Genomic DNA, 45,314 nt, shown 5'->3' on the forward strand with positions numbered 1-45,314 from the left:
CCGCGCCACCGTCGAAGCCGTCATACGACGGGGCCTGCAGAAACAGCGTTTTCATGCGATGAGTGCTCCGGGTACCCGTACTGTGCCGGGTGATGATTGAGGTGACAATTCGGTAAAAAAGCGCGCTACCACAGCGCGGTATCAAAGCGACGCCTCAGCGAGCGTCCGATCCTTCGACGGCAGGCCGCCGCGTGCTCGCGGGCCTGGCCATGGCGGAAGGCGCTGCGGCCTCGGGATTGGCGACGCTCACGCGCACGCCGCGCCAGATCACATGCGAGCCGAACGCGGCGGAAAGCCACTGCAGCGCCAGCAGCACGTCGCGCAGCGGCACGAGCGGCAAATCGCGCCAGAACCCTCGCCAGCTTCCGCTCGCTCGCGCGTGCAGTATCAAACGCGCAATGATACCCGCCATCGTGGCCGTGGCGAGTCCGGCCAGCGCCGCGCGCGTCGTCGCGCACGCGCCGATGCCCGCGCCGGCCGCGAGCAGGCCGTAGAACAGCGCGCCCAGCACGAGCCACGGCGTGGGAAACGTGATGAACAGCGAAGCGAAGCCCGCCGGATTCACCGAGCGGATGGTGCGCAGCCAGCGCGTCTCGCGCAGCCAGAGCGAGCCGAAGGTCGGCTCGATCACGTCGGTGGCGACCACCACTGGCGCCAGCACCGTGGCGAGGCCGTGATCGCGCGCATAGCGGGCGAGCAGGTAGTCGTCGGCGAGGCAGTCCTTGAGCGCAGCGAAACCGCCGATGCGCTCGAGCGTCGTACGGGAAAGCGCGAGCGTCGCGCCAAAACCGAACGCGCGCGAGCCCGTGGAATGCGCCACGCGCACCGAAGGCGCGAACCACTCGTTGATGAAGAGCGCACCCACGCGGGGCCAGAAACCGCCGATGCTGCGGGCGCTGTAGAGACAGGTCACGACGCCCACGTCCGGGTCGGCGAGCGGCGCGGTGACGATCTCCAGATAGTCGGGCTCGACGGCGATATCGCTGTCGGCCACGACGATCGCGTCGTAGCGCGCGCGCGCCGCCAGATTGATGAGGTTGCTCACCTTGAGATTACTGCCGTGCACACGCGGGTCGATCACGAGTTCGATGTCGTGGCCGGGATACGCCGCCTGCAACCGGCGCACCACGGCAATGGCCGGGTCCGCCGGCGACGACACGCCGAACAGCAACTGAAAACGCGGATGCCGCTGCTCGCAGAAGGTCGCGAGATTCTCGTAGAGGCGTGGCTCGGCGCCGCACAAGGGCTTGAGCACGCTCACAGGCTGCGGTTGCGCCCGGCGCGCACGACGCGCGGCTTCGCGCACGAGCGCGGCCGAACCGAGGCGCGGCATCGTCAGCGCGGCAACGAGGCCGTAGAAAGCGGCCACGCCGCACAGCACGACCACGACCCAGACGAGCACGGGCCAGGCCGCCGGGATGGCGAAAACCTGCGCCACCGTCATGACGCGCCGCCTTGCCGGGTCACGTGGGCCAAGCCGCGCTCGCCGCGGGCTGCGCGCAAGGGGAGAAGCTCCTGCGGTGCCCCGACCGGAATTCGCGTTTCACCACGTACCATTTCCCTGCCCTGAAAATCCAGAAATAAGCCGCGCATCTTAGCCGCATTACGTATTTGAAGCGGGAAACCAGACAATGGATGCCGGTTTGCAGGATGCGAGGCAATTGAACAAACAACGAAGGGAGATAAACCATCGTATGAAACATTGGACATGGTCGATCCCCGATTCGACGCCGAAAATTGTATCAGCAAGCTCCGTCAGTTGCTTCCGACGGACGCGGGAAAATGCGTTGCCAAAGTTGTAAAAGCGTAACTATTTCAGCGATTAAACGGCTGCCTTCCAGCGCTTTTCCGACCCGAAAAAATTCGGTAAGCATCTAGAAATGGTTCTTTAATAATTCTGAATTGAAAGCGCGGCTTTTGCATTGAAACAGGAGTAGTTCTCGTTAATATTCAAATTGACTGGGCGTAAAGGCAATCAGCCATTTCTGAACCCACGCCGCCTGCATGGGTTCCCGAAGGCCGCCAGCACGAACGAAAGTGGTTTGGCACAATGGCCGCACCTTGCGACTGCCTTGCGGCCTCGCGTCGGGCACCCGGCGCACAGCACGCGCGTCGCGCCCCTCATACAGGCCCCACGCTAGCCCATGACCCTCTTCTCCGTACTCGACCTCTCGCCCATCCCGGCAGGCTCCCATGCCGGCGCCGCGCTGCACAACACCCTCGATCTCGCCCGGCACGCCGAGCGCCTCGGCTACCACCGCTTCTGGCTGGCCGAACATCACAACATGACGGGTATCGCCAGCGCGGCGACTTCAGTGGTGATCGGCTACGTGGCGGGCGGCACGCAGACCATCCGCGTGGGCTCGGGCGGGATCATGCTGCCAAACCACGCGCCGCTCGTGATTGCCGAGCAGTTCGGCACGCTCGAAGCGCTCTACCCCGGCCGCATCGACCTCGGCCTCGGGCGCGCGCCCGGCACCGACCAGACCACGGCGCGCGCGTTGCGCCGCGACCTGCAGGGCAGCGCCGACAGCTTCCCCGACGACGTGGCCGAACTGCAGCGCTATTTCGCGGCGCCCGTCGAAGGCCAGCGCGTGCGCGCCGTGCCCGGCGCTGGGTTGAACGTGCCGCTCTATATCCTCGGCTCGAGCCTCTATGGCGCCCAGCTCGCGGCGGCCATGGGTCTGCCGTTCGCGTTCGCCTCGCACTTCGCGCCCGACCATCTGCTCACGGCACTGCGTCTGTACCGCTCGCAGTTCCGTCCGTCGGCGGTGCTCGCCAAACCCCATGCGATGGTCGGCGTGAACGTGTTCGGCGCGCCCACCAACGAAGAAGCGCGCTTTCTCTTCACCTCGCTGCAACAGCAGTTCGTGAATCTGCGGCGCGGTACGCCGGGGCAGTTGCCGCCGCCGGTCGAGCAGATCGCGGCAAACGAGTTCGAACTCGCCGGCGTGTCGCACTCGCTCGCCTGCTCCGTGGTGGGCGACCAGGAAACCGTGCGCGCGGGCCTCGCCTCGGTGATCGGGCAGACCGGCGCGGACGAGCTCATCGTCACCGCGCAGATCTACGACCACGCGGCGCGTCTGCGTTCGTTCGAGATGGCGGCGCAGGCGCGCGATGAATTGAAGGAAGCCGCCGCGGGACGGTAACCGCGCCCGCGTGCGAACGCCCCCTTAGTGCGAGGCGTTCAACGCGTCGAGGCCTTTGAGCAGCGCGGCATGAAACGCCCGCGGATCCTGCATCTGCGGCGCGTGCCCGAGATCGGCGAACTCCACCAGCGTCGCGTGGGGAATGGCGCGCTGCGCGGCTTTGGCCAGCACCGGATAGTGCCCGAGCTGCGCACGCACCTCGGGCGGCGCGAGATCCTTGCCGATGGCGGTCGTGTCCTTGTCGCCGATGAGCAGGAGCGTCGGCATCTGCAACTGCCCGAACTCAGAGATCACCGGCTGCGTGTAGATCATGTCGTAAAGCAGCGCGGAGTCCCACGCCACTTGCGTCTTGCCCGGCCCGCGATACATGCCCGCCAGCATCTGCACCCACGGCTCGTAGGCCGGCCGCCACTGGCCCGCGTAATAGGTGGCCTGCTCGTAGCGGCGAATACCGTCAGCGCTCGTCTTGAGCTCGCGCGCGTACCAGTCGTCGACCGAAATCGACGGCACGCCCTTGGCCTTCCAGTCTTCCAGCCCGATCGGGTTCACGAGCACGAGCTGCTCCGTTTCGCCCGGATACATGAGCGCGTAGCGCACCGCCAGCATGCCGCCCGTCGAATGGCCGACGATCGTCGCATCGTGCACGCCGAGCGCCGCGAGCAGCGCATGCGTGTTGCGCGCGAGCTGCTGAAAGCTGAACTGATACGAGGCGGGCTTGCTCGATTTGCAAAAGCCGATCTGGTCCGGCGCGATCACGCGGTAGCCCGTGGCGTGCAACTCGCGGATGGTGGCGTCCCACGTCGCCGAGCAAAAGTTCTTGCCGTGCAGCAGGACCACGGTGCGTCCGTTCGGTTTCGCGGGCTGCACGTCCATGTACGCCATGTGCAGCGTCTGCCCCTGCGAAACGAACGCAAAGTCATGCACGGGATGCGGATACTCGAAGCCCTGCAGCTCGGCACCATACGCGGGGCCGTCGGGCGTCTCGATCGCGGCTTGCGGTGACGACGCCGACGACGGCGCGGCATCGCTCGCCCCAGGGTCGGCAGCGAGGGCGACGTGACAGAGCGCGGCCGCACTCAGCGCGGCAACGAAGGGAGCGAAGGCAGCAAAGCGGGCAAGCGTGTGGTTCAGGATGGCTCTCATCGACGGGAGATCGGGCGAAAGGTCGGACAGAAGAACAGGACGGCGAGATGGCGCCGGTACAGCCAGCGATTCTAGCGGCCCCGCCCCGCTCATGCCGGCTTTCTCGTCCAGCGCGTCTGTAGGGCATGCGGTTTGCTGCTCATCAGCGCCTCGCACGACTGCGGCGCGCATCTCCGGCACCGGGCACCGGCAATTCGCGCTACGCTGCATTCAGTGCTAGAACAGTCAATACAGGACGCACGAGACGTCCGCGACGCGAGAGACGCACGCGTGTTGCACCGCGAGACGCGCCGCATCAGGGACGCGACAAGCACGCGAAAGAAGGACCGCACCGGCCCGGGCACGACGAGGCGGGCCGCGGCGGCCGTACCGGGGGGCACAACAAGGAGACGACCATGGAAACCCCGGCAAGCCTCAACGATCTGCAACGCACCACCCTCGCCATCGTGCTCGCTGGCGGCCGCGGCACGCGCCTGGGGCCGCTCACCAACAAGCGCGTGAAGCCGGCCGTGTACTTCGGCGGCAAGTACCGCATCATCGATTTCGCCCTCTCGAACTGCCTGAATTCGGGCATCCGCCGCATTGCGGTCGTCACGCAGTACAAGGCGCACTCGCTCCTGCGCCATCTGCAACGCGGGTGGGGCTTCCTGCGCGGCGAATTCAACGAGTTCCTCGACCTGTGGCCCGCGCAGCAGCGCGTAGAAGGCGCGCACTGGTATCGGGGCACCGCCGACGCCGTCTACCAGAACATCGACATCATCCGCTCGATCAGACCGAAATACGTGGTGGTGCTGGCCGGCGACCACATCTACAAGATGGACTACACGCGCATGATCGCCGACCATGCCGCAAGCGGCGCCGACTGCACGGTGGGCTGCATCGAAGTGCCGCGCATGGAAGCGCGCGCGTTCGGCGTGATGGCCGTGGATGAGTCGCGCCGCGTGACCGGCTTCGTCGAAAAGCCCGAGGATCCGCCCGCCATGCCAGGCCGCCCCGACATCGCGCTCGCGAGCATGGGTATCTATGTGTTCGACACGAACTATCTCGTCAAACTGCTCGAAGAGAACATCGCGCGCTCGGCCACCGACCACGACTTCGGCAAGGACATCATTCCGCGCGTGGTGAGCGACGGCCATGCGATCGCACATCCGTTCAGCATGTCCTGCGTGTCGTCGGACCCGGCCGCCGAACCCTACTGGCGCGACGTGGGCACGGTCGACGCCTACTGGTCCGCCAACCTCGACCTCGCCTCGACCATCCCCGCGCTCGATCTCTACGACCGCAACTGGCCGATCTGGACCTACCAGGAACAGTTGCCGCCCGCCAAGTTCGTGCGCGACCTCAACGGCCTGCAGGGCTCGGGCACCAACCTGATCGTGTGTGGCGGCAGTGTGATCTCGGGTTCGCAGATCTCGCGCTCGGTGCTCTCGTCGAATGTCGTCGTGCAGTCGTTCTGCAACATTGCCGAGGCAGTCTTGTTGCCACAGGTGACGGTGGGCACGAGTTGCCGGCTGCGCAAGGTCGTCGTGGACCGCGGCTGCACGGTTCCCAACGGCACCGTGATCGGCGAAGACGCTGCGAGCGACGCCGAGCGGTTTTATCGCACCGAGAGCGGCGTCGTGCTGGTCACGAGCGAGGCGCTGGCGAAACTGCCTGGCTAGTCCATGCGCCCCGCGAAGCCGATCCGCGAGACCGGCTTCGCTCACGGGCGCGCCAATCCGCAAACAACCCGCAAGCAACCCGAGCACCGAGAGGACTGACTCCCGATGACCATTCGCGTCCTGCACGTAGCCAGCGAGCTGTATCCGCTCCTGAAGACCGGCGGCCTCGCCGACGTTACCGCCGCCCTGCCCGCCGCGCTGATCGAACAAGGCGCCGACGCCCGCCTGCTTCTGCCGGGCTTCGCGCCCGTGGCGGCGGGCCTCGAGGACCTGCGCCCCGTCGCGCGCCTTACGCGCACGTTCGGCGCGCCCGAGGCGACGCTCGAACTCGGGCGTCTGCCCGGCAGCGAGCTGGCCGTCTACATGATCCGCGCCGATGCGTTCTACGCGCGCCCCGGCAACCCCTACCTCGACGCCGAGCACGTGCCCTACGGCGACAACGCGCAACGTTTCGCGCTGCTCGGCTGGACCGCCGCGCAACTCGCGCTGCACCTCGATGCCGACTGGGCGCCCGCGATCGTGCAGGCGCACGACTGGCATGCGGGACTCGCGCCGGCCTACCTGCGCGCGGCGGCGCGCGAGCGCGGCGCGAGCTTGGCGCCCGGCGGCGCGCGCTCGATCTTCACGATCCACAATCTCGCGTATCAGGGCATCTTCCCCGCCCAGCAGTTCGACACGCTCGGCCTGCCGCGCGACTTCTTCGACATGCATGGCGTGGAGTTCTACGGCCAGCTTTCGTTTCTGAAAGCCGGCCTCTATTTCGCCGACAAGATCACGACCGTGAGCCCGACCTACGCACGCGAGATTCAGACGGTCGCCCAGGGCGGCGGCCTCGAGGCGCTGCTGCGCGGCCGCACGCACGACCTCGTCGGCATTCTCAATGGCGTGGACTACGCCGTCTGGAATCCGTCGAGCGACGCGGCCATCGCCACGCGCTATTCGGCCACACGCCAGAGCGGCAAGATGCGCTGCAAGGCGGCGCTGCAGACGCGCATGAAGCTCGCGCAGAAGCACGACGCCCCGGTGTTCGGCGTGGTGAGCCGGCTCACCGAGCAAAAGGGCCTCGACCTGCTGCTCGCGGCGCTGCCCGAGATCGTCGCCCGCGGCGGGCAGCTCGTCGTGCTCGGCACCGGCGACCCTAGCCTCGAACAGGGCTATACGCGCGCCGCGCACCAGCATCCCGAATCGGTGGCCGTGGAGCTGGGCTTCGACGAGACGCTCGCGCACGAGATCGTCGCGGGCGCCGACGTGATGATGGTCCCCTCGCGCTTCGAGCCGTGCGGGCTCACGCAGCTCTATGCGCTCGCTTATGGCGCGCTGCCGCTCGTGCACCGTGTGGGCGGACTCGCCGATACGGTGGTCGATGCCTCGCTGGAGAATCTCGCCGATGGTCTCGCCACCGGCTTCGTGTTCGAGCGCTTCGAGCCCGACGCGCTCACGGCCGCGATCCGCCGCGCCTTCGCGCTCTATGGGCGCAGCCGCGACTGGCGCGAGACGCGCTCGCGTGCAATGCAGCAGGACTTCGGCTGGGCCGCGTCGGCGCAACGCTACATGGCGCTCTATCGCGAGCTGGCCGGTCAACACGTCGTGGCCTAGCGCCCGCCCGGACGCATTGCAGCCGCTGGCAGCGGGCGCGCGCGCAAAACCGCGCCCACGCATCCATCGACTGGGCGCAGCGAATTCGGTTATCGTTGCTGCACCTGCGCAAAGGCGCGCTGCTCGAAGCGCCGCAAGCGATAACGAAATCTGGACCGGCCATGAAAAACGTTTTGAGCATCCAGTCGCACGTCGTGTTCGGTCACGCGGGCAACAGCGCCGCGGTGTTTCCCATGCGCCGCCTGGGCGTCAATGTCTGGCCGCTCAACACGGTGCAGTTCTCGAATCACACGCAATACGGCCACTGGACCGGCGCCGCCATCGGCTCGGACGATGTCGTGGATCTCGTCGAAGGCATCGGCGCGATCGGCGTGCTGCCGCGCTGCGATGCGGTGCTCTCTGGCTACCTCGGCGCCCCCGAGCAGGCCCAGGCCGTGATCGACGTGGTGCGCGCCGTCAAGGCCGCCAACCCGCAGGCGCGCTACTTTTGCGACCCGGTGATGGGCACGCTCAACGCCGAGAACGGCTGCCGCGTCGAGCCCGGCATTCAGGAGTTCCTCGTGCGCAACATGCCCGAGGTCGCCGACGCGATGATCCCCAATCACATCGAGCTGCAACGACTCGTGGGCCGCGAGATCGAGACCGCGGAAGAAGGTGTGCTCGCGTGCCGCAAACTGCTGCGCCGCGGCCCGAAGCTGGTCCTCGTGAAGCATCTGCTCGACCGCAACAGCCCTGCCGACCGCTTCAACATGCTCGTCGTGACCGAGCATGAAGCATGGCTCGGCCAGCGCCCGCTCTACCCGTTCGCGCGCCAGCCGGTGGGCGTGGGCGACGTGACGAGCGCGGTGTTCGTCGCGCGCCTGATGCTCGGCGACTCGCTGCGCCGCGCGTTCGAACACACGCTCGCGGCCGTGAACGCCGTAGTGAAGGCGACTTACGACGCAGGCCGTTACGAGCTGGAGATCGTCGCGGCGCAAGACCAGATCGCACGCCCGCGCGAATGGTTCGACGCCTGGGCGGTGGAAGCCGCCTAAACTGAAGCGGTGCGCGCGCGGCCTATAATGCCGTCCGCATGACTCGCGGCGGCCAGACACAGTGCACGGCCGCGGCGCCCACCGTCTTTAGAGAATGACCGATGTCCGATTCAATCCGTAGCGAGCAGGAAGAGTATTTCGAGCAGCTTTGCCTTGCCGTCGACGCCGGCGAGACCCACGAGCAGGAAGCCATCGAATACTTCGAGGAACACAGCCACGAAAGCGGTTTCGACGCCGCCGTGTGGCTCGACATCGCGCTTTACCATGCACCCGACGTCGCGCGCGGCATCATCGACTTCGTCGACGAGAGCGAGCGCGAACGCAGCGACATCGCCCAGACCGTTGCCGACACGCTCGACATCTCGTACGGCGACGACGAATGCGCACGCTTCGAAGCGACGATTCGCTTCGCGCTCGCCAATGGCATTCCCGTCGATCTCGACGTGGTGCTCGACGGCTGCAACCGCGCGCTCGACGACCTCGAAGCATGGGCGAGCGCCGACACCATGGCGCCGCTCGTGCGCCTGCGCGACGCGCTCTTCGAACTGCAAAGGGGCGAGTAGCCCGAGCGCGCGGCACGGCGTGAGCGGCTGACCTGGCGGCCTGATATATTTCTCGCCATCCGCCGCCTCGCGAAGGCGCGCGCCCAGCCGGCGCACATGGGGAGCTGGCTGAGACCCCCACGAGACACCCCACCCACGCGCGCAGCCGTCGCACAGCCCGTTCCGGCAAGCCGCAGTCGCAATCAGCAAGACGCAAGACCCGAAGACGAGACGCCCCGTCTACGCGCCACGCCGGCGCGCGGCGCGGCGTACCCGGACAAAACGCACACAAGAACACCGCGCCGCTGTCGCGCAAGGAGTCACCATGAGTCCCGCTGCCGCGCCTGCAACCGCTGGCGCCTGCGCATTCGCCACGCCGTACCGGGCGTGCCGCAGGCTTGCGGCTGGGCTCCTGATCGGCGCGCTGGCCACCGTCGGCACGCTCGGCGCGAGCCGCAGCGCTCTGGCCGCCGGCCCGCTCGACGTGCGCATCGGCTTCGTCTCGCCGCTCTCGGGCGACTCCGCCGACTACGGCCGCGATCTGCAAAACGGCGTGCAGCTCGCCCTCGACGAGGCGAACGCGCAAAACCTCAAGATCGGCGAGCAGGCGGCGCACTTCGAACTCGTGCCCATCGACGATCGCAGCGACCCACGCCTCGGCGTGCAGGCCGCCGCGACGCTGGCGAATCAGGGAGTGAACGCCGTGGTCGGCCACTTCAACTCGGGCTCGGCCATTCCGGCCTCGCGCATCTACGAGAGCGCGGGCATCCCGATGATCAGCCCCGCGGCCACCAATCCCGTCATCACGTCGCAAGGCTTCGCGAACACCTTCATGGTGATTGCAAACGACGCGCAGAACGCCGGCATCGCAGGCGCCTGGGCCGTGGACGTGATGAAGGCCAAACGCGTGGCCATCATCGACGATCGCACCGCCTTCGGTCAGGGCGAAGCCGACATGTTCGAGCGCGCGGTGCGCGAGCATGGCGGCAACGTGGTCGCGCGCGAGTTCGCGCAAAGCATCGCGAGCGACTTCGGCCCGCAGCTCGCGAAAATCAAGGCCGCCGATGCCGATCTGCTCTACTTCGGCGGCCTCGCGCACCAGGGCGCGGCGCTCGCGAAGCAGATGAAGGCGCGCAGCATGAACGCGCAGTTCGTGGGCGGCGGCGGCGTGGCGAACGCCGACTTCACCCAGGCCGCGGGCGCAGCAGCCGAAGGCGCGATGGCCTGGGAGTACGGCCGCCCGCTCGCGCAACTGCCGGAGGGCCCGCGTTTCGAGCAGGCTTTCAAAGCCCGCTTCGGCGCCAACGTGCTCGCCTACGCGCCGTTCGGCTACGACGCGGCGTGGGCCGCGATCCACGCGATGGTCAACGCGAAATCGGCGCAACCCGAGGTCTACCGCAGCGCGCTCAAGACGCTCGCCTTCGACGGCGTGACGGGCCGCATTGCCTTCGAGCCGGACGGCTCGCTCAAGAACGGCGCCTCCACGCTCTGGCAGGTGAAGAAAGGCGTGTGGGTGCCCGTGACGACGCGCGGCGGCTGAGCGCCGCTCACGGTTGCTGCGGCGCGCTCGCCGCCCGCACGACGATCTGCGCGTGCGTGTCGCGCTCGATGCGCAAGAGCGCGTCGCGCATCTGCGCGAATTCGTCGGCCGTGCACATCTGGTGACCAAAACGCGCCGCTAGCCGCCGCTCGATCTGCAGCGTGCGCGAGCGCGCGTCGAACACGTAATGCGACGTGTAGTCGAGAAACGCGTCGCTCGCTTGCGTGTCTTGCGGCACGTCGGTCACGCTCGCGAACGCGGGCAGCACGATCTGCGCGCTCTCCGAAAATTCACCGCCGATGCACGCCCAGGGCTGCGTGCGGCGCGGCTGCGCGAGCCAGCTGTCGATCTGCGTGGCAATGCCACCCGTGAAGCTGCTCGTGGCGGGGATTGCCGTCGTGCCGTCGCGCCAGACCACATGATCGAGTGTGCCTTCCATCGTCACCGAAAACGGTCCGTCGGTTGCCTCGGTCGGGGCCGTGCTGACGTGCGCGGTGCCGGCGAGTCCGGTGAGCCGCAGGCGCTGTGCCGCGAGTTGCTGCGCCTGCGCGTGCGTGGCGCGGCGAAACGAGTTGCGCTCGGGCTCCGCGCCCGCGCCTTCGTCTTCCACGTAGTAGCTGTAGGCGGCGTCGCCGGTCGCCCCCACCTCGAGCGACAGGCGCGCCGTGCGCTCGCGCCGCCCGGTCGCGGGCGTACGCGAAAGCACGCCGTCGTCGACGAGCAGCACGGGCCGGTCCATCGCGCCCGGCGGCAGGTAGCCGAACGCATAGCCGCCCGAAGAGGTGTCCGCATACACGCCGAGGTCGGGCAGCCACGCAATCGCATGGTTGATCGCGTGCGCGCCATAGCCCGGCACGTCGGGCAGCGTATAGACGGGGCCGAGATCGAGCAGCACGGGCTCGGCGCGTATGCCCACCGCCGCGAGCAACGCGCTGAAGAGTGCGACGTGGTCCTTGCAGTCGCCGTAGCGGTTGTGCAGGATGTCGGTCGCGCGATGCGGCACGGCCGCGGTCTCGCCAAGAAAGAGCGCGACATAGCGGATATTGAAGCGCATCCAGTCGTAAATGCGGCGCGCCTTCTCGCGCGGGTCGCTCACGCCCGCCGTGAGCGCCTGCGCAAGCGACGCGATGGCCGGATCGGTCCCGGTGGGATCGGCGGCGGCTTCGCGATAGCGCGCGGCGAACGCGGCGAAGTCGGGCATTGTCGAGACCATCAGCCGGTCGCCCCAGTTCACGTAGGCGACCGCCCCAGCTTCGAGCGGCGGATAGGGGCCGTGCCGGTAGTCGAACGCGTAGCGGGTGCGGCCGTTCGCCGTCTCGGGGGCGAGCGCCGCGTAGCCACGCGCGTCGGCGTGGAGCGGCACGCTGGCGGGCAAATCGAAGATGAGGCGCTGAAACTCGACCGGTTCGCCCGTCGGCTCGACGAAGTACGAGAACGAGCCCGCGTCGAGCGCCTTCGCGCGGCGCTTGGCGAAATGCAGATGCACGCGCGACCCGACCTGGACGCCCGGAAAGATCACCGTGCGCAGCACGCCGTCCTCGAACGTGGGCGCGCCCGCCGAGCGCGGCTCCTGCACGTCGCGAATGCCGCTTGCGCCGACCGCGTGCGCGGTGCCGTCCGGATCGATGGTTTCGGCCGACAGCTGGGTAATCGTTTCGATATCCTTATTGAACCAGACGTAGCGCTGGGCGATCTCGTCCACGCCGGCGGTGGTGTTGGCGCGCAGCACGGTTTCGTCGTCCTCGACGACCGAGCCGTCCTGCTGCACGACGAACAGATGCACGTCGCGCTCGAGCGTGTATGGCGGCACGTCGGTTTGCGCAGCGCGATCGGCGGTCTCGACGCGTGCCGTGCTGTCGGGGCTGCGGTCGCTCGCCTGGGCGCGGGCATGGCCGCTCACAACTGCCAACGTCAACGCTAGGCACGACGCAACGCACCGGGCGGCGCGCCTGAGCCCCTCGCCTCGCGTCATGGGCGTCTCAGGCGCGCGCCGCGTCTTGCGCGGCGTTCGGCCATGAGGTCTGCGTGAGAGTGCGCTCGCGCTGCGCGACACGCCATGCTCGGGGACTCGCGCCGAACTCCGCGCGAAACGCCGCGTTGAAGTTCGACAGATCGTTGAAGCCGCTCGCGAGCGCAACGTCGACGATCTTCGCTTCGTCGTCGGCGGCAAGACGCAGGGCGGCGGCGCGCAATCGCGCGCGCAGCAGGTATTGATGCGGCGTCACGCCGGCCACCGCCGAGAAGGTGCGCAGAAAATAGAACTCGCTCACGCCCGCCGCGCTCGCGAGGCTGGCGAGCGTATGCGCATCGTCGGGCGTTTCGTCGATCAGCCGCAGCGTCGCAACCACACGTGCCGCCGCCGCAGCGCCCGGCGTGGCAGGCGTCGCCGCGTCCTTGCCGCTCGCGACCACGCGCAAGGTCGCGAGCGCGAGTTCCAGTGCAATTTCACTCCAGGCGACCACCCCGGTCGCATGGTCCCGCTCTTGCGCGAGCGCGTCGGCGCAAGCGTGCGCCACGAGCGGCGCGAGCGCGCGCACCGGCGGCACCCGCGCGGCCCGCCAGCGGCGCGCGCCGGGCGCGAGGCCCGCGGCTGCGGCCTGCTCGTCGAGCCAGCCAGGGTCGTAGTGGAACGAGAGGCAGCGGTCGCCCGCCGCATGACGGTGGCCGCATTCGAAGCAGGCGCCGGTTTCCCCGAGCATGAGCGCGCCGGGTGTCATCAGCGCGCGCGCGTTGCCGCTGCGGTAGCCGAATACGCCCGCCGCCACGACGGCGAGGCACGCGCTCGTGTGGCGCTCCTCGTAAGGCCGGTCGCCGGGACCGAGCGTGCAGACGACGTCGTCGACCGACCAGCCGGCGCCCGCCCCGAGCGGGCGCGCCGTGGGCGCACGGCCGCTATCGGCGCGGCCCTCGCGCTCGCGTTGGGCGAGCGCGCGTTGCAATGAAACGGCGAGACCTTGCACGGCAACCTCGCGTGAAGTTGGCACGTTCGTTGACTACGTTCGTAGGCTACGTCTGCCGTTGTAACACATCGCCGCGAGCGTCGCCGGAGCGGCCCCGGCCGCTATCGCCGCCGTTCCTCGATGGCGCGCAGAAGCGACAGCGCGATGCCCTCGGCGGCAAGGCGCACCTCGTCGAGCGCCGGAAACGACGGCGCAATCCGCAGATGACTGTCGTGCGGATCGACGCCATACGGAAACGCCGCGCCCGCGGGCGTGAGGACGAGTCCCGCCGCCGCCGCGAGTTCGACCGTGCGGCGCGCGCAACCCTCGGGCGCATAAAGGCTGATGAAATAGCCGCCGCGCGGCACGTTCCAGCTCACGCCGGGTACGCCGGCAAGGCGCGCGCGGAACACCGCGTCGACCGCATCGAACTTCGGATTGAGCAGTGCCCGATGGCGCGCCATCAACCCGGTGAGCGTCGCGCGGTCGCGCAGGAAGCGCACGTGGCGCAGCTGGTTGAGCTTGTCCGGCCCGATCGTGCGCACGGCTGAGTGCTTCTGCCACCAGGCCACGTTACGCGGCGCAGCGGCGAGCCACGCGAACGCCCCGCCGCCGAAGGTCACCTTCGAGAGCGACGCGAACATCAGCGCGCGGTCTGCGTGGCCCGCCGCCGCGCAGGCTTCGAATACGTCGAGCGTCGCGTGCGCTTCGTCGCTCAGGTGGTGAAAGCGGTAGGCGTCGTCCCAGAAGAGCCGGAAATCGGGCGCGGCGGGCATGGCGGCCAGGCGCCGGATCACCTCGTCGGACCAGATCGCGCCCGTCGGGTTGCTGTAGAGCGGCACGCACCACATGCCCTTGATCGACGCATCGTCGCGCACGAGCGCTTCCACGCGGTCCATGTCGGGGCCGTCCTCGTGCATCGGCACGGCGATCATGCGCACGCCCAGCGCCTCGCAGATCGCGAAGTGGCGGTCGTAGCCCGGCACCGGGCACAGGAATGCGATCTCGCCCTGCGCTCGCCATGGCGCGCCCACCTCTGCGCCCTCGCCCGCCGGCACGCCGTGCAGCAGCGCGAAAGTCAGCGCGTCGTGCATCAGTTCGAGGCTCGAATTACCCGCCGCGATCACCTGGGCGGCCGGCACGCCGAGCAGCCCGGCGCCCAGTTCGCGCGCCTCGGGCAAGCCGCTCGCCAGGCCGTAGTTGCGACAATCGAAGCCATCGCGCGCGAGATAGCCCGCCTGTGCGGCTTCGTCGATGAGCGCCTGCGAGAGGTCGAGCTGTTCGGGCGAAGGCTTGCCGCGCGACATGTCGAGCCGCATCTGCAGTTGCTGGAATCGTTCGTAGGTCAAATCGACGGGCGGCGACATCAACATGGGCTTCTCCGGAAAGCGAGGGACGATGCGAAGAACAACGCGAAGGGTCGGTACGGCCCCAGTATCGGCGCGTCCCCGCGTTCAGACAAACGCGTTATATTGAAGCCTTCGATCAATTTTTCTTATACCAATGAAGACCCTCGACCTCGACGTGCTGGCCATGGTGGTGGCCGTCGCCGATGCCGGCAGCTTCGTGCGCGGCGCCGCGCTCGTGCACCGCTCGCAGGCGGCGCTCAGCATGCAGATCCGCGCGCTCGAGGAATCCATCGGCAAGCCGCTCTTTATCCGTGCACCGCGCAGCGTCACGCCCACGCCCGACGGCCAGACGCTCATCGCCTACGCGCGGCGCATGCTCGCGTTGCGCGACGAAGCGTGGGCCTCGCTCGCGCGCCCGGAGGTGACGGGGCGCGTGTCGATCGGCGTGCCCGACGACTACGCGTCCTCGCTCATGCCGCCGGTCCTGCGCAAGTTCTCGGCGAACTGGCCGAAGGTGGAGATCCAGGTAATCGGGCTGCCGAGCAGCGCGCTCCTGCCGCTCCTGAAGGACAACAAGATCGACCTGGCCTGCATCACGCGTACGCGCGGCCTCGCGGGCGAGTTCATCCGCTTCGAGCCGATGGTATGGGCCGCGCCCCCCGCGGCGGTGAGCGCGGCGAGCGGACGCGAGATCTGGCGCGAGCGGCCGCTGCCGGTCGCCCTCTTCGGCGGCGGCAGCGTCGCGCACACGAACGCGATCCAGGCGCTGGAGCGCGCGAAGATCGCCTATCGCACATCGTATGAAAGCCCGAGCCTGATGGGCCTGTGCAGCATGGTGGCGGCGGGTCTCGCCATCGCGCCGCTCGCGCGCTGCGCGGTGCCCGAGACGTTCGTCACGCTCGGCCGCCAGCATGGCTTGCCGGCACTGCCCGAACTGGAAGTGGTGCTCGCGCGCAGCGCACGCTCGAACCGTCCGCCGTGCGACTTTCTCGCCGACCAGATCCTCGCGGAACTGCGCGTTCAGGAGCGGTGATCTTCCGACCATGCTTCGGGCAACGAATCAGTCGATCAATCGTCGCCCAGCCGCGAAAGCAACGCGTAGAGGCGCGAGACATGCCGCAATAGCATTTCGCGATGCTTCTCGATCTGCTCGAGGCGGCCTTCGAGGTCGGCACGCACGCGCTCGTCGGGGTCGGCGTAGTTGATCACGTCTTCGATACGCGAGCGCAGCACCGCCGGCTCGACCGGCGGCACGCTCAGGTAGCGCTCGAGCTTGCGCACGTCCTGCGCGGCGAGATCGCGGATCTTGCGCGTGCCCGCGAGACGCCGGTGCGCCTCGGGCGTCGCCGTCGCTTCCTCGCGCTTCGCGCCCTGGCCGAAGATCGGCTCCACGCGCAACACGGGCGCCTTGCGCACCGGATGCGCGGTGCCGCGAAAGCGCGCGCGTGGCGTCTCGCTCGCGATCGCTTCGCGCGTCTCGTCGGGCACCTCGGCGCTGTCGTGCTTCACGTCCATCCAGCCTTCTGGCAGACCCGTGACGGCTTCCACCCCGCGCACGAACTCCGCGCTGAAGTCGCGCTGGCCCGACACGATCAGCTTCATGTAGCTCGCGGAAAACGTCATCATGCGCGCGAGCCGGGTGGCCGACCCGACCTCGCGCGTGAGCAGCGCCAGATTGGCACGCCACATCGGCATGAGCGTGGCGTTGGCATCGTCCATTGCGGAGCTCCTCCTTCGTTCGCGTCATCTGCCAATGATAAAGGCTGCGGCGCACCACGCGCGCTTTCGCGGGCCGTCTGCCCCGTACGCGCGCTGTCGTTAGCAATAGGGTCAGCTAACGGTAAAGGGAGCAAGGCACATGCCGACGACTGTCGGCCGTGCACGGGGAAATGACTGAGGAAATGACGGCGAGCGGCGCGGCCGGACCTTGGCAGGGCTTAGAAATGGCCCGTGAAGCGGTAACGGCTGCCCGGATGCCAGAGATTGGCGACCGAGGCGACGAGCCCACGCGAGCGGGTGCGCCGGTGCAATACGAGGCACGGCTCGGCCTCCCCCATGGCGAGGTGCGCGCGCGTCTGCGCCTCGGGGGCGAGCGCCTCGATGCGATACTCCACGCCCTGCAGCGGCGCGACATGCACGAGGTACTGGTTCGGCGTAATGTGCGTGAAGTCCTGCGCCGCGTAATCGGGCGCGACGGCGGGATTGACCCAGCGCTCTTCTAGCTGCACGGGCTCGTCGTTTTCGAAGTGAAGCACCCGCGAGTTGAACACCTGATCGTTCGCGGCGAGCCCCATTTCGACGGCGAGCGCCTCGTCGGCGCGATGCACGCCGATCTCGAGCACCTCGGCGCGGTAGCGGTGCCCGCGCGCGAGGATTTCGTCGGAGATGCTGCGAATGGCGACGAGCGTCGATTCGTACTTCGGCCGCGCGACGAAGGTGCCCGCGCCCTGCACGCGCGTGAGCACCTGTTCCGCGGTGAGTTCGCGCAACGCCCGGTTCACGGTCATGCGCGCGACCTTGAACTCGCGCGCCAGTTCGTTCTCCGAAGGCACCTGGTCGCCCTCGCTCCACTCACCGGCGTGAATGCGCGCGAGGACGAAGTCCTTGATGCCCTGGTATGCGGGAGCGTTCATCGCGTTGGCCCGTGCTTTGGCTTGGCGTCTGCTTGTGCGTGATCGCGCGTGCTTGCGCTTTACTGCGCCTCGGATTCGAATGCCAACGGGCTGTGCGAAGCGATGGCACCGTTCTGCACGAGACGCGCAATCGCTTCGATATCCGGCGCGAAATAGCGGTCGAGGTCGTAATGCGGCACCTCGGCGCGCACCGACTGCATCACGTGCGCGAGCGCCGGGCTCGTGTGGTGCGGCGCGCGCAGGTCCACGCCCTGGGCCGCGGCGAGCAGTTCGATCGCGAGGATGTTGGCCGTGTTGTCGGCGATGTCGGCGAGCTTGCGCGCGGCGAACGTCGCCATCGACACGTGGTCTTCCTGGTTTGCCGAGGTCGGCAGCGAATCGACCGAAGCCGGATGCGCGAGCGTCTTGTTTTCCGACGCCAGTGCGGCCGCCGTGACGTGCGCGATCATGAAGCCCGAGTTCACCCCGCCGTCCTTCACGAGGAAAGGCGGCAGGCCCGAAAGCGTGGCGTCGATGAGCAGCGCGATGCGGCGCTCGGCCAGCGCGCCGATTTCGGCCGCGGCCAGCGCGAGATTGTCGGCGGCGAAGGCCACCGGCTCCGCGTGGAAGTTGCCGCCCGAAAGCACTTCGTTCGTTTCCGGGAAGATCAGCGGATTGTCCGACACCGCGTTCGCTTCGATGAGCAGCACCTGCGCTGCGTGACGCATCTGGTCGAGACACGCGCCCATCACCTGCGGCTGGCAGCGCAGCGAGTACGGGTCCTGGACCTTGCCGCAGTCGCGGTGCGAGAGGTTGATCGCCGAGCCTTCGAGCAGCGTGCGATAGGCCGCGGCCGCCTCGATCTGGCCGCGATGGCCGCGCAGTTCGTGAATGCGCGCGTCGAACGGCTTCACCGAACCTGCCGCCGCGTCCACGCAGAGCGCGCCCGAGACGAGCGCCGTGCGGTACAGGTCCTCGATCGCGAACATGTTGTAGATCGCGAGCGCGGCCGAAGCCTGCGTGCCGTTGAGCAGCGCGAGACCTTCCTTGGCCTGCAGCGCGAGCGGCTTGAGGCCCGCAGCCGCGAGACCGGCTTCGGCGCTGGCGCGCTCGCCGCGGATGAACACTTCGCCGATGCCGAGCAGCACCGCCGACATATGCGCGAGCGGCGCGAGGTCGCCCGAGGCGCCCACCGAGCCCTTCACGGGAATGAGCGGCAGCACGTCGGCGTTGAACAGCGTGATGAGCGCGTCCATCACTTCGCGGCGGATGCCCGAATAGCCCCGGCCCAGGCTCGACAGCTTCAGCGCCATGAGCAGACGCACGACCGGGCGCGACATCGGCTCGCCCACGCCCACGGCGTGCGAGAGCACCAGATTGCGTTGCAGCAGTTCGAGCTGGTCGCTCGGGATATGCGTGCTCGCCAGACGCCCGAAGCCCGTATTGATGCCATAGGCGGGCTCGCCCTTCGCCGTGATCTCGGCAACGGCGCGTGCGCCTGCGTCGATGGCCGCGAAGCTGGCCGGATCGAGCTCGAGCCGCACGGCCTCGCGCGCGATCTGGCGCAGTTGAGGCAGGGTCAGATGTCCGGGCGTGAGGCGAAGGGTCGGAAGCATGGTCGAATCCTGTCTATACAAGTCGCAAAAGTGGCCGAAGTCTAGCCTGGCGCGCCTGTCTATACAACTCCCCTTTGCGGCCCGTGTAGCCTGGGACTATCCATGAGAGCGCCGCCGGCGCGCGTCACGCGTCGAGTTGCAGCCTGCCCCCGATAAACGCGAGAAAGCATTGCACGCGTGCGGCGAGCGCCGCGCTGCGGTAGTAGACCGCGTGGATCGGCTGGCGCGATTCGACCAGCGCGTCGTCGAGCACGGTGACGAGGCGGCCCGCCTCGCGGTCGGCCGTCGTGAGGAAGTCGGAGAGGCACGCAATGCCGCTGCCGGCGAGCGCGAGCTGGCGGATCGTCTCGCCGCTCGAGGCCAAAAGCGCGGGCGCGATCGTGTAGCCGGGCTCGGTCGCCTGGGTCTTTGCGGCCGTGTGCGTTTCGTCGCCGGCCGCCAGCCGCAGCGGCCAGCCGTTCAGATGCGCGGGCGCCGTAAAGCCGATCAGCCGATGCTCGCGCAACGCGGCCACGCTGCCCGGCGTGCCGTGTGCCGCGAGATAGCCGGGACTCGCGACAATGCGCAAACGGCTCGTGCCGAGCGAGCGCGCGTGCAGCGTGGAGTCCTGCAGCGTGCCGATGCGAATGGCGATATCCACGCGCTGCTCCAGCAAATCGACGATGCGCTCGTTGTTCGTGAGTTCGAGTTCGATCTCGGGATACGCGTCGGCGAATGCCGCGACGTGCGGCACGATGCAGTGAAGCATGAACGGCGTGGCCGCATCCACGCGCAACCGCCCGGAGGGACGCTCGCGGTGGCGCGTGACGGCCTCCTCGGCGTCCGCCAGCGCCGCGAGAATCGTGCGAGCGCGATCGAGGAACAGCTCGCCCTCTTCGGTGAGTTGCAGGCGCCGCGTGGTGCGCAGGATCAGCGCGACACCGAGCTGCTTTTCGAGCCGCGTCAGCGCGCGGCTCACGCCCGAGACGGTCTGCTCGAGCTTTTCGGCCGCGGCGGTAATCGACCCCGCATCGATCACGGTGACGAATACGAGCAGTTCGTCGGTCGACGTCTTCATCGTGGACATTCTTGATCCGCAGTCAATATTCATTTGAGACTAACACGGTTTTTGCAAAACCCGGATGCCCCGATACTGGCTTCCATCGCAATCAAGACAGGATCAGGAGCCACTCATGAAAGTCTTCGTGACAGGCGCAGGCGGATTTATCGGCGGCTCGATCGCGGCGCATCTCGTGCGCGCGGGCCACACGGTGCGGGGCCTCGTGCGCCGGCCCGAGCAGTTCGCCGACCTCGAAAAGCTCGGCATCACGCCCGTACAGGGCGATCTCGACGACCGCGCGACGCTAATGGGGCAAGCACGCGACGCCGACGCCGTGATCAACGCGGCGAGCAGCGACCACCGCGGTGCGGTCGAGGCGCTCATCGACGCGCTCGAAGGCTCCGGCAAGACACTCCTGCATACGAGCGGATCGAGCATCGTGGGCGACGCGTCGGGCGGCGAGGCGACCGCGCACATCTATCGCGAAGACGCCCTGCCCGAGCCGACCGCCGACAAGGCGCCGCGCGTGGCCATCGACAATCTCGTGCTCGCGGCCGCCGCGCGCGGCGTGAAGAGTGCCGTGCTCTGCAATACGCTGATCTATGGCGTGGGCGCGGTGCCGGGCGCCGCGAGCGTGCAGTTGCCGCGGCTCGTCCGCCAGGCGCAGAAGAGCGGCGTGATGCGTCACGTGGGGCGCGGACTGAACATCTGGTCGAACGTGCATGTCGACGACGTCGCCGAACTCTATCGCCTCGCGCTCGAAAACACGCCCGCGGGCACGTTCTACTTCGTGGAAAGCGGCGAAGCGAACTTCCGCGACATGACCACGGCGCTCGCCGACGTGATGGGTCTGGGCGCGCCGCAGGACTGGCCGCTCGAAGCCGCGATCGAAGAATGGGGCTACGAAATGGCGTCCTACGGCCTCGGCTCGAACAGCCGCGTGCGCGGCGAGCGCGCCCGCACGCTGCTCGGCTGGCAACCGCGGCGCACCTCGGTCACGGACTGGATCCGCAACGAGATGCTAAAAGCGCCGATCGCGCAAAAATAAGTGTTGTAGCGCACCTAATTGTTGCGTATCCGTAAGGTCGCTCCGCTAGAATCCGAGCGTCTTGCACTCGCCGCCGGCGCGCTGCCCGCCGGTACCGGATACGCCGATGCTCCTCGCGCTGAACTTCTACTGGCTAACCAACCTGCTGGCCATCCTGTTCATCGTCGCGTGCCTCTACGACACGCGCTACGACGAATATGGCACGCTGACGCTCGCCGCCGGCGCGATGGGACTCGTCGTGATGGCGATCGAAGTACTGCTGCGCCCCGCGTTCGACATGTCGCTCTAACGCGCTCTTTTCCCGATTCATTCGCGACCGGCGCCGCTTTCTTTCGTTGCGCTAACGACTGTCCGCCCAGCGCATCTACTGCTTCTCGTGCGCACAGCACGACGCCGGCGCGGGCGCGTCGTCATAGCGATCGTGGTGGCGCATCCACTCGCGCATGTCCTTCTCTTCGTTGCGTCCCTTTGCGGTCAACTCCAGCATCGCATAGGTGCCGATCAACATCTCTCCACCGCGCGCGTAGGTCGAATACGTGTGATACACGTTGCCCGCTTCGTCGCGATAAAACGCGCTGACGCCGGGCAGTTCGTCGCTCATGTAGTCCTGCTCGATGTAGTTGTAGATCGCCTTGCCGCGCGCCTTGTCGGCTTCGCTGAACGATACGTGATAGTCGAAGTTGAAGTCGCTCGCATGCGACGAAACCCACGGAAATCGCCAGCCCATGCGTTGTTTGAACGCTTCGATCTGCGCGAGCGGCGCGCGCGAAACGGCCACGTAAGTCACGTCGTGATGCTCCAGATGCGGCAGCATGCCGTCCACGTGATCGGACAGGAACGAGCAGCCCGGGCACCCCTCTTCCCACTCCGGCCCGAGCATGAAGTGGTAAATGATCAGCTGGCTGCGCGGCCCGAATAGCTGCGCAAGCGTGCGCGGGCCTTGCGGTGTCTCGAATGTATAGGTCTTCTCGACCTTCACCCACGGCAGTGCCTGGCGCTTGGCCACCAGCGCGTCGCGTGCGTGCGTGAAGGCGCGCTCTTCGGCGAGAAGCGCCTTACGGGCCTCCAGCCATTCGGTCTGCGAAACGATCTTGTGCGATTCCATCTTTCGATTCCTCCGTGCGCTTGAATGAGCGCCGTTCAGTCGAACAGCGCCACCAGTTGATCGATCGAACTCGTCCAGCCCTCGTTGTGCGAGTCGCGCGCCGCCTCGTCGAAGAAGCGTTCGTGCTCGAGCGTGAGGTCGGTGGCGGACCCGTCGGCGCGCAGCGTCACCGTGACGAGCGACTCGCGCTCCGGTGTGCTGCGCCACGCCCACGTGAAGACGAGCTTTTCGTCGGGCACGACTTCGAGATACGTGCCGCTCACATCGTGGTCTTCGCCGTTCGCACCGCGCATGATCACGCGAAAGCGCCCGCCCTCGCGCACGTCGGCTTCGGCGTGAATGCAGGTGGTATCGAACGGGTGCATCCAGCGCATCAGTTGCGACGGCTGCGTCCACGCCGCGTAGACCTTCGCGGCCGTGGCGTTGAGACGTCGCCGGATGGTGAGGCTGGGAGCTTGCGGGGCGTTGCCAGGTCCGGCTGCGGGTTGGGTAGACATGCATCTTCCTCCACGAAAGCGGCGAGTCGATCGAGCGTTTCACTCCAGAAGCGTTGATAGTGCACGAGCCACTGCATCGCGTCCTCCATCGGCCCGGCGGCGAGCCGGCACGCCACGGTGCGGCCGGTCTTCGCGCGCGTGACGAGGCCCGCCTGAGCGAGAACGTCCAGATGCTTCATGACCGCGGGCAGCGACATCGCAAATGGCTGTGCGAGCGCGCTCACCGAGAGCTCGTCGTGCTGCGCGAGGCGCGCGAGCAGCGCGCGCCGCGTGGGATCGGCGAGCGCCGCGAAGGTGCGGTCGAGGGTGGCGTCTTCATACTTAACCATGTGGTTTAGCATAGACGACGAGCGAGCGATGGTCAAGAGATGCGTAAGTCGTCCGCGAGCGGCGGTGCGCACGGCCGCATCGGCGCCACTAGAATGGCGATTTCTGCGCGCCGCGCCCCGCTCTCTCCGCCCCATCACACCATGCCGTCCAAAATCCGCAACTCACTGCTCTGGATCTTCGACGCCTTCGAGCGCGAGGCCGGCTATATCCGCAAGCCGATGTTCGGCTGCGACGCCGCCTATCTCGACGGCCTGCTGTGCCTCGTGGCCGCCGACCGCGACCCGCCCTTCAACGGCGTGCTGGTCTGCACGTCGCGGGAAAACCATGCGTCGCTCATCGAAGCGATGCCGGCGTTGCGAGTGCACCCCGTGCTCGGCAAATGGCTCTATGTGCCGCAAGCCGATGCCGCGTTCGAAGACACGGCCGCGCAGTTGAGCGCGCTCGTGCTCGCGCGCGACCCGCGCATTGGCGTGGAGCCCAAGCCACGCAAGCCGCGCAAAGCGGCCAAGGCTCGCAACAGCGTGCTGCCCGGGTAGCGCGCCGGAACATAGCGCGCAAAAGCCACACGGCCCGCGCCGCCGTGAAGCGACGCGGGCCGTGCAGCCGCCCGGGCGGGCCGCCATGGCCGCCGGGCGAATGACCGGGTCATCCGATGATCAGATGGCCCAGCCGCCCAGGTAGAACGCGGCCAGCACGCCGGCGATCACCACCGTGCCCACGTTCAGCTTGCGGATCTCGCCGCTCACCACGCGGCCGATCACGAGCGTGCAGAAGCCCAGCATGATGCCCGTGACGATGTTCGCCGTAAGCACGATGAACACGGCGCATACGAGGCCCGACATCGCGTCGACCATATCGGCCATGTCGAGGCGGCTCACGCTCGAGAGCATCATGAGGCCGACGTACATCAGCGCGGGCGCCGTCGCATACGAGGGCACGAGGCCCGCGAGCGGCGCGAAGAACATCACCGCGAGGAACAGCACGCCCACCGTGGCGGCGGCGAGGCCCGTCTTCGCGCCCGCGGCCACGCCCACCGTCGATTCGATATAGGCCGCCGCCGGCGCGCCGCCCAGGAAGCCCGAGAAGATCGAGCTGACCGAGTCGGCCGTGAGCGCGCGCCCGCCGTTGACGATGCGCCCGTTCGCGTCGAGCTGGCCCGCCTGCCCTGCCACGGCGCGGATCGTGCCGGTCGCGTCGAACACGGCCGTCATCACGAGCGCCAGCACGCTCGGCAGCACGGCGAGCGAGAGCGCGCCCTTGATGTCCATCGCGCCGATCAGCGAGGCATGGCCCGGCGCCGACAGCGAAGGCCACGCGAACACGCCATGAAAGCTCACGGCCGGATCGATGGCGAGACCGAGCGCGGAGATCGCGACGATCACGATCAGGATCGAGCCCGGCACGCGGCGGCGCACGAGGCCGAAGATCGCGGCGAGGCCGACCACGGAAAGGATCACGGGCAGCGAGGTGATATGGCCGAGCGAGACCGGCAGGCCCGCGCCCGGATTCTTGACCACGAGGCCCACGTCATTGGCGGCGATCAGCAGCAGGAAGAGGCCAATGCCGATGCCCGTCCCATGCGCGATGCCGTGCGGCAGGTTGCGCAGGATCCACGAGCGCACGCCCGTCACCGAAATGCCCGTGAACACGAGGCCCATGAGGAACACCGCGCCGAGCGCGACTTCGGGCTTCAGGCCCTTGCCGAGCACGAGGCCGAAGGCGGTGAACGCCGTCAGCGAAATGGCGCAGCCGATGGCGATCGGCAGGCGCGCCCACAGGCCCATGAGCAGCGAGCCGAACGCCGTGGTCAGGCACACGGCCACGAACACGGCGCTGGTGTCGAAGCCCGCCTTGCCGAGCATGCCCGGCACGACGAACACGGAATAGACCATCGCGAGGAAGGTGGTGACGCCCGCAATCGTCTCCTGACGCAGCGAGCTGCCGCGCTCGGCAATGTCGAAATAACGGCCGATGAAACCCGAGGCCGGGCCCAATGAATCCGGGGACTCGACTTCGGCGGCGGTCGCACCGGCGAGCGGCTGCGCGTGGGGTTCGATCATGGTGAGTGCCTCCTTTATCAGCATGCTGAAACGGTTCACGGCTCACCAGCCCGATCCGTCATCAGGTTCGTCTCGAATTGAATTAGTCGTGTCGACGCGTTGCCGGCGCCTTCTTCCACTTCCAGGCGCTCATCGTTTTGACATCTCTTATGGATGGAGCGAAGGTTAGGCGAACACGATTTGCGCTCCCATCGCACGAATCGCATTGCGTTCATGCCGCGATGCTTATATGCCCGTGTACAGGCACGGCGCGGAGGCCGGCCCCGCGTTTACACCTGGGCGTGAAGCGGGCCGTTGCCGCGCGCACCGGGGCCGGTTTCGTATGACGAAGCGCGATCGTCCCGGCGCGGCGCTTGCGGCGAGTCGACCAGCCGGCCGCCCACGCTGGTCGCCCACGCTGGTCGCCTTGACGCCGTCATTAAGCGGATTGGGCGGGTGCGCGGGTTACACTCACGCATCCCGACCCGGTTTCCCCTGCCGCGCGCGCGTCGCGACGGCTGCTCCAAGGAGTTTCAGTAGATGAGACGCGGCTTCCTGCGTTGCGCACGTCCCGTTTTTCACTTCCCGTACGCCCTTACGCTGCTGATGCTGCTCACGCTCTCGGGCTGCAGCCTGTTCCGGCCGGCCCCGCCGCCCGAGCCGGAAGCGCCCGTAGCCACGGAGCCCGAGCCGGCCGCGAGCGAGCCCGAGGCCGCATCCGCGCCCGAGATGGCGAGCGAGCCGGAAGCGGGGAGCACGGCGAAGCCGGCGCCGAAGAAGCCGCGCCCCGCGCCGGTGCACCGCCGCCGTCCCGCGCCGGCGCCGCCCGCGCCCGCCAGCGCCCCGCCGGCGCCGCCCCCAGCGCCCATCGTGCAGGTGCGCACGCTCGAGCGCGGCACCTTCCGCACGCTGCTCGACAGCGAAGTGCAAAAGACCGACGGCAAGGTCGTGGGCCGCGCCGTCGACATGGTCACGGGCCCCGGCGGCAAGCCCGTCGACGTCGTGGTGAACCTGCAGGGCTTCATGGGCATTGGCGACCGCAAGGCCAACTTCCCGTGGAGTGGTGTGCGCGTGAATACCCAGGCGAAAACGCCCGCCATCACGCTCGCCCTGCCGGCCAGCCAGCTGCAGGTTCCCGACCGGCCCAAGGCCGGTGCGCCGCAGCCCGGCAACCCCGAGGCGAGCGCGACGCGCTTGCCCATGCTCGACGCGGACGTGGAACGCGCCAACGGCGGCAAGGTCGGCCGCGTCGTCGACGTGCTGCTCGACGGCAGCGCCGCCCCGCAGGCCGTCGTGCTCGACGTGAGCGGCACGCTCGAGAAACGTCATACGATCGCGGCCGACTGGTCGGCGCTGCACTTCGTCACGAAGAACAACACGCTCGAAGCGCAGCTCGAAATGAGCGACCAGCAGGTGGATGCCTCGCCGCCCTACGCACCCGACCAGCCGGTGCACGCGGTGACGCCCGCCGCCCCGCCGCCGCCGCCGGCCCCGGCCCCGGCCGCTTCGGCCGCTTCCGCCACTTCGGCTGCTTCGGCTGCGCAAGCCGCGCCCGCTGCATCGCCCGTCGCCTCGGCGGCCAATGCCCACGGTGCCAAATGACGGACGGCACCATGCAACAACCCAATCCAGGCCAGCGCAGCGTGCGCGCGCTCGACTGGCTGAACTTCTTCGTGGCGAACGTACAGACGGGCTTCGGGCCGTTCATTGCGTCGTATCTGGCATCGCACAAGTGGACCCAGGGCGAGATCGGCCTGGCGCTTTCTGTGGGCACGATCAGCGCGATGGTGAGCCAGGTGCCGGGCGGCGCCGCTGTGGACGCCCTGCGCAACAAGAAGGCCGCCGCCGCGTGGGCGATCATCGCGATCATCATCTCTGCCGTCCTGCTCGCCGCGAGCCCGACCGTCGTGGCGGTGATGGCCGCCGAGGTCTTCCACGGCTTCGCCAGCTGCATGCTCGTGCCGGCCATGGCGGCGCTCGCCCTCGCGCTGGTGGGCCGCCAGAACCTGGGCGACCGGCTTGGCCGCAACGCGCGCTGGGCCTCGATCGGCAGCGCGGTGGCCGCCGGCCTGATGGGCCTGTGCGGCGAGTACTGGTCGCCGCGCTCCGTGTTCTGGCTGACGGCTGCGCTCGCGTTGCCCGCGCTCGTCGCGCTCGCGATGATCGAGTACGACCAGAACGCCGCCTACGCCAAACCCGCGGCCAGGCCCGGCAAGGCCGCCGCGGCAGTTGCCGGCGAACCGCGCGAAACGATCCTCGACCTGCTGCGCGACCGGCGCATGCTGACCTTCGCGGCCTGTGTGGTGCTGTTCCACCTCTCGAACGCCGCGATGCTCAACCTCGCCGCCGGCGAAGTGACGGCCGGCATGGGCGACAACGTTCAGCTCGTGATCGCGGCGTGCATCATCGTGCCGCAAGCCATCGTCGCGTTGATGTCACCCTGGGTCGGCCGCACCGCGCAGGCCTGGGGGCGCCGCCCCGTGCTGATTCTGGGCTTTTGCGCGCTGCCGCTGCGGGCGCTGCTGTTCGCCGCCGTGGGCAACCCCTACTTCCTCGTCCCGGTGCAGATGCTCGACGGCCTGTCGGCCGCCGTGTTCGGCGTGATGCTGCCGCTCATCGCCGCCGACGTGGCGGGGGGCAAGGGCCGCTACAACCTGTGTATCGGGCTCTTCGGACTGTCGGCGGGGATCGGGGCGACGCTTTCGACGGCCCTTGCCGGCTTTATCGCCGATCACCTGGGCAATACGGTGAGCTTCCTCGCGCTCGCGAGCGCAGGCGCCGCCGCCGTGCTGCTGGTTTGGCTTGCGATGCCCGAGACGCGCGACGCGCTCGAAGAGGAAAACGCCCGCGACGCCACCGTGTGAGCGGTGCGCCGCCGGGGCGGGCGCCGGTTGCGCCTGCGCCGACGGATGGCGGCGACCCGCCTTTCACCCTGCAAACGAACAACGGCGCCCTTGGGGCGCCGTTTTGTTCTTGTGCAGTTCATGACATGAGCATGACGAGGTGTAACCAGCCACGTGGCATGTGAGCGGCGGGTGGCATACCCGCGCGGGCGACCGGTGCGCCCTGGGACGCCGCTCAGGCGGCCAGCGCCTCGTCCAGACGCGCCGCGACCACGGCGTTGGGCAGGTTGTCGAGCTTGCTCGCGAGGATCATCGCGTCGGCATTGGCCGGGCGGTGACGGCGATTGGGGCTCGGCCGGAACACCGCGTCGCCGCGGCGGATCTTCTCGCCGGTCAGCGCACAAACGGCGCTGCGGCGCGCCGTGCAGACCCGCCACAACTGGTCGGAGTAACGGCCATAGGTGGCGTCGCTCCAGCAAACGGTGATGCTGTCCGGATCATGCCGCCGGATCAAGGTGATGCCCTGCGCATCCCACGAACGGACGGTGGCACGCCGCCGGTTCGCCGCCTCCGATGCGCCGCGTGTGATGGGTACCGGTTTGCAGCTTCTGCCGCCTTCGAATTCGCCGTCCAGGCTTAACGGCTCGGAAGCCGCGGACAGAAGGTCAATGGTTTGTTGCCAAACGCTGCCGGTATCTAATTTCGTCATAATGCACCTCGTGCACGTGGAAACGATTCAAATATGCCGGTCGAATAAGCACTCTGCCACGTCCGGATTATAGCGTGTCCAACTCGCAATCCACAGGAAAAACGCAATTTTCACACGATAATGCGAAACGCAAAAGACGAGACGGCAGAGCTTTCAGTTCCGGCTGTACGCCTCCAATGTTGGTTTCTTTACATCCGTGAACTTTTTTGCCGATTTGATGATACTTAACAATCTCACTGCGGAAAAAATAACCGGTTTCAGGCCTGGATGTCACGCGTCGCGCGACTTTCCACATAACTGAATTGTTACAGCGCCCGCTGCGCCACGCGCGCGCATAAAGCCCAAAATGCCCGCCCATGGCCGGTCTCGCGGTCTTTACCGGCATCGCGACGGCTCCACTCTTACACACGGGACGTGACCGATCAATGAAACGCAATGCATCTATTCGACATCGGTGCATCAGACATATCACATACTAAACGTCAGTCTATTGGTCGCGAAATTCTCGCACGAAGCTTGCATTCTCCACACCCATAGAATATCGAAGCATTCCACTATTCGAAAAGCAATTAATGGATTTTGGATATTGCTTTAGATGCATTGCCGCGACCCAATGCTGACATTGTGCAACTCGCAGGAGAGAAATAGCAACAAAACGGTGATGTTACGAGCCCTGTCGTGCGCACCGAAAGTCAGCACACTAATCCACCATTGAATCCGTGGATAAAGACAAACGAATGAAGCTATCGCGCGGCGCGCGTCTTATGTCCCGCGGCCCTGATCGAGAAATTCGCCGGCGCGCACCTTGAGCATGGCGCCGAAGTCGTCGAGCCAGCCAATGGAAAGCCGCCAGCTTTGCCAGTACAGTTCGACGTCGAGCGCGCGGCCGGGCGTGAGCTCGACGAGTTCGCCAAGCGCGAGATGCGGCGCGATCATGCGCTCCGGACACATGCCCCAGCCCAGACCGTTCAGGCAGCAGCGCAGAAACCCGGCCACATGAGGAATCCAGTGCAGCGGCGCGTCGATCTGCGCGCGCGTGATGCGGCGAATAAAGCGCTTTTGCAGTTGATCCTTGGGATTGAACTCGACGCACGGCGCGTGGCGCAGCGTGTCGCGCGTCACCCCTTGCGCGAAATGCCGCTCGAAGAACGCCGGCGAGCACACCGCGAGGTAGCGCATGCGCCCGAGGCGCGTCGAGCGGCAGCCCTGCACGGGTTCGGCCTGCGTCGTGACGGCGCCCTGCACGCTCCCGTCGCGCATGCGTTGCGCGGTGTGATCCTGGTCGTCGATCACGAGGTCGAGCAGAACGCCGCGCTCGACGCAGAAGCCCGCCACGGCGTCGATGAACCAGGTACCCACGCTGTCGTCGTTCACGGCCACCCGTAGCGTCGGCCGCGCCGCCCCCAGCGCGCTCGTGAAGGTCGGCATCGCCCCGCCCAGCTCCGCCTCGAGCAATTGCACGCGCTCCGTGTGACGGCACAGCAACGCGCCGGAAGCCGTCGCGACACAAGGCTGGCCGCGCTTCACTAGCACAGTGCCCACGCGCTCCTCCAGCAGCTTCACGCGCTGCGAAACCGCCGAGGGCGTAACGTTGAGTGCGCCCGCGGCGCGATCGAACGAACCATGCCGCACGACGGCGGCGAGCGCATCGAGCAAGGCATAGTCGAGCATTAGCGTTCCTTAATCCGGTTAATGAAAATGAGCTTTGCTTATGCGGCTCATGGCGGCAGACTAGCGCCATTCCCTGTCGATGTCCAATGACCGCAGGCGCTGCGCACCGCGCCGCCCGCGGCGCCTACTTTCTTCGCAACCGTCATGAACTGGCTCGCTTTCACTCACGGCGCGGCGCTCTGCGCCTCGCTCATCGTCACGATCGGCGCACAGAATGCGTTCGTGCTGCGTCAGGGCATCCTGCGCTCGCACGTCGGCAAGATCGTCCTGCTCTGCACACTGTCCGATTTCGTGCTGATCGGCGCGGGGGTAGGCGGCGCTTCGGCGCTCGTCGAGCGCTATCCGACCTTCGTGCACATCGTGCTGTACGTGGGGCTCGCCTGGCTCGTGTGGTTCGGCATCGGCGCGCTGCGCCGTGCGGTGCGCCCGTCGCACGCGGTGCTGGACAGCCATGCCGCGGCGGATGCGCCCGAACAGCGCGCCTGGCCGATCATCCTCATGACGCTCGCGTTCACCTGGCTCAATCCGCACGTGTATCTCGACACCTTCCTGCTGATCGGCACGGCTGGCGCGAGAGAACCGCAGGGCAGCCGCCTCGCCTTCGCGATCGGCGCGATGTCCGTGAGCGCGGTGTGGTTCGTCGCGCTCGGCTACGGCGCACGCGTGCTTGCGCCGCTGTTCCGGCGTGCGGGTGCATGGCGCGTGCTCGACGGCGCTATCGGCGGGATGGTGCTGTTGATCGCCTTTGCGCAATTGCGTTGAAGTCCACGAAAGCGCGATGCGCGGCGAGCGCACTTGCCGCGTGTGCCGCGTTTTCCATGACGACCCGCTACCCCACGCGGCAAGCGTGCCGCACCGCCATGCTCAGGCCCGCTCGTTCGCGCCGCGATTGTTCAACGATTCGATATGGGGCGGCCCGTTATTGCGCCGAACGAGACAGACTCGATCGGAAGCGGCAGTCGGCCTTCTTGCGCGACGTCTGAACGATAGCTAACGATTCGACGGCACGTCGCGCTCATCGCGCATCGCGCCGGTTCGAAGTAAGCTCTTGCGACGACTGCAATCTCTTCTGCACTGCGTGCCTTTGCCGCCAGCAAAAGAACAGCGAGATGGACGACCTGATCCTCGACGCCTTCGATGCGTCGCAACTGATTCCCGGCTTCCACGCGCCAGCGTTGCCCGTCGAGCGTCCGGACCGCGAAACGCTCGACGCCGCCGAGCGCAACACGCGCCACTGGACGAGCCATGTCACCGGTGCGCTCACGCCGGGCTCCGACGTGCATCGCGACGAAATGTGCCGCATGTTCCGCGAGACCTTCAATCCTTACCGGCCCTCGGTACTCGATTGGCCGCAGCTCGAAGCCGCGGCGCTCAAGCGCATTACCGATCTGCCCATCTGGGACATCGCCGTGCAAACGGAAGGCCGCGCGCGCCTGCGCATGGCCGCCTATGCCGCCTCGCTCGACGACGCCGTAATGCGCGACGCGCTCGCACTCAACGCGTGGGAGGAGAACCGCCACAAGGAAGTGCTCTCGCGCATGGTGGCGGCGTACGGCATCAAGCTCGCGAGCGAGCCGCCCTACGTGTACCCCAAGGACGCCGAATGGGCCTACCTCGTGACGGGCTATAGCGAATGCGTGGACAGCTTCTTCGCGTTCGGCCTCTTCGAAGTGGCGCGACGCTCGGGCCTCTTTCCGCCCGAACTCATCGACACGTTCGAGCCCGTCATGCAGGAAGAATGCCGCCATATCCTGCTGTTCGCGAACTGGGTGGCCTGGCACCGCGTCCGGCTCAACAGGTGGCAACGCATTCGCTTCGAGTTGAAGGTGGCCGGCGTCTGGGCCTTTCTGGCGTGGGAACGCGTTGGCCTCGCGCGCGCCATGGATGCCGAGGGCAACGAACACCGGCACGACAACAACTTCACGATGAACGGCGCGCAGCAGGTGACGGACGTGGACATCAGCGTACCGGAACTCATGCACCTGTGTCTCGCCGAGAACGAGCGGCGCTTTGCGGGCTACGACAAGCGTCTGCTGCGCCCGGTGACCATGCCGCGGCTCGTGCGCTTCGCACTGCGCTTCGTGCGCGACAAGAAGCACTGACGCTCCCCCCTTCCCCTGCACGCGCGCCGCTTCGTTCGAACGGACGATTGCGACGCGCGCTGCTTTCATGTGACGCTTCGCGCCCATGCAGGTTGCGCGGTGCCGCTTTAGCGTGCTCGAAGCACGCCTTCCGCAAAGCTGAATTCCGCGCAGCTCACGCGTCTGTCACAGTGACGAAAGCATTGCCCCTATCGAGGAGAGAGAGCTTGAAAATTCTGGTGCCCGTCAAGCGGGTGGTCGATTACAACGTGAAGGTCCGAGTGAAGTCGGACGGCACGGGGGCGGAAATCGCCAACGTGAAGTTTTCGATGAACCCGTTCGATGAAATTGCCGTTGAAGAAGCGGTGCGTCTGAAGGAAGCCGGCGTGGCGACCGAGGTCATTGCCGTTTCGTGCGGTGTTTCGCAGGCCCAGGAAACGCTGCGCACGGCCCTCGCTATCGGCGCGGATCGTGCCGTGCTGGTGGAGTCGAACGACGATCTGCAGCCGCTCGCCGTGGCGAAGCTTTTGAAAGCGCTCGTCGACAAGGAACAGCCGTCGCTGATCATCCTCGGTAAGCAAGCCATTGATGACGATTCGAATCAGACCGGGCAGATGCTCGCTGCGCTGGCAAACTTGCCGCAAGCGACGTTCGCCTCGAAGGTGGTCGTGGCCGACGGCAACGCGACCGTGTCGCGCGAAGTGGACGGTGGCGCGGAAACGCTGTCGCTCAAGCTGCCCGCAGTCGTTACGACGGATCTGCGCCTGAACGAGCCGCGCTACGTCACGCTGCCGAACATCATGAAGGCGAAGAAGAAGCCTTTGGAGACGCTCAAGCCTGAAGACCTGGGTGTCGACGTCGCGCCGCGTCTGAAGACGCTGAAGGTTGCCGAGCCGCCGAAGCGTTCGGCAGGCGTGATGGTGCCCGACGTTGCGGCGCTGATCGAGAAGCTGAAAACCGAAGCCAAGGTGCTGTAAGGGGAGCGAAACAAATGACGAATCTGGTGAATCTGGTAATAGCCGAACACGACAATCAGTCGATCAAGGCTGCAACGCTGAACACGGTCGCCGCAGCACAGAAAATTGGCGGCGACGTGCACGTACTGATTGCGGGCCACAACGCACAGGCCGCTGCCGATGCAGCCGCGCAGATCGCAGGCGTCGCAAAGGTGCTGCTTGCCGACGCGCCGCAACTCGAACAAGGTCTCGCGGAAAACGTCGAAGCGACGATCCTCAATATCGCAAGGAACTACTCGCACATCCTTGCCCCGGCAACAGCCGCGGGCAAGAACGTCGCCCCGCGCGTTGCCGCGAAGCTCGACGTCGCCCAGATCAGCGACATCATCGCGGTGCACAGCGCCGACACGTTCGAGCGTCCGGTCTACGCGGGCAATGCCATCGCGACGGTGCAGTCGGTCGATCCGATCAAGGTCATCACGGTCCGTTCGACGACGTTCGATGCAGTCGCTGCCGTTGGCGGCAACGCAGCGATCGAAAAGATCGAAGCCGCAGCCGACAGCGGACTCTCACAGTTCGTGAGCCGCGAAGTGACCAAGCTCGACCGTCCGGAACTCACGAGCGCGAAGATCATCGTCTCGGGCGGCCGCGGTCTCGGCAGCGGCGAGAACTACACGAAGGTTCTCGAACCGCTCGCGGACAAGCTCAACGCCGCACTCGGCGCATCGCGCGCGGCGGTGGATGCTGGCTACGTGCCGAACGACTACCAGGTCGGTCAAACCGGCAAGATCGTCGCGCCGCAACTGTACGTGGCGGTCGGTATCTCGGGTGCGATCCAGCATCTGGCTGGCATGAAGGACTCGAAGGTCATCGTCGCGATCAACAAGGACGAAGAAGCACCGATCTTCAGCGTGGCCGACTACGGCCTCGTGGGCGACCTGTTCACGGCCGTACCGGAACTCGCTCGGGCAATCGGCTAATACCGCCGCCAGGCTGGCAGCAAAAAAACGGAAGGCGCCTTTGTGAAAACAAGGCGCCTTCTTTATCGACTTCATCGCAGCAACTTCTACGACGACGGCAAGCGTTCAAGCACCCAGAATCCGCCGCGCCTTGAGGATCACCGGCATGTCGACCATCTTGCCTTCGAGCGCCACCGCCGCCCCGCCACTCGCCTGCACCGCATCGAGCACGCGCTGCGCCCATGCGCGCTCCGCCTCGCTCCATGCGTACGCGCGATGCACAGGCTCGATCTGCTTCGGATGAATGCAAAGCTTGCCGCCGTAGCCGAATCGCCGTCCACGCCGTGCTTCACGCTCGAGAAGACCGGCATCGTCGAATACGGTCGAAACACCGTCCACGGGCGCCGCAATGCCCGCAAGGCGCGAGGCCAGCACGATCTGCGAACGGAACGCGTCGAGTTCCTCGCCGTCGCCGTCGATACCCATATCCACCTGAAAGTCGAGCGTGCCGAACGCGACGCGCAGCACGCCTTGTGCGCGACACACTGCGTCCAGGCCCGCAATGCCGCGCGCCGTTTCCAAGATCGGCAACAGGTGTAGCGCGCCGTGCGCGCCTGAGCGCACCGCCGCGACCTGCTCCGCGCTTTCCGCCTTCGGCAACATGATGCCCGCCACGCCCGCATGTCCCGCGAGGGCGGCGACATCATCGGCGAACCAGGGCGTGTCGGTGCCGTTCACGCGCACCCACACGGGGCGCACGGGGTCCAGCGACGCAAGCACGGCGTCGCGCGCCGCGCCCTTCTGGTCCAGCGCAACCGCATCTTCCAGATCGAAGATCACGGCATCCGCCCCTGCGCCACGCGCCTTCTCGAAGCGCTCGGGCCGGTTGCCCGGTACGAAGAGATACGAGCGGGAAAGCACGGCGCTCATACACCCATCCTCTCGCCGAACAGCGCGCCCACGCGCTGCGCCTCGGCAATGCCCCATGCCGCGTCGAGCAGACGCTGCGCATCGCTTTCGCTCGCTGCGCCCGAAAATGCCGCGAGCCGCACGAACTTCGCGCCGATCTCCTCGCGCGAGAGCGTATTGCCCGGATCGCCCTTCGGCTCGTCCACGCGGCCCTGCAACGTCCGGCCGTCGCGCGTCGTCACGCTCACCTTGCCGATCCAGCGGGCGGGATATGCGCGATCCACTTCCTCGTCCAGCGCCATCGTCACGCGTTCGCGAAACGCGGCGATATCGTCCGCCGAGGAGTCGCGCTCGAACTCGTTCACGCCTGCATAGCCGCGATAGGCGACCAGTCCGAGCACCGTCCCCATGTTGAATTTCGCCTGGTGAACGGTGCTCGGCACGACCACGCTGCCGAGCACGTCGATGGCGCCTTGATGCACATGCGCTGTCACGCCCGCGATATCGTCGGGATTCAGACCGTGCGCTTCGATCACGGAAAGCAGCGCGTCAGCGGCCGGATGTGTGTGACGGCACGCCGCGTGATACTTGAACGACGTTTCGACCGTGGCCCAACGCTCGCCCAGGCGATCGACCAGCTTCGCGGGATCGGCGTCGCTCGACATACCCGCCGCCATGCCCTGTGCACCTTCGAGAATGCGCTGCGCGCCGCGAAACCCGTCCGCCGCGAGCTGGGCGGCCATCAGGCCATTCGCAGCCGCCATGGCCGTGTGCAACTGCTTCGAGTCGGCCGCGTCGCGCAGGAACTCCCACAAGCCGCTCGCCTGCGTGCCCGCCGATCCGAATGCGTCGAGCAGCTGCTCAGGTGTGAGCTTGAGCAGACGGCCCGCGGCGGCGGCAGCCGCGATCGTGCCCACGGTGCCAGTCGTGTGAAATATCTTGTAGTGCGAACGTCCCATGAATTCGCCGACGCGGATGCCCACCTCGTAACCCGCCACCGAGGCTGCGATGAACTCGTGTCCCGAGGCGCCCAGTGCCTGCGCGAGTGCCAGCGTCACCGGAAACACGACAGTAGCCGGATGCAGCACCGAGCCGTTGTGCACGTCGTCCTGCTCGACGAAATGCGAAGCGGCGCCGTTGGTCATCGCGGCGAAATACGCCGTGGTGCGAGTGCGGTCGATGATGATGTCGCACGGCCCCTGCGCGTCGGTGCCACCGCGCGCGGCACGTGCGAAGCGCGCAATCGTTTCGACCGGACGCGCGCCCTTTCCGCCCAGCGCGGAGCCGAGCCAGTCCACGTAAAGATTGACGGCGCGCTCGACCACGTGAGTCGGAATCGCGTCGAAGCGCAGTTGCGAGGCGAAGGCCGCGAGCGCGCGGCTGGGATGATCTGTCATGGCAGCGTAGTTCAGTGGAGTCGGTTCGCGAAGCGCGAGGCGCGATGAGATGGCTCCGGCTTCGCGCAGCGCGCCGATGCGCGCCGCGTCATAGCCGACCTCACGCAGGATTGATTCGGTATGCTGACCGAGCGCGGGCACGGCATCCATGCGGGCATCGAATGCGCAAGGCGCGCCCGGCGGCAACAGCGCCGGCACGGTCCCCGCCGGGGTCTGCACCTCGCGCCAGCGCTCGCGTGCCTGCAGTTGGGGGTGCGCCCAAACATCGGCCATCGTGTTCATCCGGGCGTTGGCAATGCCGGCGCGGTCGAGCCGTTCAATGACCTGCGCGGCGGTCAGCTTCGAAAACGCATCGACGATCAGTTCGCGCAGTTGCGCACGGCGCGCGGAACGCTGGGAGTTCGCGGCAAAGCGCTCATCGGTGGCGAGTTCCGGCTGCGACAGCACGTGCTCGCAAAAGAGCTTCCATTCGCGATCGTTCTGCAGGCCGAGCATCACCGACTTGCCGTCGCCGGCGGGAAACGGCCCATAGGGATAGATCGTCGCGTGCGAAGCGCCTGCGAGTGGCGGAGGCGTTTGCCCGTCGATCGCGTAGTAGAGCGGATAGCCCATCCACTCCACCATGCTCTCCAGCATCGAAACGTCGATGCGGCAGCCGCGCCCGGTGCGACCGCGCATCAGCAACGCACTGAGGATGTTCGAGTAGGCATACATGCCTGCGGCGATATCGGCGATCGAGCAGCCTGCCTTCGCGGGCTCGCCGGGCGACCCCGTGATGGAGAGGAAGCCCGATTCGCTCTGGATCAGCAGGTCGTAGGCCTTGCGTTCGCGATAAGGGCCGTCGTCGCCGTAACCGGAGATGTCGCACACGATCAGCTTCGGGTAACGCTCGCTGAGCGCTTCGTAGCTCAGCCCAAGTCGCGCGGCGGCGCCCGGGGCGAGATTCTGCACGAGCACGTCGGCGTCGGCGAGCAGCGCGTCGAGTATCGGCGCGGCCTCTTTGTGCTTGACGTCGAGCGAGAGGCTTTCCTTCGAGCGGTTCGTCCACACGAAGTGCGATGCGAGTCCATGCACGCGCTCGTCATAGCCGCGCGCGAAGTCCCCGACGCCAGGCCGCTCGATCTTGATCACGCGCGCGCCGAGATCGGCAAGCTGGCGCGTGCAGAAAGGCGCAGCGATCGCGTGTTCGAGCGTGACGACCTTGATACCGTCGAGTGGTCTCATGGCGCGCGCCTCCGGTCAGAACGAACGCGGCAGGCCGAGCACATGCTCCGCCACGTACGAAAGGATCAGGTTGGTCGAGATCGGCGCGACCTGGTAGAGGCGCGTCTCGCGGAACTTGCGCTCCACATCGTACTCGCAGGCGAAGCCAAAACCGCCGTGGAACTGCAGGCATGCATTCGCGGCTTCCCACGAAGCGTCGGCGGCGAGCAGCTTCGCCATATTGGCCTGCGCGCCGCAGGCCTCGTGCGCGTCGAAACGGCGCGCGGCCTCGAAGCGCATCAGGCTCGCGGCTTCGACGTTGACGAACGCGCGCGCGATGGGAAACTGCACGCCCTGGTTCTGTCCGATCGGCCGTCCGAACACGATGCGCTCCCTGGCGTAGGCGCTCACCTTGTCGATGAACCAGTAGCCATCGCCGATACATTCGGCCGCGATCAGCGTGCGCTCGGCGTTCAGGCCGTCGAGGATGTACTTGAAGCCCATTCCCTCCTCGCCGATCAGGTTTTCCGCCGGAATTTCGAGGTTATCGAAGAAGAGTTCGTTGGTCTCGTGATTGACCATGTTGAGAATCGGCTGCACGGTGAGGCCGTTGCCGATCGCATCGCGCAGGTCCACCACGAAAATCGACATGCCTTCGGACTTCTTCTTCACGTCGGCAAGCGGCGTGGTGCGCGCAAGCAGGATCATGAGGTCCGAATGCTGCACGCGCGAAATCCACACCTTTTGCCCGTTGATCACGTAGCGGTCGCCCTTGCGTACCGCCGTCGTCTTGATCTTCGTGGTATCGGTGCCCGTCGTGGGCTCGGTCACGCCCATCGATTGCAGGCGCAGTTCGCCGCTCGCGACTTTCGGCAGGTACTTGCGCTTTTGCTCGGCCGAGCCGTGGCGCAGCAGCGTGCCCATGTTGTACATCTGGCCGTGACAGACACCCGAGTTGCCGCCCGAGCGGTTGATCTCTTCCATGATGACCGAAGCTTCGGTCAGGCCCAGACCCGATCCGCCGTACTCCTGAGGAATCAGCGCAGCGAGCCAGCCCGCTTTCGTGAGTGCGTCGACGAATTCCTCGGGATAACCGCGCGCCTCGTCGATCTTGCGGAAGTATTCACCGGAGAACTGCTGGCACAGATCGCGCACGGCTTCGCGGATGTCCTGAAACGAATCTTGTTGCGTGGTTTGCATGATCGATATGAATTCGCTATGTAGTTCGTGTTGCCGTTCAGGCCAGCGTGGCGGTGGCCTGCATCGTCAGATAGCCGTCGTGGTCTTTCGCCCAGAGTTCGACCGAGTGCGCGTCGTCCGCGAGCTTGCCGCACAGCGTGAACGCGTTGCCTGCGAACGTGGGCCGTACCGCGCGAAACGCAAACGTTGCGATGGTGGCGTCGGGCCGCTCGCGGTGCACGAGGTCGAGCAGCAGCGTGGCGATGAGCGGGCCGTGCACGACGAGGCCCGGATAGCCCTCTTCCTGCGTGACGTACGGGAAGTCGTAGTGAATGCGATGACCGTTGAAGGTCAGCGCGGAATAGCGGAACAGCATGAGCGCACTGGCGGTGAGCGTTCGCGACCATGTCTCGCCTTCGGGTGCCACTACCGGCTTGGGCGCGCTCGCGCCGGGTTGCGGCGCGTCGCGATAAACGATGTCGTGCTCTTCCTCGATGCACAGCGCCCCGCCGCTCTCGTAGCGATGCTGCACGGTCACGAACACGAGACGGCCGCTACGGCCTGTCTTGTCCTCGATGTTCGCGATGGTAGAGGTGCGCGCGGCCTCGCTGCCCGCGCGCAGCGGCGCGTAAAAGGTAAGGCGTCCGCCCGCCCACATGCGGCGCGGCAGTTCGACCGGCGGCAGAAAGCCACCGCGTTTCGGGTGGCCATCGGGACCCGCTTGCGCGAGCGGCGAGACGGGCAGAAAATAGAGCCAGTGCCACAGCGGCGGCACGGCGCTATCGGGGGCTTCGCGATCGAGCGTGGCCGCGAGGGCGCGCAGCGGAAACGCGGTGATATCGTCGGTGAGCGTTTCGGTCTTGTCGAGCCACGCACTGAGCGTTGGCGTTTGCGATTCCGGCATGGCGTTTCTCCGATTCGAGACTGTTGGCCATACTATGAACGGCTCACATCGTTTCGCGAAGTTGCCTTTGCCGAATCGGCCCTTTCGCTTTCGTTAATCCCCCGACCATTGCGGCCCGATACTTGCACGCGGCTTTCAACCACGGCCGCGCGCAGGCCTCACGCTTCGCCGCGCAGATGGGCGGAGGCTTCGTCTTCCACGCGCTGCCACAACTCGAACGACATGGGGCGCTCGCCTTCTTCGAGCAGATGACCCACGAGGCCAATGGCGCGCGCCATCACGCCGAAGCCGCGCACGATACGCCACGGGAAGCCGAATTCGCAGCAAATCGCGCCGATCGCACCCGTCGCATTGATCGGCAGTGCTTTGCCCGACGCACGCTCGGCCTCCGCGCCAATGAGTTGCATGAGCGTCACATAGCGCCCCGACATGCCGTTTTGCGCGGCCAGTTCGAAAAGGCGCGGCGTGCGGGGATCGATGGGCTTGTGCAGCGGATGGCCGAGCCCCGGAATCGGCATACCACGCGCGCGCCATGCGGCGACGGTATCGACCGCGAGTTTCTCCAGGTCGTCGCACTGGCCGTCATAGGGCAGCGCTTCGGACAGCATGCGGCACGCGCCTTCCATGCTGCCGACGAACACCGAGCCAAGCCCGCATAGCCCCGCGGCGACAGCCGCCTGCAGCGACTCGGGCGCGCCCGCATAGGTCATGCGCGCGGCGATGGCGCTTGGCGTCATGCCGTGCTCGACGAGCGTGATGACGATGGCGTTGAACATCGCGGACTGCTGCGGCGTGGCCGCCTTGCCCGTGAGTTGCAGAAACGCGAAGTCGCCGAGATTCATGTGGCCGAGCACTTCGTCGGGCAGGCTCTTGCCTCGCACGACGATACGATCGGGCGTGCTGTATGCGATATCGGAGCGCACGAGCGGTTTCGGTTGACGGGCCATAGTCCTGATTTCCTTCGTTATACAGAATAGCGCTCAGCGCAATTGCGCGCGCCCATGGTTGAGCACGAGCACGTCGCGTTCCAGCACGCGCGCGCGAAAACTCACTTCGTCGCCATCTCGCCACATCTCGGTGCGGATCGTCTCGCCCGGATACACAGGTGCCGTAAAGCGTGCGTGAAACGCCGCGAGGCGTTGTGGGTCGCTTGCGCACAGCGTCTTGAGCACGGCATGCGCGGCCACGCCCCACGTGGCGAGCCCGTGCAGGATAGGCCGTTCGAAACCCGCCGCGCGTGCGACCTGCGGGTCGGCATGCAACGCGTTGTCGTCACCGCACAGGCGATAAATCAGCGCCGTTTCCGGGCGCGTCGGCAGATCGCAATGATGATCGGGCGCGCGCTCGGGCATCGGCGGCGGCGGCGCGGGCGCTTCGTCGCTCAAACCGTTGTCCGCGCTGAAGCCGCCGTCCCCACGGCAGAACGTGAGCTGCGTGACGGTGGCATACAGGTCGCCGCTTGCCTTGTCGGTAATGCTACGCTGGATTTCGAGCAGCGCGCCCTTGCCTGCGCCTTTGTCGACCACCCGCGTGATGCGCGAACGGCCGATCACCGTTGCGGCCGGCGGCAGCGGCTTGTGCATCACGAGGCTCTGCTCGCCGTGCAACAGCCGCACCCAGTCGATGCCCGAGCGCGGGTCGCGCGCCCAGAAGCCGGGAAAGCCGAGCACGACGGCAAGCGTCGGCGGCACGCGCAACTCTTTTTCGTAGACGAATGCCAGGTCGTCCGGATCGACGGGATTGGCGCCGTATCCCACAGCGAGGCTGTAGAGCATGGCGTCGCGCGCGGTATAGGTTTGCTCGACGTCCTTGAACGGCCAGTTGCGCAGGGTGTGATAGTCGATCGTCATGGCGGTGCGTGGGATGAAAGATCAGGCCTCGGCGGCGGGCCACTTGAAGAGCGGGTCGGCCTTCTCGCGAAAGCGCTTCACGGCTTCGCGATGGAATTCGGTCGTGAACGCAATGCCCTGCGCCGCCGACTCGATTTCGAGCATCGCGCGCAGGTCGCTGCCAAGCGACTGATTCAACGCGCGCTTGGCCAGACCGAACGCAATGGGCGACGCCGTCGCGAGACTGGCCGCGACCTGCGTAGCGCGTGCATGGAGCTGTTCGGGCTCGACGACTTCGAGCACCACGCCGATCTCCTTCGCTTCAGCGGCGCGTACCTCGCGCGCCGTAAAGACGAGATCCTTCGCGCGCGCGAGTCCCACCACGCGCGGCAGCGTATAGAACGCGCCGCAATCGGGTACGAGACCGACTTTCATGAAAGGCATGCAAAAGCGCGCCCGCGTGCTGGCAATCACGAAATCGGCGGCGAGTGCGAAGCTGAAGCCCGCGCCGTAGCACACGCCATCCACGGCCGCGATCACCGGGCGGTCAAGGTCGATCAGCATGCTCACCCAGCCATGCAGGTCGTCGATCCGGTCGCGTCCCGTTTCGGCGCTCGTCACGTTCATGCCGCGCACGTCGCCGCCCGAGCAGAAGTCATTGCCCGCGCCGCGCAAAATGACCGCACGCACGCCGCGGTCGGCACGTATGCGCTGCACGGCTTCGAGCAATTCCACCCGCATCTCGCCGTTGAGCGCGTTCTTCGCCTCCGGACGATTGAACGTGAGCGTCGCGACGCCCGCGTCCTGTTCAACCAGCACCGTTTTTTCGCTCATGCGCTCACCCCTACGCTTGCGAGTTCAGCGAGCGCCTTGTCGAGCGCCGTGATGAGATGCACCGGCTCGACGCCTGCGAACTCCACGTCGGGACGCGTGAGAAATGCCTCGATATGCGCCGCGCAGGCTTCTCGCGTGGCGGCAAGGCCGGTGAAGCCGTCTTCGAGCCAGGCGACCGAAGCCAGCGGACGCGGGTGCCAGTCGCCGTTGACGATCGCCTTGACCACCGTGCCGTCACGCACGAGCAGACTCAGCCAGATCAGCCCTGCCGGCGCCTTTTCGCGTCCGCGCACGATACGGTCTCCCATCGCGCTGATTGGACTGTAACGCGCGGCCTCGCTCTTCTCATGGAACCAGCTCTCTTCGTGCAGCTCGCGCTCGTATTGCCGGGCAAAAACGAGTTCTTCACTGCCGAGCGCGCCAGATACGAGCGCCACTTCCCCGAACGTGCGGCGAACGCAGGCCGTGACCCACGCGGTCAACTCATCGGCGCTCACCTCGCGGCCGAGTTCCTGCTCCAGAAACGTGTAGCGCGACCCGAGATCCTTGTGCTTCTTGTCCTTCACCTTCTCTGGCGCCATGGGCATGGCGCGCGCCGCGATTGCCGTGTCGATCGCCTTCACGTTCAGCAAAATGCGGAACGTCAGCACGCCGCCTTCGATCTTCAGCGATGTGGCCACGAGCTTGCGTCCGTCGATCTCGACGTCGTTCAGCGGCCGATAAGCGGCTTGCAGGCCGAACACATCGCGTAGCGCTTCGGCGACGTGGCCCAGTATCGTCGGAAACGCTTGCGCCGCCGTTTGGGGCACGCCGGGCAGACCGATGGGCAGATAGAACGCGAGAAATGCCGAGCCGCGCCCCGCGTAAATCGCGCCGCCGCCGCTCACGCGCCGCCGCGCGAGCACGTTGTTGTCGCGGCAGAACGGCAGATCGAGCACCTGGTTCGGATCTTCGTTCACGCCTACGGTGATGCTGTCTTCGTTGAAGACGTTCAGATAGACCGTGGGCGGTACGAGATTCTCGGCCACGGCGCACTCGACGGCCGGCGACACCGAAATGGAAAAGTCCGCGTAGCTGTGGCCGCCTACGACGAGTCGCCACGGGGTTGGGGCGTGCGTTGCGCTTGCATTCATGTCGTCTCTCTCCGTTGATCTTCTACGAGTGCCGCGCCTTCGAGCTTCGCGACCGTCTCGATGGCGTCCGCGTGTATGAGCGTCTGGCGCTTGAAGCGCTCGGCTATGGCCTCGATCGCACCGCCCTGCACCGTCCCTTCCACCTGCAGCGTCAGATGGTCGCCACCATGAGTCTTAGTGCCGACCACGAGCCGATAGGCGCCCGTCGCGCCCTCCAGGCCCAGCAGCACCGTCTTCAATTCGGATGGGTAGACCTTCACGCCCTTGATCTTCACCATCGAATCTGCGCGGCCGAACACCACGCGCGGCAGCGCCACCGTGCGCCCATGCAAGGGCGCAGTGCGCTCGAGCAAGGTTAGGTCGCCAGTGCGATAGCGCACGAGCGGTTGCAGTTCCTTGTTCAGATGCGTGAGCACGAGTTCGCCACGTTCGCCCTCGGCAACCGGATTGCCGGTGTCCGGGTCGATGACTTCGGCGTACAGCAGTTCGTCGAACACATGCACCCCCGTACCACCGGGGAATGTCCGCGCCACCGGCAGGCATTCGGAAAGCGAGTAACTGTCGATCAACAACGTGCCCGGCATCGCTTCGCGCACGCGTGCGTACAGCGCGGCATTGCCCGTGAACGCTTCGCCACCCGCGAAGAACACGCGCGGCACGGGGCAACCCGCTTCGATGAGCTTGAGCGCATGCGACGGGTTGCCGGCCAGCACCGTCACGCCGCACTGCTGCGCGACACGTGCCGCGCGCTCGGTCTCGCCCGGGCCATGCGGAATGCACGCCACGCCGCGCGCTTCCATCTGGGTCTGATAGAAAAGCCCCGCAACGAAGAGGTGATAGCCGAACGTCACCATGCACACGTCGCCGGGGCCGATGCCGCACGCGTCGAGATGCTGCCCACACGCGGCTTCGATGGCACGCAGATCGGCCGCGCTCTGCAGGATCGGGACGAGCGAAGCGCCCATCGGCGTGAGGTGCACGCGCACCGGCGGAATGGCCGGCGCAAACGCGCCGTAGCCGGGGCAATTCATCTCGGCCACCAGTTCGGCGCGCGTCATGAGCGGCACGCGCTCGGCGAACTCCGCCGCGCTCGCGACGCTGCCCGGAAGACGTCCCGCATAGAACGGATGCGTTTGCAGCCGGGCGAGCTGCGCGTTGAGTGCATCGAGCATCGTCTCCTCCTTGTTATGTTCCGTAGGGATGCGAAGCGTTCGTACTCAAGCCGCCCGCTCGAAAATCGCCGCGATGCCCTGGCCGCCGCCTACGCACATGGTTTCGAGGCCATAGCGGCCCTTGCGGCGCTGCAGTTCGTAAAGCAAGGTCGTGAGCATACGTACGCCGGTCGCGCCGATCGGATGACCGAGCGAAATGCCCGAGCCGTTCACGTTCAGCCGCGCTTCGTCGTGCCAGCCCCAGCCCTTGAGCACCGCGAGCACCTGGCACGCGAAGGCCTCGTTCAGTTCGACGA

General features: G+C 66.8%; 41 protein-coding genes and 2 pseudogenes. 16 read left to right on the plus strand and 27 right to left on the minus strand.

Going from position 1 to position 45,314, the window contains the following annotated elements:
- Nucleotides 1-154 precede the first annotated feature (154 nt).
- The gene (gene hpnI / locus ACOJB8_RS37340) at nt 155-1,444 is read right to left on the minus strand and encodes a bacteriohopanetetrol glucosamine biosynthesis glycosyltransferase HpnI (RefSeq protein WP_069269339.1); all 1,290 of its coding nucleotides are present in this window, start codon (nt 1,442-1,444) and stop codon (nt 155-157) included.
- Nucleotides 1,441-1,710, minus strand: a complete 270-nt coding sequence (locus ACOJB8_RS37345; RefSeq protein ID WP_342945566.1) for a hypothetical protein — start codon at nt 1,708-1,710, stop codon at nt 1,441-1,443. The genes hpnI and ACOJB8_RS37345 overlap by 4 nt, the downstream gene beginning before the upstream one ends.
- Nucleotides 1,711-2,144: 434 nt before the next feature.
- On the opposite strand from ACOJB8_RS37345, the gene ACOJB8_RS37350 reads away from it, so the two are divergent.
- Nucleotides 2,145-3,149, plus strand: coding sequence for an LLM class flavin-dependent oxidoreductase (locus ACOJB8_RS37350; RefSeq protein WP_368616116.1), 1,005 nt, complete (start codon nt 2,145-2,147; stop codon nt 3,147-3,149).
- A gap of 24 nt (nt 3,150-3,173) precedes the next feature.
- Here the strand turns inward: ACOJB8_RS37350 and ACOJB8_RS37355 are convergent, their stop codons facing one another.
- Entirely contained in the window at nt 3,174-4,292 is a 1,119-nt protein-coding gene (locus ACOJB8_RS37355) for an alpha/beta fold hydrolase (protein WP_475017164.1), read from the minus strand.
- A 395-nt stretch (nt 4,293-4,687) separates the two neighbouring features.
- Here ACOJB8_RS37355 and glgC point away from each other — a divergent pair, with 395 nt between their 5' ends.
- From glgC to ACOJB8_RS37380, 5 genes are all read left to right on the plus strand, one after another.
- Nucleotides 4,688-5,953, plus strand: coding sequence for a glucose-1-phosphate adenylyltransferase (gene glgC / locus ACOJB8_RS37360; protein WP_069269342.1), 1,266 nt, complete (start codon nt 4,688-4,690; stop codon nt 5,951-5,953).
- Between the two features lie 105 nt (nt 5,954-6,058).
- Nucleotides 6,059-7,549 (plus strand): glycogen synthase GlgA, encoded by a 1,491-nt coding sequence (gene glgA, locus ACOJB8_RS37365; RefSeq protein ID WP_368607113.1) that lies wholly within the window; start codon nt 6,059-6,061, stop codon nt 7,547-7,549.
- Between the two features lie 161 nt (nt 7,550-7,710).
- The gene (gene pdxY, locus ACOJB8_RS37370; RefSeq protein WP_475017166.1) at nt 7,711-8,583 is read left to right on the plus strand and encodes a pyridoxal kinase PdxY; all 873 of its coding nucleotides are present in this window, start codon (nt 7,711-7,713) and stop codon (nt 8,581-8,583) included.
- 101 nt (nt 8,584-8,684) lie between these two features.
- Nucleotides 8,685-9,146, plus strand: coding sequence for a hypothetical protein (locus ACOJB8_RS37375; protein ID WP_368730228.1), 462 nt, complete (start codon nt 8,685-8,687; stop codon nt 9,144-9,146).
- Between the two features lie 304 nt (nt 9,147-9,450).
- Nucleotides 9,451-10,665 carry a branched-chain amino acid ABC transporter substrate-binding protein gene (locus tag ACOJB8_RS37380; RefSeq protein WP_475017168.1) on the plus strand — a complete coding sequence of 405 codons (1,215 nt, stop codon included), beginning with the start codon at nt 9,451-9,453 and terminating at the stop codon, nt 10,663-10,665.
- A gap of 7 nt (nt 10,666-10,672) precedes the next feature.
- Here ACOJB8_RS37380 and ACOJB8_RS37385 read toward each other — a convergent pair whose 3' ends face one another.
- The 3 genes from ACOJB8_RS37385 to ACOJB8_RS37395 all read right to left on the minus strand — a co-directional run bounded on the left by ACOJB8_RS37385 (nt 10,673) and on the right by ACOJB8_RS37395 (nt 14,977).
- Nucleotides 10,673-12,637 carry a DUF3857 domain-containing transglutaminase family protein gene (locus ACOJB8_RS37385; protein WP_475017170.1) on the minus strand — a complete coding sequence of 655 codons (1,965 nt, stop codon included), beginning with the start codon at nt 12,635-12,637 and terminating at the stop codon, nt 10,673-10,675.
- 7 nt (nt 12,638-12,644) lie between these two features.
- The gene (locus ACOJB8_RS37390; RefSeq protein WP_475017172.1) at nt 12,645-13,625 is read right to left on the minus strand and encodes a helix-turn-helix domain-containing protein; all 981 of its coding nucleotides are present in this window, start codon (nt 13,623-13,625) and stop codon (nt 12,645-12,647) included.
- Nucleotides 13,626-13,726: 101 nt separating this feature from the next.
- Complete coding sequence (locus ACOJB8_RS37395) at nt 13,727-14,977, minus strand: aspartate aminotransferase type Ic (RefSeq protein WP_475017174.1); 1,251 nt, start codon at nt 14,975-14,977, stop codon at nt 13,727-13,729.
- 130 nt (nt 14,978-15,107) lie between these two features.
- On the opposite strand from ACOJB8_RS37395, the gene ACOJB8_RS37400 reads away from it, so the two are divergent.
- Nucleotides 15,108-15,986, plus strand: coding sequence for a LysR substrate-binding domain-containing protein (locus ACOJB8_RS37400; RefSeq protein ID WP_475017176.1), 879 nt, complete (start codon nt 15,108-15,110; stop codon nt 15,984-15,986).
- Between the two features lie 35 nt (nt 15,987-16,021).
- On the opposite strand, the gene ACOJB8_RS37405 is transcribed toward ACOJB8_RS37400, so the two are convergent.
- The 4 genes from ACOJB8_RS37405 to ACOJB8_RS37420 all read right to left on the minus strand — a co-directional run bounded on the left by ACOJB8_RS37405 (nt 16,022) and on the right by ACOJB8_RS37420 (nt 20,238).
- Nucleotides 16,022-16,672, minus strand: a complete 651-nt coding sequence (locus ACOJB8_RS37405; protein ID WP_069269347.1) for a hypothetical protein — start codon at nt 16,670-16,672, stop codon at nt 16,022-16,024.
- Nucleotides 16,673-16,890: 218 nt separating this feature from the next.
- A complete protein-coding gene (gene hutC / locus ACOJB8_RS37410; protein WP_368616111.1) occupies nt 16,891-17,586 on the minus strand; it encodes a histidine utilization repressor in 696 nt (231 codons plus the stop codon).
- 59 nt (nt 17,587-17,645) lie between these two features.
- Entirely contained in the window at nt 17,646-19,181 is a 1,536-nt protein-coding gene (gene hutH, locus ACOJB8_RS37415; protein ID WP_475017179.1) for a histidine ammonia-lyase, read from the minus strand.
- Nucleotides 19,182-19,305: 124 nt separating this feature from the next.
- Nucleotides 19,306-20,238 (minus strand): LysR substrate-binding domain-containing protein, encoded by a 933-nt coding sequence (locus ACOJB8_RS37420; RefSeq protein WP_475017188.1) that lies wholly within the window; start codon nt 20,236-20,238, stop codon nt 19,306-19,308.
- A gap of 115 nt (nt 20,239-20,353) precedes the next feature.
- Here ACOJB8_RS37420 and ACOJB8_RS37425 point away from each other — a divergent pair, with 115 nt between their 5' ends.
- Together ACOJB8_RS37425 and ACOJB8_RS37430 are read left to right on the plus strand one after the other, a co-directional pair.
- Nucleotides 20,354-21,268 carry an NAD-dependent epimerase/dehydratase family protein gene (locus ACOJB8_RS37425; RefSeq protein WP_342945556.1) on the plus strand — a complete coding sequence of 305 codons (915 nt, stop codon included), beginning with the start codon at nt 20,354-20,356 and terminating at the stop codon, nt 21,266-21,268.
- Between the two features lie 106 nt (nt 21,269-21,374).
- On the plus strand, nt 21,375-21,557 hold the full coding sequence (locus tag ACOJB8_RS37430; RefSeq protein ID WP_069262451.1) for a hypothetical protein: 183 nt from the start codon (nt 21,375-21,377) through the stop codon (nt 21,555-21,557).
- A 75-nt stretch (nt 21,558-21,632) separates the two neighbouring features.
- Here ACOJB8_RS37430 and ACOJB8_RS37435 read toward each other — a convergent pair whose 3' ends face one another.
- The 3 genes from ACOJB8_RS37435 to ACOJB8_RS37445 are packed head-to-tail and all read right to left on the minus strand — an operon-like array spanning nt 21,633 to nt 23,199.
- Nucleotides 21,633-22,373, minus strand: coding sequence for a DUF899 domain-containing protein (locus ACOJB8_RS37435; protein WP_342945555.1), 741 nt, complete (start codon nt 22,371-22,373; stop codon nt 21,633-21,635).
- 35 nt (nt 22,374-22,408) lie between these two features.
- The gene (locus ACOJB8_RS37440) at nt 22,409-22,813 is read right to left on the minus strand and encodes an SRPBCC family protein (RefSeq protein WP_083245139.1); all 405 of its coding nucleotides are present in this window, start codon (nt 22,811-22,813) and stop codon (nt 22,409-22,411) included.
- The gene (locus ACOJB8_RS37445) at nt 22,747-23,199 is read right to left on the minus strand and encodes an ArsR/SmtB family transcription factor (protein ID WP_342945554.1); all 453 of its coding nucleotides are present in this window, start codon (nt 23,197-23,199) and stop codon (nt 22,747-22,749) included. The genes ACOJB8_RS37440 and ACOJB8_RS37445 overlap by 67 nt, the downstream gene beginning before the upstream one ends.
- Before the next feature lie 141 nt (nt 23,200-23,340).
- Between ACOJB8_RS37445 and ACOJB8_RS37450 the strand changes: the two genes are divergently transcribed.
- On the plus strand, nt 23,341-23,736 hold the full coding sequence (locus tag ACOJB8_RS37450; RefSeq protein WP_342945553.1) for a hypothetical protein: 396 nt from the start codon (nt 23,341-23,343) through the stop codon (nt 23,734-23,736).
- Between the two features lie 120 nt (nt 23,737-23,856).
- Here the strand turns inward: ACOJB8_RS37450 and ACOJB8_RS37455 are convergent, their stop codons facing one another.
- Entirely contained in the window at nt 23,857-25,260 is a 1,404-nt protein-coding gene (locus ACOJB8_RS37455; protein ID WP_342945552.1) for an NCS2 family permease, read from the minus strand.
- 519 nt (nt 25,261-25,779) lie between these two features.
- Here ACOJB8_RS37455 and ACOJB8_RS37460 point away from each other — a divergent pair.
- Entirely contained in the window at nt 25,780-26,841 is a 1,062-nt protein-coding gene (locus ACOJB8_RS37460) for a PRC-barrel domain-containing protein (protein WP_342945551.1), read from the plus strand.
- 11 nt (nt 26,842-26,852) lie between these two features.
- A complete protein-coding gene (locus ACOJB8_RS37465) occupies nt 26,853-28,103 on the plus strand; it encodes an MFS transporter (protein ID WP_141710589.1) in 1,251 nt (416 codons plus the stop codon).
- 214 nt (nt 28,104-28,317) lie between these two features.
- On the opposite strand, the gene ACOJB8_RS37470 is transcribed toward ACOJB8_RS37465, so the two are convergent.
- Both ACOJB8_RS37470 and ACOJB8_RS37475 read right to left on the minus strand, forming a co-directional pair.
- Nucleotides 28,318-28,791, minus strand: a complete 474-nt coding sequence (locus ACOJB8_RS37470; protein ID WP_083245099.1) for a DUF3331 domain-containing protein — start codon at nt 28,789-28,791, stop codon at nt 28,318-28,320.
- A gap of 762 nt (nt 28,792-29,553) precedes the next feature.
- The gene (locus tag ACOJB8_RS37475) at nt 29,554-30,462 is read right to left on the minus strand and encodes a LysR family transcriptional regulator ArgP (protein ID WP_342945550.1); all 909 of its coding nucleotides are present in this window, start codon (nt 30,460-30,462) and stop codon (nt 29,554-29,556) included.
- Between the two features lie 144 nt (nt 30,463-30,606).
- On the opposite strand from ACOJB8_RS37475, the gene ACOJB8_RS37480 reads away from it, so the two are divergent.
- The 4 genes from ACOJB8_RS37480 (at nt 30,607) to ACOJB8_RS37495 (ending at nt 34,479) form a co-directional block, all read left to right on the plus strand.
- Nucleotides 30,607-31,224, plus strand: a complete 618-nt coding sequence (locus tag ACOJB8_RS37480; RefSeq protein WP_342945549.1) for a LysE/ArgO family amino acid transporter — start codon at nt 30,607-30,609, stop codon at nt 31,222-31,224.
- 347 nt (nt 31,225-31,571) lie between these two features.
- A complete protein-coding gene (locus ACOJB8_RS37485) occupies nt 31,572-32,564 on the plus strand; it encodes a ferritin-like domain-containing protein (RefSeq protein WP_342945548.1) in 993 nt (330 codons plus the stop codon).
- 206 nt (nt 32,565-32,770) lie between these two features.
- On the plus strand, nt 32,771-33,520 hold the full coding sequence (locus tag ACOJB8_RS37490; RefSeq protein ID WP_342945547.1) for an electron transfer flavoprotein subunit beta/FixA family protein: 750 nt from the start codon (nt 32,771-32,773) through the stop codon (nt 33,518-33,520).
- Nucleotides 33,521-33,543: 23 nt separating this feature from the next.
- Entirely contained in the window at nt 33,544-34,479 is a 936-nt protein-coding gene (locus ACOJB8_RS37495) for an electron transfer flavoprotein subunit alpha/FixB family protein (RefSeq protein WP_342945992.1), read from the plus strand.
- 105 nt (nt 34,480-34,584) lie between these two features.
- Here ACOJB8_RS37495 and ACOJB8_RS37500 read toward each other — a convergent pair whose 3' ends face one another.
- The 11 genes and pseudogenes from ACOJB8_RS37500 to ACOJB8_RS37550 form a co-directional block, all read right to left on the minus strand.
- Nucleotides 34,585-35,388, minus strand: a complete 804-nt coding sequence (locus ACOJB8_RS37500) for an HpcH/HpaI aldolase/citrate lyase family protein (RefSeq protein ID WP_342945546.1) — start codon at nt 35,386-35,388, stop codon at nt 34,585-34,587.
- On the minus strand, nt 35,385-36,764 hold the full coding sequence (locus ACOJB8_RS37505) for an MmgE/PrpD family protein (RefSeq protein WP_368682058.1): 1,380 nt from the start codon (nt 36,762-36,764) through the stop codon (nt 35,385-35,387). Before ACOJB8_RS37505 ends, ACOJB8_RS37500 begins: the two co-directional genes overlap by 4 nt.
- Nucleotides 36,765-36,812: 48 nt before the next feature.
- Nucleotides 36,813-37,988: pseudogene (locus tag ACOJB8_RS37510) on the minus strand (CaiB/BaiF CoA transferase family protein); the annotation flags it as partial.
- Nucleotides 37,989-38,003: 15 nt separating this feature from the next.
- Nucleotides 38,004-39,167 carry an acyl-CoA dehydrogenase family protein gene (locus ACOJB8_RS37515; RefSeq protein ID WP_475017183.1) on the minus strand — a complete coding sequence of 388 codons (1,164 nt, stop codon included), beginning with the start codon at nt 39,165-39,167 and terminating at the stop codon, nt 38,004-38,006.
- Nucleotides 39,168-39,204: 37 nt separating this feature from the next.
- Nucleotides 39,205-40,050 carry an HTD2 family dehydratase gene (locus ACOJB8_RS37520; protein ID WP_475017185.1) on the minus strand — a complete coding sequence of 282 codons (846 nt, stop codon included), beginning with the start codon at nt 40,048-40,050 and terminating at the stop codon, nt 39,205-39,207.
- Nucleotides 40,051-40,208: 158 nt separating this feature from the next.
- Nucleotides 40,209-40,997 carry a citryl-CoA lyase gene (locus ACOJB8_RS37525; protein WP_368604903.1) on the minus strand — a complete coding sequence of 263 codons (789 nt, stop codon included), beginning with the start codon at nt 40,995-40,997 and terminating at the stop codon, nt 40,209-40,211.
- Nucleotides 40,998-41,030: 33 nt separating this feature from the next.
- Nucleotides 41,031-41,900, minus strand: a complete 870-nt coding sequence (locus ACOJB8_RS37530) for a MaoC/PaaZ C-terminal domain-containing protein (RefSeq protein ID WP_342945540.1) — start codon at nt 41,898-41,900, stop codon at nt 41,031-41,033.
- 21 nt (nt 41,901-41,921) lie between these two features.
- A complete protein-coding gene (locus ACOJB8_RS37535) occupies nt 41,922-42,713 on the minus strand; it encodes an enoyl-CoA hydratase/isomerase family protein (RefSeq protein ID WP_342945539.1) in 792 nt (263 codons plus the stop codon).
- The gene (locus ACOJB8_RS37540; RefSeq protein ID WP_342945538.1) at nt 42,710-43,846 is read right to left on the minus strand and encodes a lipoate--protein ligase family protein; all 1,137 of its coding nucleotides are present in this window, start codon (nt 43,844-43,846) and stop codon (nt 42,710-42,712) included. Before ACOJB8_RS37540 ends, ACOJB8_RS37535 begins: the two co-directional genes overlap by 4 nt.
- Complete coding sequence (locus ACOJB8_RS37545; RefSeq protein ID WP_368729627.1) at nt 43,843-45,018, minus strand: phenylacetate--CoA ligase family protein; 1,176 nt, start codon at nt 45,016-45,018, stop codon at nt 43,843-43,845. The genes ACOJB8_RS37540 and ACOJB8_RS37545 overlap by 4 nt, the downstream gene beginning before the upstream one ends.
- A 45-nt stretch (nt 45,019-45,063) precedes the next feature.
- Nucleotides 45,064-45,314 (minus strand): annotated as a pseudogene (locus ACOJB8_RS37550) (acetyl-CoA C-acyltransferase); the annotation flags it as partial.

Source organism: Paraburkholderia sp. BR10141, assembly GCF_056155635.1.

Coding starts and splice junctions, on each gene's coding strand:
- hpnI (WP_069269339.1), bottom strand. CDS start 1,444: ATGACGGTGGCGCAGGTTTTCGCCATCCCGGCGGCCTGGCCCGTGCTC.
- ACOJB8_RS37345 (WP_342945566.1), bottom strand. CDS start 1,710: ATGTCCAATGTTTCATACGATGGTTTATCTCCCTTCGTTGTTTGTTCA.
- ACOJB8_RS37350 (WP_368616116.1), top strand. CDS start 2,145: ATGACCCTCTTCTCCGTACTCGACCTCTCGCCCATCCCGGCAGGCTCC.
- ACOJB8_RS37355 (WP_475017164.1), bottom strand. CDS start 4,292: ATGAGAGCCATCCTGAACCACACGCTTGCCCGCTTTGCTGCCTTCGCT.
- glgC (WP_069269342.1), top strand. CDS start 4,688: ATGGAAACCCCGGCAAGCCTCAACGATCTGCAACGCACCACCCTCGCC.
- glgA (WP_368607113.1), top strand. CDS start 6,059: ATGACCATTCGCGTCCTGCACGTAGCCAGCGAGCTGTATCCGCTCCTG.
- pdxY (WP_475017166.1), top strand. CDS start 7,711: ATGAAAAACGTTTTGAGCATCCAGTCGCACGTCGTGTTCGGTCACGCG.
- ACOJB8_RS37375 (WP_368730228.1), top strand. CDS start 8,685: ATGTCCGATTCAATCCGTAGCGAGCAGGAAGAGTATTTCGAGCAGCTT.
- ACOJB8_RS37380 (WP_475017168.1), top strand. CDS start 9,451: ATGAGTCCCGCTGCCGCGCCTGCAACCGCTGGCGCCTGCGCATTCGCC.
- ACOJB8_RS37385 (WP_475017170.1), bottom strand. CDS start 12,637: ATGACGCGAGGCGAGGGGCTCAGGCGCGCCGCCCGGTGCGTTGCGTCG.
- ACOJB8_RS37395 (WP_475017174.1), bottom strand. CDS start 14,977: ATGTTGATGTCGCCGCCCGTCGATTTGACCTACGAACGATTCCAGCAA.
- ACOJB8_RS37400 (WP_475017176.1), top strand. CDS start 15,108: ATGAAGACCCTCGACCTCGACGTGCTGGCCATGGTGGTGGCCGTCGCC.
- ACOJB8_RS37405 (WP_069269347.1), bottom strand. CDS start 16,672: ATGGACGATGCCAACGCCACGCTCATGCCGATGTGGCGTGCCAATCTG.
- hutC (WP_368616111.1), bottom strand. CDS start 17,586: ATGAACGCTCCCGCATACCAGGGCATCAAGGACTTCGTCCTCGCGCGC.
- hutH (WP_475017179.1), bottom strand. CDS start 19,181: ATGCTTCCGACCCTTCGCCTCACGCCCGGACATCTGACCCTGCCTCAA.
- ACOJB8_RS37420 (WP_475017188.1), bottom strand. CDS start 20,238: ATGAAGACGTCGACCGACGAACTGCTCGTATTCGTCACCGTGATCGAT.
- ACOJB8_RS37425 (WP_342945556.1), top strand. CDS start 20,354: ATGAAAGTCTTCGTGACAGGCGCAGGCGGATTTATCGGCGGCTCGATC.
- ACOJB8_RS37430 (WP_069262451.1), top strand. CDS start 21,375: ATGCTCCTCGCGCTGAACTTCTACTGGCTAACCAACCTGCTGGCCATC.
- ACOJB8_RS37435 (WP_342945555.1), bottom strand. CDS start 22,373: ATGGAATCGCACAAGATCGTTTCGCAGACCGAATGGCTGGAGGCCCGT.
- ACOJB8_RS37445 (WP_342945554.1), bottom strand. CDS start 23,199: ATGGTTAAGTATGAAGACGCCACCCTCGACCGCACCTTCGCGGCGCTC.
- ACOJB8_RS37450 (WP_342945553.1), top strand. CDS start 23,341: ATGCCGTCCAAAATCCGCAACTCACTGCTCTGGATCTTCGACGCCTTC.
- ACOJB8_RS37455 (WP_342945552.1), bottom strand. CDS start 25,260: ATGATCGAACCCCACGCGCAGCCGCTCGCCGGTGCGACCGCCGCCGAA.
- ACOJB8_RS37460 (WP_342945551.1), top strand. CDS start 25,780: ATGAGACGCGGCTTCCTGCGTTGCGCACGTCCCGTTTTTCACTTCCCG.
- ACOJB8_RS37465 (WP_141710589.1), top strand. CDS start 26,853: ATGCAACAACCCAATCCAGGCCAGCGCAGCGTGCGCGCGCTCGACTGG.
- ACOJB8_RS37470 (WP_083245099.1), bottom strand. CDS start 28,791: ATGACGAAATTAGATACCGGCAGCGTTTGGCAACAAACCATTGACCTT.
- ACOJB8_RS37475 (WP_342945550.1), bottom strand. CDS start 30,462: ATGCTCGACTATGCCTTGCTCGATGCGCTCGCCGCCGTCGTGCGGCAT.
- ACOJB8_RS37480 (WP_342945549.1), top strand. CDS start 30,607: ATGAACTGGCTCGCTTTCACTCACGGCGCGGCGCTCTGCGCCTCGCTC.
- ACOJB8_RS37485 (WP_342945548.1), top strand. CDS start 31,572: ATGGACGACCTGATCCTCGACGCCTTCGATGCGTCGCAACTGATTCCC.
- ACOJB8_RS37500 (WP_342945546.1), bottom strand. CDS start 35,388: ATGAGCGCCGTGCTTTCCCGCTCGTATCTCTTCGTACCGGGCAACCGG.
- ACOJB8_RS37505 (WP_368682058.1), bottom strand. CDS start 36,764: ATGACAGATCATCCCAGCCGCGCGCTCGCGGCCTTCGCCTCGCAACTG.
- ACOJB8_RS37515 (WP_475017183.1), bottom strand. CDS start 39,167: ATGCAAACCACGCAACAAGATTCGTTTCAGGACATCCGCGAAGCCGTG.
- ACOJB8_RS37520 (WP_475017185.1), bottom strand. CDS start 40,050: ATGCCGGAATCGCAAACGCCAACGCTCAGTGCGTGGCTCGACAAGACC.
- ACOJB8_RS37525 (WP_368604903.1), bottom strand. CDS start 40,997: ATGGCCCGTCAACCGAAACCGCTCGTGCGCTCCGATATCGCATACAGC.
- ACOJB8_RS37530 (WP_342945540.1), bottom strand. CDS start 41,900: ATGACGATCGACTATCACACCCTGCGCAACTGGCCGTTCAAGGACGTC.
- ACOJB8_RS37535 (WP_342945539.1), bottom strand. CDS start 42,713: ATGAGCGAAAAAACGGTGCTGGTTGAACAGGACGCGGGCGTCGCGACG.
- ACOJB8_RS37540 (WP_342945538.1), bottom strand. CDS start 43,846: ATGAATGCAAGCGCAACGCACGCCCCAACCCCGTGGCGACTCGTCGTA.
- ACOJB8_RS37545 (WP_368729627.1), bottom strand. CDS start 45,018: ATGCTCGATGCACTCAACGCGCAGCTCGCCCGGCTGCAAACGCATCCG.